Origin of the sequence: Scopulibacillus daqui (assembly GCF_016908855.1) — a bacterium.
GTDB classification, from domain to species: domain Bacteria; phylum Bacillota; class Bacilli; order Bacillales; family Sporolactobacillaceae; genus Scopulibacillus_A; species Scopulibacillus_A daqui.
This window is the reverse complement of the sequence record NZ_JAFBER010000022.1, coordinates 1-45,485: the sequence shown is the minus strand read 5'-3', so window position 1 is coordinate 45,485 and position 45,485 is coordinate 1. Positions and strand designations below refer to the sequence as shown.

At 40.1% G+C, this 45,485-nt stretch carries 54 protein-coding genes, 1 pseudogene, 1 riboswitch and 1 other annotated feature; of the genes and pseudogenes, 29 read left to right on the top strand and 26 right to left on the bottom strand.

Annotation, left to right across the window (positions count from 1 at the left end; genetic code table 11):
- Positions 1 to 146: 146 nt before the first annotated feature.
- From JOD45_RS13475 to JOD45_RS13445, 7 genes and pseudogenes are all read right to left on the bottom strand, one after another.
- Positions 147 to 674, bottom strand: a pseudogene (locus tag JOD45_RS13475) (glycosyltransferase); the annotation flags it as partial.
- A 321-nt stretch (positions 675 to 995) separates the two neighbouring features.
- A complete protein-coding gene (locus JOD45_RS13470) occupies positions 996 to 1,241 on the bottom strand; it encodes a hypothetical protein (RefSeq protein WP_205004421.1) in 246 nt (81 codons plus the stop codon).
- Positions 1,242 to 1,278: 37 nt separating this feature from the next.
- The gene (locus tag JOD45_RS13465; RefSeq protein WP_205004420.1) at positions 1,279 to 1,524 is read right to left on the bottom strand and encodes a hypothetical protein; all 246 of its coding nucleotides are present in this window, start codon (positions 1,522 to 1,524) and stop codon (positions 1,279 to 1,281) included.
- Between the two features lie 34 nt (positions 1,525 to 1,558).
- A complete protein-coding gene (locus JOD45_RS13460) occupies positions 1,559 to 1,804 on the bottom strand; it encodes a hypothetical protein (RefSeq protein ID WP_205004419.1) in 246 nt (81 codons plus the stop codon).
- A gap of 18 nt (positions 1,805 to 1,822) precedes the next feature.
- Positions 1,823 to 2,080 carry a hypothetical protein gene (locus JOD45_RS13455; protein WP_205004418.1) on the bottom strand — a complete coding sequence of 86 codons (258 nt, stop codon included), beginning with the start codon at positions 2,078 to 2,080 and terminating at the stop codon, positions 1,823 to 1,825.
- Positions 2,081 to 2,162: 82 nt separating this feature from the next.
- On the bottom strand, positions 2,163 to 2,408 hold the full coding sequence (locus tag JOD45_RS13450) for a hypothetical protein (protein WP_205004417.1): 246 nt from the start codon (positions 2,406 to 2,408) through the stop codon (positions 2,163 to 2,165).
- 281 nt (positions 2,409 to 2,689) lie between these two features.
- Positions 2,690 to 2,875, bottom strand: a complete 186-nt coding sequence (locus JOD45_RS13445; protein ID WP_205004416.1) for a cold-shock protein — start codon at positions 2,873 to 2,875, stop codon at positions 2,690 to 2,692.
- Between the two features lie 244 nt (positions 2,876 to 3,119).
- Here JOD45_RS13445 and JOD45_RS13440 point away from each other — a divergent pair, with 244 nt between their 5' ends.
- The gene (locus tag JOD45_RS13440; RefSeq protein ID WP_205004415.1) at positions 3,120 to 3,821 is read left to right on the top strand and encodes a response regulator transcription factor; all 702 of its coding nucleotides are present in this window, start codon (positions 3,120 to 3,122) and stop codon (positions 3,819 to 3,821) included.
- Complete coding sequence (locus JOD45_RS13435; protein WP_205004414.1) at positions 3,818 to 5,173, top strand: sensor histidine kinase; 1,356 nt, start codon at positions 3,818 to 3,820, stop codon at positions 5,171 to 5,173. Before JOD45_RS13440 ends, JOD45_RS13435 begins: the two co-directional genes overlap by 4 nt.
- Before the next feature lie 120 nt (positions 5,174 to 5,293).
- Here the strand turns inward: JOD45_RS13435 and JOD45_RS13430 are convergent, their stop codons facing one another.
- The 7 genes from JOD45_RS13430 to JOD45_RS13400 form a co-directional block, all read right to left on the bottom strand.
- Positions 5,294 to 5,740 carry a CBO0543 family protein gene (locus JOD45_RS13430; RefSeq protein WP_205004413.1) on the bottom strand — a complete coding sequence of 149 codons (447 nt, stop codon included), beginning with the start codon at positions 5,738 to 5,740 and terminating at the stop codon, positions 5,294 to 5,296.
- 13 nt (positions 5,741 to 5,753) lie between these two features.
- On the bottom strand, positions 5,754 to 6,206 hold the full coding sequence (locus tag JOD45_RS13425) for a hypothetical protein (protein ID WP_205004426.1): 453 nt from the start codon (positions 6,204 to 6,206) through the stop codon (positions 5,754 to 5,756).
- 5 nt (positions 6,207 to 6,211) lie between these two features.
- Positions 6,212 to 7,000, bottom strand: a complete 789-nt coding sequence (locus tag JOD45_RS13420; RefSeq protein ID WP_205004412.1) for a hypothetical protein — start codon at positions 6,998 to 7,000, stop codon at positions 6,212 to 6,214.
- A gap of 291 nt (positions 7,001 to 7,291) precedes the next feature.
- The gene (locus tag JOD45_RS13415) at positions 7,292 to 8,410 is read right to left on the bottom strand and encodes a Ger(x)C family spore germination protein (protein WP_205004411.1); all 1,119 of its coding nucleotides are present in this window, start codon (positions 8,408 to 8,410) and stop codon (positions 7,292 to 7,294) included.
- Positions 8,403 to 9,659, bottom strand: coding sequence for a GerAB/ArcD/ProY family transporter (locus JOD45_RS13410; RefSeq protein WP_205004410.1), 1,257 nt, complete (start codon positions 9,657 to 9,659; stop codon positions 8,403 to 8,405). Before JOD45_RS13410 ends, JOD45_RS13415 begins: the two co-directional genes overlap by 8 nt.
- Positions 9,652 to 11,157, bottom strand: coding sequence for a spore germination protein (locus JOD45_RS13405; RefSeq protein ID WP_205004409.1), 1,506 nt, complete (start codon positions 11,155 to 11,157; stop codon positions 9,652 to 9,654). Before JOD45_RS13405 ends, JOD45_RS13410 begins: the two co-directional genes overlap by 8 nt.
- Before the next feature lie 22 nt (positions 11,158 to 11,179).
- Positions 11,180 to 11,371 (bottom strand): hypothetical protein, encoded by a 192-nt coding sequence (locus JOD45_RS13400; protein ID WP_205004408.1) that lies wholly within the window; start codon positions 11,369 to 11,371, stop codon positions 11,180 to 11,182.
- 182 nt (positions 11,372 to 11,553) lie between these two features.
- Here JOD45_RS13400 and hutP point away from each other — a divergent pair, with 182 nt between their 5' ends.
- The gene (gene hutP, locus JOD45_RS13395) at positions 11,554 to 11,994 is read left to right on the top strand and encodes a hut operon transcriptional regulator HutP (RefSeq protein WP_205004425.1); all 441 of its coding nucleotides are present in this window, start codon (positions 11,554 to 11,556) and stop codon (positions 11,992 to 11,994) included.
- Between the two features lie 187 nt (positions 11,995 to 12,181).
- Positions 12,182 to 13,696: a histidine ammonia-lyase gene (gene hutH / locus JOD45_RS13390; RefSeq protein WP_205004424.1), complete on the top strand. Its 1,515-nt coding sequence runs from the start codon at positions 12,182 to 12,184 to the stop codon at positions 13,694 to 13,696.
- Positions 13,697 to 13,872: 176 nt separating this feature from the next.
- On the opposite strand, the gene JOD45_RS13385 is transcribed toward hutH, so the two are convergent.
- Positions 13,873 to 14,046 carry a hypothetical protein gene (locus JOD45_RS13385; RefSeq protein WP_205004407.1) on the bottom strand — a complete coding sequence of 58 codons (174 nt, stop codon included), beginning with the start codon at positions 14,044 to 14,046 and terminating at the stop codon, positions 13,873 to 13,875.
- A 169-nt stretch (positions 14,047 to 14,215) separates the two neighbouring features.
- Positions 14,216 to 15,637 (bottom strand): amidase, encoded by a 1,422-nt coding sequence (locus JOD45_RS13380; protein WP_205004406.1) that lies wholly within the window; start codon positions 15,635 to 15,637, stop codon positions 14,216 to 14,218.
- Between the two features lie 249 nt (positions 15,638 to 15,886).
- On the opposite strand from JOD45_RS13380, the gene JOD45_RS13375 reads away from it, so the two are divergent.
- The gene (locus tag JOD45_RS13375) at positions 15,887 to 16,357 is read left to right on the top strand and encodes an Hsp20/alpha crystallin family protein (protein ID WP_205004405.1); all 471 of its coding nucleotides are present in this window, start codon (positions 15,887 to 15,889) and stop codon (positions 16,355 to 16,357) included.
- A 165-nt stretch (positions 16,358 to 16,522) separates the two neighbouring features.
- On the opposite strand, the gene JOD45_RS13370 is transcribed toward JOD45_RS13375, so the two are convergent.
- Positions 16,523 to 17,020, bottom strand: a complete 498-nt coding sequence (locus JOD45_RS13370; protein WP_205004404.1) for a hypothetical protein — start codon at positions 17,018 to 17,020, stop codon at positions 16,523 to 16,525.
- An 81-nt stretch (positions 17,021 to 17,101) separates the two neighbouring features.
- Between JOD45_RS13370 and JOD45_RS13365 the strand changes: the two genes are divergently transcribed.
- The 4 genes from JOD45_RS13365 to JOD45_RS13350 all read left to right on the top strand — a co-directional run bounded on the left by JOD45_RS13365 (position 17,102) and on the right by JOD45_RS13350 (position 20,877).
- A complete protein-coding gene (locus JOD45_RS13365; RefSeq protein ID WP_205004403.1) occupies positions 17,102 to 17,305 on the top strand; it encodes a hypothetical protein in 204 nt (67 codons plus the stop codon).
- 76 nt (positions 17,306 to 17,381) lie between these two features.
- Complete coding sequence (locus JOD45_RS13360) at positions 17,382 to 17,774, top strand: spore germination protein (RefSeq protein ID WP_205004402.1); 393 nt, start codon at positions 17,382 to 17,384, stop codon at positions 17,772 to 17,774.
- Between the two features lie 228 nt (positions 17,775 to 18,002).
- A complete protein-coding gene (locus tag JOD45_RS13355; RefSeq protein WP_205004401.1) occupies positions 18,003 to 18,800 on the top strand; it encodes a HoxN/HupN/NixA family nickel/cobalt transporter in 798 nt (265 codons plus the stop codon).
- A gap of 58 nt (positions 18,801 to 18,858) precedes the next feature.
- On the top strand, positions 18,859 to 20,877 hold the full coding sequence (locus tag JOD45_RS13350; RefSeq protein ID WP_205004400.1) for a hypothetical protein: 2,019 nt from the start codon (positions 18,859 to 18,861) through the stop codon (positions 20,875 to 20,877).
- A gap of 1 nt (position 20,878) precedes the next feature.
- Here JOD45_RS13350 and JOD45_RS13345 read toward each other — a convergent pair whose 3' ends face one another.
- Positions 20,879 to 21,490 (bottom strand): DNA-3-methyladenine glycosylase, encoded by a 612-nt coding sequence (locus tag JOD45_RS13345; RefSeq protein WP_239549276.1) that lies wholly within the window; start codon positions 21,488 to 21,490, stop codon positions 20,879 to 20,881.
- A 140-nt stretch (positions 21,491 to 21,630) separates the two neighbouring features.
- Between JOD45_RS13345 and JOD45_RS13340 the strand changes: the two genes are divergently transcribed.
- A complete protein-coding gene (locus tag JOD45_RS13340; protein WP_205004398.1) occupies positions 21,631 to 21,816 on the top strand; it encodes a Fur-regulated basic protein FbpA in 186 nt (61 codons plus the stop codon).
- 418 nt (positions 21,817 to 22,234) lie between these two features.
- Complete coding sequence (gene ytkD / locus JOD45_RS13335) at positions 22,235 to 22,711, top strand: RNA deprotection pyrophosphohydrolase (protein WP_205004397.1); 477 nt, start codon at positions 22,235 to 22,237, stop codon at positions 22,709 to 22,711.
- Positions 22,712 to 22,793: 82 nt separating this feature from the next.
- Here the strand turns inward: ytkD and pckA are convergent, their stop codons facing one another.
- The gene (gene pckA / locus JOD45_RS13330; protein WP_205004396.1) at positions 22,794 to 24,371 is read right to left on the bottom strand and encodes a phosphoenolpyruvate carboxykinase (ATP); all 1,578 of its coding nucleotides are present in this window, start codon (positions 24,369 to 24,371) and stop codon (positions 22,794 to 22,796) included.
- Positions 24,372 to 24,652: 281 nt separating this feature from the next.
- Positions 24,653 to 24,785, top strand: a riboswitch (SAM riboswitch).
- A 127-nt stretch (positions 24,786 to 24,912) separates the two neighbouring features.
- Between pckA and metK the strand changes: the two genes are divergently transcribed.
- Positions 24,913 to 26,112 carry a methionine adenosyltransferase gene (metK, locus tag JOD45_RS13325; protein ID WP_205004395.1) on the top strand — a complete coding sequence of 400 codons (1,200 nt, stop codon included), beginning with the start codon at positions 24,913 to 24,915 and terminating at the stop codon, positions 26,110 to 26,112.
- A 53-nt stretch (positions 26,113 to 26,165) separates the two neighbouring features.
- Here the strand turns inward: metK and JOD45_RS13320 are convergent, their stop codons facing one another.
- The 3 genes from JOD45_RS13320 to JOD45_RS13310 form a co-directional block, all read right to left on the bottom strand.
- Positions 26,166 to 26,411, bottom strand: a complete 246-nt coding sequence (locus JOD45_RS13320; protein WP_205004394.1) for a hypothetical protein — start codon at positions 26,409 to 26,411, stop codon at positions 26,166 to 26,168.
- A 64-nt stretch (positions 26,412 to 26,475) separates the two neighbouring features.
- On the bottom strand, positions 26,476 to 26,721 hold the full coding sequence (locus tag JOD45_RS13315; RefSeq protein WP_205004393.1) for a hypothetical protein: 246 nt from the start codon (positions 26,719 to 26,721) through the stop codon (positions 26,476 to 26,478).
- 141 nt (positions 26,722 to 26,862) lie between these two features.
- Positions 26,863 to 27,387 carry a gamma carbonic anhydrase gene (locus tag JOD45_RS13310; RefSeq protein WP_205004392.1) on the bottom strand — a complete coding sequence of 175 codons (525 nt, stop codon included), beginning with the start codon at positions 27,385 to 27,387 and terminating at the stop codon, positions 26,863 to 26,865.
- A 74-nt stretch (positions 27,388 to 27,461) separates the two neighbouring features.
- Between JOD45_RS13310 and JOD45_RS13305 the strand changes: the two genes are divergently transcribed.
- The 9 genes from JOD45_RS13305 to JOD45_RS13265 all read left to right on the top strand — a co-directional run bounded on the left by JOD45_RS13305 (position 27,462) and on the right by JOD45_RS13265 (position 35,038).
- Positions 27,462 to 28,277, top strand: coding sequence for an alpha/beta fold hydrolase (locus JOD45_RS13305; RefSeq protein ID WP_205004391.1), 816 nt, complete (start codon positions 27,462 to 27,464; stop codon positions 28,275 to 28,277).
- Positions 28,264 to 29,328 carry a DUF2600 family protein gene (locus JOD45_RS13300; RefSeq protein WP_205004390.1) on the top strand — a complete coding sequence of 355 codons (1,065 nt, stop codon included), beginning with the start codon at positions 28,264 to 28,266 and terminating at the stop codon, positions 29,326 to 29,328. The genes JOD45_RS13305 and JOD45_RS13300 overlap by 14 nt, the downstream gene beginning before the upstream one ends.
- Positions 29,329 to 29,814: 486 nt before the next feature.
- Positions 29,815 to 30,120, top strand: a complete 306-nt coding sequence (locus JOD45_RS13295; RefSeq protein ID WP_205004389.1) for an urease subunit gamma — start codon at positions 29,815 to 29,817, stop codon at positions 30,118 to 30,120.
- A gap of 250 nt (positions 30,121 to 30,370) precedes the next feature.
- Entirely contained in the window at positions 30,371 to 30,688 is a 318-nt protein-coding gene (ureB, locus tag JOD45_RS13290; protein ID WP_205004388.1) for an urease subunit beta, read from the top strand.
- Between the two features lie 3 nt (positions 30,689 to 30,691).
- Positions 30,692 to 32,407: an urease subunit alpha gene (gene ureC, locus JOD45_RS13285; RefSeq protein WP_205004387.1), complete on the top strand. Its 1,716-nt coding sequence runs from the start codon at positions 30,692 to 30,694 to the stop codon at positions 32,405 to 32,407.
- Positions 32,408 to 32,416: 9 nt separating this feature from the next.
- The gene (gene ureE, locus JOD45_RS13280) at positions 32,417 to 32,872 is read left to right on the top strand and encodes an urease accessory protein UreE (protein ID WP_205004386.1); all 456 of its coding nucleotides are present in this window, start codon (positions 32,417 to 32,419) and stop codon (positions 32,870 to 32,872) included.
- A complete protein-coding gene (locus JOD45_RS13275) occupies positions 32,865 to 33,551 on the top strand; it encodes an urease accessory protein UreF (RefSeq protein ID WP_205004385.1) in 687 nt (228 codons plus the stop codon). Before ureE ends, JOD45_RS13275 begins: the two co-directional genes overlap by 8 nt.
- A 45-nt stretch (positions 33,552 to 33,596) precedes the next feature.
- Positions 33,597 to 34,211 (top strand): urease accessory protein UreG, encoded by a 615-nt coding sequence (gene ureG, locus JOD45_RS13270; RefSeq protein WP_476707509.1) that lies wholly within the window; start codon positions 33,597 to 33,599, stop codon positions 34,209 to 34,211.
- A 2-nt stretch (positions 34,212 to 34,213) separates the two neighbouring features.
- Positions 34,214 to 35,038, top strand: a complete 825-nt coding sequence (locus JOD45_RS13265) for an urease accessory protein UreD (protein WP_205004383.1) — start codon at positions 34,214 to 34,216, stop codon at positions 35,036 to 35,038.
- Here the strand turns inward: JOD45_RS13265 and JOD45_RS13260 are convergent.
- Positions 35,024 to 35,173 carry a hypothetical protein gene (locus JOD45_RS13260; RefSeq protein ID WP_205004382.1) on the bottom strand — a complete coding sequence of 50 codons (150 nt, stop codon included), beginning with the start codon at positions 35,171 to 35,173 and terminating at the stop codon, positions 35,024 to 35,026. The two genes, JOD45_RS13265 and JOD45_RS13260, sit on opposite strands and share 15 nt — an antisense overlap.
- Positions 35,174 to 35,439: 266 nt before the next feature.
- A complete protein-coding gene (gene mnmM / locus JOD45_RS13255; protein ID WP_205004423.1) occupies positions 35,440 to 36,027 on the bottom strand; it encodes a tRNA 5-(aminomethyl)-2-thiouridylate-methyltransferase MnmM in 588 nt (195 codons plus the stop codon).
- A gap of 195 nt (positions 36,028 to 36,222) precedes the next feature.
- On the opposite strand from mnmM, the gene JOD45_RS13250 reads away from it, so the two are divergent.
- The 6 genes from JOD45_RS13250 (at position 36,223) to JOD45_RS13225 (ending at position 43,177) form a co-directional block, all read left to right on the top strand.
- Positions 36,223 to 37,431 carry an MDR family MFS transporter gene (locus tag JOD45_RS13250; protein ID WP_205004381.1) on the top strand — a complete coding sequence of 403 codons (1,209 nt, stop codon included), beginning with the start codon at positions 36,223 to 36,225 and terminating at the stop codon, positions 37,429 to 37,431.
- Between the two features lie 96 nt (positions 37,432 to 37,527).
- Positions 37,528 to 37,755 (top strand) — a binding site (T-box leader).
- A 130-nt stretch (positions 37,756 to 37,885) separates the two neighbouring features.
- Positions 37,886 to 40,303, top strand: a complete 2,418-nt coding sequence (gene leuS, locus JOD45_RS13245; protein ID WP_205004380.1) for a leucine--tRNA ligase — start codon at positions 37,886 to 37,888, stop codon at positions 40,301 to 40,303.
- 225 nt (positions 40,304 to 40,528) lie between these two features.
- Positions 40,529 to 40,837, top strand: a complete 309-nt coding sequence (locus tag JOD45_RS13240) for a rhodanese-like domain-containing protein (protein ID WP_205004379.1) — start codon at positions 40,529 to 40,531, stop codon at positions 40,835 to 40,837.
- Positions 40,838 to 40,865: 28 nt separating this feature from the next.
- A complete protein-coding gene (locus tag JOD45_RS13235) occupies positions 40,866 to 41,210 on the top strand; it encodes a rhodanese-like domain-containing protein (RefSeq protein WP_205004378.1) in 345 nt (114 codons plus the stop codon).
- Positions 41,211 to 41,272: 62 nt separating this feature from the next.
- Positions 41,273 to 41,458, top strand: coding sequence for a sporulation protein Cse60 (locus JOD45_RS13230; RefSeq protein ID WP_205004377.1), 186 nt, complete (start codon positions 41,273 to 41,275; stop codon positions 41,456 to 41,458).
- Positions 41,459 to 41,584: 126 nt separating this feature from the next.
- On the top strand, positions 41,585 to 43,177 hold the full coding sequence (locus tag JOD45_RS13225) for a putative polysaccharide biosynthesis protein (RefSeq protein ID WP_205004376.1): 1,593 nt from the start codon (positions 41,585 to 41,587) through the stop codon (positions 43,175 to 43,177).
- Positions 43,178 to 43,291: 114 nt separating this feature from the next.
- Here the strand turns inward: JOD45_RS13225 and JOD45_RS13220 are convergent, their stop codons facing one another.
- Both JOD45_RS13220 and JOD45_RS13215 read right to left on the bottom strand, forming a co-directional pair.
- Positions 43,292 to 43,666: a hypothetical protein gene (locus JOD45_RS13220; protein ID WP_205004375.1), complete on the bottom strand. Its 375-nt coding sequence runs from the start codon at positions 43,664 to 43,666 to the stop codon at positions 43,292 to 43,294.
- A gap of 94 nt (positions 43,667 to 43,760) precedes the next feature.
- A complete protein-coding gene (locus JOD45_RS13215) occupies positions 43,761 to 44,189 on the bottom strand; it encodes a DUF6884 domain-containing protein (protein WP_205004374.1) in 429 nt (142 codons plus the stop codon).
- 73 nt (positions 44,190 to 44,262) lie between these two features.
- Between JOD45_RS13215 and JOD45_RS13210 the strand changes: the two genes are divergently transcribed.
- Together JOD45_RS13210 and JOD45_RS13205 are read left to right on the top strand one after the other, a co-directional pair.
- Positions 44,263 to 44,973, top strand: a complete 711-nt coding sequence (locus tag JOD45_RS13210; RefSeq protein WP_205004373.1) for a pseudouridine synthase — start codon at positions 44,263 to 44,265, stop codon at positions 44,971 to 44,973.
- Positions 44,974 to 45,030: 57 nt separating this feature from the next.
- The gene (locus tag JOD45_RS13205; protein WP_205004372.1) at positions 45,031 to 45,393 is read left to right on the top strand and encodes a hypothetical protein; all 363 of its coding nucleotides are present in this window, start codon (positions 45,031 to 45,033) and stop codon (positions 45,391 to 45,393) included.
- Positions 45,394 to 45,485 lie beyond the last annotated feature (92 nt).

The following is a 45,485-nucleotide window of genomic DNA, read 5'->3' as shown; positions in this document are numbered from 1 at the left end:
TGATTTCCTTCTTTATTCGTAAGATTTCGAACAAAAATAGCCACTTTGAACGCCTCCTATAATCGTTCATTCTATTTATAGGTTTCGAAACAAAGTGGGAAAAACTTACCACAGTTACCAAACTATTTTTCTAGAAGGGGCACTAGTCCTTTGTCCTTACTTCCCCTTTTAATTTCTTCCCTTACAATAGCTCCTAAATGTATCCCTTTATTTTTCGGAAGGAATTTTAGCGTATCTGGAAATGTTGTGCATATTTTTGTTGAAAAGGGAACAGAAATTTTATTTGCTAATCCGAGGGTTATATCTGATTCATGAATAATGATTGGAATCTTTTTTAATCGTCCGGCAAGAATAACGGGAACCGAAACAAATCCTCCTTTTGAAAATATAATATCTGGTTTTATTTTTTGGATTATTTTATATGATTCTAAAGACCCTTTTAAAACTTTAAAAGGATCTTTAAAGTTTTCTAAGGAAAAATACCTTCTTAATTTCCCTGTTGAAATCGAGAAATATTTAACAAAAGGTATTTTTTTTATAATTTCATGTTCAATACCATACTTTGAACCTATATAATAGATTTCCCAACCGTTTTTATGTAACAAAGGAATTAGGGCAACATTAACAGAGACATGACCTGTAGAACCCCCACCCGTTAATAATATGGTTTTCATTTTTTCCTCCTCTTGAGTAAAAGGGTGTCTATATTAGTATTATATTATTAATTTAATAATAGATTAATAATATATTAAAGAGAAGGTGATGTTAGACTCAAAAGTAGACACAGATTATAATAATAACTAATAATAATTTCAAGGTCTGAAGACGGGTATGTCATTACACTTAATATGGTAAGAAATTTAATTAAGACTACGTGTTGCAAAAGATAGAGAAGATATGGATAGTACAATGTTTGATGACGATGGCGAATAAAGCTTACTATTTGATATATTCAAGCCGCCTCAAAAGCGGAAAACTTTTGAGGCAGCTTGCAGTTATACTTGTTGGAAACTTCCGCCGAACATCCAGCGCGGGTGAATCACATCGATATCAGCTAAATCATTATCAAAGATTAAATTAAAGTTTGCCGGATAAGTAAGAAAAGCCCCAACCGGCGCCATCATATTATTTTGCTTTAAGGGTGAACTCCAGCCGAAAACTTGATTCTCGCCGTTCATAATGACAGCGTTATCTTTTGCAGAAGCAATATTATTAACATTAAACTCGATGAGAATAGGCATGATAACACTTCGCTTTCACTAGGTTTAACATTTGTGATTACACGGTTTGCCCGATTGTGCCGCCTTGGATATCCGGTTCAATAATGACATTGTCGGCAGCATCTTGATCAAATATGATATTAACGTTGGCCGGACTAGAGACAAGAAATCCAACTGCGTATTGCATGTTGTTTTGGTTGACAGGCGATATCCATCCAAACCCCTGATTTTCTCCGTTTAGGATACCGCCGTTATCGGCAGCAAAGCCAATCGTTGCTGCATTGTAAACGATGCCAATAGCCATAGGTAACCCCCATTTGCAATTAAATTTAATTGATTTAAACGGTCTGGCCAATTGTGCCAGCTTGAAAATCAGGAACAAAAATAACATTATCGGTGACATCTTGATCGAATATGATATTTATATTTGCGGGAGTGCCGCAAAAGTAACCGACATCAATGTGCATATTATTTTGTTTGACAGGTGACGTCCAGCCAAATCCTTGATTTTCGCCGTTTAAAATACCGCCATTATCGGCAGCGAAGCCAATTGTCGCCATATTATATACGATGCCAATAGTCATATGAATCCTCCCAAAAAGCTATTTTACACTCCACATAATATCTTGGTCGTTAATGGTCGTATCAATTTTATCGTTGTCCCATAAAATATTGATATTATAAGGCAAAGGGTTATGATGACCGCCTATTGTACCTAAGCCGGAATTTGTTTTCGCATGTGAGGACCAGCCAAATTGATTATTTGCGCCATTAAATACACCGGCACCGCTTGCAGCGCTGTTAATGGCAATATTGTCAAACTGAATGCCAATATTTACTTGCTCTGGATTATCGACCATAAACGAACACCTCTTCAAAGTGATTCAACATATTTTATTCATTGATAAGTATATTGTGCGAAAGCCCGTTAAAATGTGGCGGCTAATCTCCTCGTCCAATAACGCCGAATTGAATGTCTTCTCTGTATACAACGGCATCAACCATATCTTCGTCAAAAACTAAATTGACGTTATGAGGTCCATGAATATCATGACCGACAACACCGAAGCTCCTATTTTTCTTCAAGTGGCCGCTCCAGCCAAACCCTTCATTCTCACCATTAAAAATACCGGCATTATCAGCACCGAGATTAAGAATTGCCCCGTTGTAGCGAATGCCAATATTCATTAACACCACTCCTCTTCATTCCTAATAACAAAATTATTCGTCTGTGCCTAAGTTCTTTAAAACAGTTTATGCCAGAATTTTTATCGGGTGAGAAATAAGCGGGAATAATTAACTATCATGAATTAAAGAGGAGCGATATCTGTGAATCATCGCAAAAAAATGCTAAACAGACCAGCATTGGCGGGAAAATGCTCAATAACAAAAAATCGCGCCTTGAGAGCACGATTTTTTTGCGGCAATGATATTCCACTTTAATATTTCTTAAAAATATCATGCGGTTGTTATTCTTTAATAACAGGCAAAACTTTGGTTGCTTTAACCATTTCTGATTGGCATAATGGACAAGTCGGCTCAGAGTCAAATGAAAAGGCATCTCTCATCCAACCTGAACAATCCTCATTAGTGCAGCTCCAAATGTCAGTTTCAACTTCAGGGATAGGTTCTTGCGGTCCTTTATTAAACGCCATGTAAATCTTCCCCTTTTCTTTAGAAGTGTTCAAAAAGTCCAACTTGATCTTCCTTTTCGAACAATCACGTCTATGTATAGTATATCCTAAATTTCCAGAAAAATAAATTGATCTGTCGCCTGTTATGTTTTTTAAAAAACCCAGTGTGCAGACAGCGAAAAGTATGTGGAAATTACCATAATCTCAACTTGCTGTCAGCTTTTATGGGAAAATAAATAAAAAGCATGATGGAGGCACAAGTTTTATGAAAGCAGCAACGATAGGTATTGTTGACGACGATGCTAATATCAGGCGTGTATTGGAGGCTTATCTGCAAAAAGAAGGGTATCACACGGTCGGTATGGGAACAGCCGAAGAGGGGCTTGAATATTTAATTAAAAATATGCCCGAACTATGGGTTTTAGATATCATGCTGCCGGGAATGGACGGCTATGATTTTTGCCGGGAAATCAGAAAAAGAAGCGATGTGCCGATTATTTTTATCTCGGCAAAAGATGAGGAAGTCGATAAAGTTCTAGGTTTGGAGCTTGGCAGCGATGATTACTTAACGAAACCTTTCAGTCCGAGAGAGCTTGTCGCAAGGGTAAAACGGCATCTGCACCGTTGGTATACATTGAAGGAAGCACAGAATGACCCTTCGGCTAAAGCACTTAACATTGACCAATTGAAAATAGACTTGCGAAAAAGGCTAGTGTTTTGGAGAGGGCAAGAGATTCAAGTGACAAATAAAGAATTTCAGTTTGTTGAATTGCTGACAAAAAATGCAGATCAAGCGTTATCCAGAGAAAGCATTTTAGATCATATATGGGGAAACGATTATTTTGGCAATGATCGTGCAGTTGATGATTTAGTTAAAAGGATCAGGGGGAAAATGAAAGACTTTCCGCTTGAAACAGTTCGGGGGTACGGCTACCGTTTAAGGTTGGATCGAAGTGTAGAAAAATGAAGCTCAAGCATCAATTAAACTTCTCATTCATTGCTCTTATATTTATTGTTCTTGGACTGGCTGCCTATGTCTTTTATTCCTTGCTTTTAAATATGCTTATTGATAATCAATTTAATGAATTAAGGGCGAAGGGCCAAGCTTTCGTAAATGAAATGAAGGGCCAGAAAGAAGAAGTCATTGCTGAAGAATTAAAGCGATTGTCGGCACCTCCCGGGAATGCTGGAAACATTAATGTCCTGTTAGTGAATATGAATGAAAAAAAGCTGCTGTTTTCTTCACTGTCATCCGAGGCCACAAATACTTTTTCAAAGAAACTGCAATATGATCCGTCCAAAGCTTTAAGAGGGGTATGGAATACTTCGGGCGGCCAATACGTCGCAGAGACCTTTCAATTAATATCGAATGACGGCAGGATGGCCTTGGTGCTGGCCACGCCGTTGACAGGGCTGAAGGAACTGCAATGGAATATTGCTGTAAAGTTATTCTTGATCCTTGGTATTGGAGGCATTATAGCATTTATATTAAGCACCATCATTACAAGAAGGCTAGTGACTCCTCTGTCACACGTGAACACAGCTTTAAAACAAATGACAAAAAGGCAGTTTGATGACATTGAAAATGTAAAAGCAGGCGGCGAAATTGGCGAAGTAGCCGTTTCCGTTTCGCAAATGGCTGAAGAACTTAAGAAATATATGAATACGCAAACATACTTTTTTCAAAATGCTTCCCATGAATTAAAGTCTCCGCTGATGACGATTAGAGGCTATGCTGAAGGGATTAAGGACGGTGTTTTTTCCGGTCGGGAGGCTCAGGAAGGATTAAAGCTGATCATTAATGAAAGCGATCGTATGAAAGCCTTGGTCACAGAGATGGTTCTCCTTGCAAAATTAGAGACTGAAGAGAATATCTATCATGTTAGGCAAGTATCAGTAAAAGAAGTGATGAGCAAGGCCGTCGAACGGTTAACACCGTTAGTCAATGAGAGTCATAAAATCATTCATATCCATGATTGTTTAGAAGAATTAGGTTTAATTCAAGCGGATGCCGATAAATTAATGCAAGCCTTTCTTAATATTCTTTCAAACGCGTTAAGACATGCAAATAAGATGATTGAAATTAAGTATTATAACGAAAAGGGTTATATTAAAGTAGACATTGCCGATGATGGCCCGGGTATATCTAACGAGATATTGCCATACATTTTTCATAGATTTATTAAAGGCAGCCAAGGACAAACCGGTCTGGGTTTAGCCATTTCCCGGGCTATTGTTGAAGGCTGCGGAGGAGACATCAGTGCCTGTAACCAAGAAACGGGGGGAGCCGTCTTTACTTTAAGCTTTCCTAAGGCATAATGAACCCTGTGCCTGAATGCCTGTTTGGTTATCCCTGAGCAACTTTACTTTTGACTTGCAGAAGGAAGGTCAGATTAAGGTTGCTTGGGATTTTTTATTTATTAATAAATTCAGATCTGGTCATTTTTGAAGCCTTTGAGCAAATTTTAAATGGCCTAATAAAATGAGATATAAAATAGGATATATTGGGGCTGAATACTTGAGATGCCATCCGTTGTAGTAGAATAGCCCTGTTTTGACAGCCAGCCACTCATAGCCGACCGAAAAGAGCGACCATGAAATAATATAAACGGCCTTAATCCGGGCTTTGCGTCTAAAAGGGAAATAATTTAGAAATAACATGCTAATGAGCGGATAAATGCCCAAAAAGATCATAAAGTCGCCGTAAGACACACCAGGCCTAAAATATCCATAGAGATGGCACTTCTCTCCTAAAATAAGATCTACGGAATACGCCATAACGACCGCAAATAGTGAAGTGCTGTATAAGTCAATTTTTTTTATCCGTTTTTTTGAAATAATAACTAAAATAACAAGCACGATTAATGTGATGATCGTTAAAACCATGGGAGGCGCCCCCTTAAACATTCAATTTTCCAACTCGCAAAGCTTGGTTTTCCCAAAGAATCTTTTCGACTGTTGTCTCTTCATGATTTTGGCAGCAGATAATGAGAATCACTTCGGTGTTATTTTTTTGAGCGCCTTTCTCTTTTTTGCGAGTCATTAAAATATCAATAATGAGCCCAATGGTAAAACCTGTTGCAGCGCCAATTAATCCCCAGATAATCGGTCCCCATTTTAGTTGAAAGCCAATGCTCGCTCCGATGACAGCTAAGGCAGTAGCTAAAGCAGCCCCTAAATCAAACAGGCTTGTACCGTCTGAATGATGAATCGTATCAAATAACCGGTTTTGGCAATCTCGATTCTCCAGCGGGACAGCAAGAATATTTTGATCATTAATCCCGTTTTTTTCTAATAAAGAGAGCGCTGATTCTAAATAAATAGAGTGATCGAAAGCAGCTATCATAAACATTGTTTTCACCTATTCTTAAAAGCTATCATGTCTTGCAGCATCCAATGAGCTTTTTGGAAATGTTTCTTTAAAAACGTTTTCTGCTCATTATCAAATAACTTATTGTTTTCAACGGTATTAACGTAGGCATCATAAATAGAGAAAAAATAAAGAGATGGCAGGTACAAGAACCATTCGCTGCGCAGAATGTGATTGGCTTCATTTAACTTGCCGAGAGTCAGGAAATAAACCCCTTCCAGTATTCTTGAACTGTAAATATTGAAAATCCACCAAATCATCATCACAAAGGCTATGATAATCCTGTGTATATAGAGCTGGCCTGTTCCCGGCATGAATGCCGACCACATCGCAGCAACCCAGGGCTTTCTTTTATCAAGGTAATTGATTTCAAAACCGGTGATTTGAAAAATGGCAAAGCTATGATTTTCGTTTTTCGCTAAAATATAAATTTTGTTTAAATCAACTGCCGTTCGGTAACTATCCCAAATCGCATACAAATATACAGGAATATATAAAAGCATCCATTTCGTATCAAGGGCGAGTTTCGCTAATTCAAAATGTCCGGTAAAGGAATAGATCATCGCGTTATTGATGTTTGCGTTCGTATTGATGATAAATTCCCAAAAAACGAGTACAAACCCTCTTATGTATTTGGAAAGGAGGAGATGGCCAAACCCGGGAAGCGCGGCAGACCACCACGCTATGATTAAGGGAGACCTTAGATGAATTTGCGTTGTTCCTAATGAACTGACATAGGCTTGATAGCGCCTAGTCCTATTGCGATGAGATTCCAAGTCTTATAGCTCCTTTTCGTTTTTTTAAAAGCTATAGTCTTAAAACAGCCGTTATGATTATCAATGTTCAAAACAGTCTTGATTTAGAGATTTTTTATTTACTAAGGGCACCGTTAATGACATCTGTTTCAATCGGGTAATGATCGGCGCAGATCTTGCGAATAGGCCTTTTAAGTGCTGCATCGACCTTTGGTTAAAAAGTTGTCTGTCAATCGGATTTTTTCTTTACTTTTGCTGATTAGAATGCCCTCAATGGCCCGTTTTTATAAAAAAGACCGTCATGTACCCGGATTACTCTGTAATGCCTGTCTGTGTAATATTAACCTTAACATTGACGTTTATTTTTGCATCTGGGTAGTGTTGATACCATTGATGTTCATTCCAGTTCCGTGTATAACTGCGGACTTGATCGCCTAAACCGAGGGGATCGACTCCTCTTTTTTGAAGAATTTCTGTGAGATTTTTCCCTTTATTTTCAAGATCTTTTTTTAATACTTTTGAGACTGCTTTAATATATTTTTGCGGATTATTTTGAACGGAAGCTTCGGTAATGATGCCGTTCAAATTTACGTTGATAAATATTTCGGGCTTGGCGCTTTTGCCGTTTCTCACTTTATATTTGACTTTGGATCCGATATTTTTGACTGTGACAAAATTATGGCGGCTTAATTTGATCGCATAAGTGCCTTGGTCGCACGGTTCATTTAAGATTTTGAAAATGAATGCATATTTATTAAAGGGCAAAAGCCCGATATAACGGTTATGTTTAATAAGCCCGATGCCTTCTATTTCAATGTGGTCGCCGTGTTTTTTTAGAACGGGCAGAAAGGCGTTGATACCTTTCCCGTAATAATCATAGAAATATTCATGAAGGTTTGTTACCGGGAAGTTTCTTTTAATATTTTGTTGAATTAAATCAAATAAGTACCGGGAAACATCCGGGTTAGATGCATATTGATTATCCAAAAGCCTTCTTGTACTGCCGTCGACGATAGCCACGAAGACGTTGCGGCCGATATGGGGATCTCTATTAAAGTAATCCAGATATTTTTCAATGCCTTTTTTGGCCAGCGTATCGTTAATGAGTATGACGGTTAATTTCCCTAATTTTAATTGTTGCTGTGATTCTGTTTGCAGCTTTTCTATCACTTCCTTATCTGAATGGGAAACAGCAGAAAAGGTATCTGTTGTGCCTTGTGACTGAGCACCGGTGCCTTGATTGGTGCTTTGGGTTTGAGCATAAATCGGGGCGACAACAGTGCCGAGAATCTTATGATCGCCGGCATCTTCAAAGCCAATTGCTTGAACAGTAAATATATCGTCAACAACATCTGTCGGCAGACAACCGGTTAAATTCATGCATAGCAATAAAATGAATAAGCCTTTGATCCATTTTTTATTTTTAGTCATTTTTTTTCACCTTTAAAAACAGCCATTGATAAATAAATAAAATGGGGATGTAAAAGTATATAAAGGTCGTACCGGTCATTGATACGGCAGTGTTCAATTTATCAATGACGATTCGATTTTTAAATAAGCAAGTGATGATTAAAATAGCTGTCAGTATGAACGGCAGAGTTATGATTTGTCTGATGGAAAATTGCTGTTTTAATCCTCTTGTAACCGTCCAAACACCAAGGCAAATGTTTGGCAAAATCACAAACAGCCAAATTGCCAAACCAAAATATTCGAACCGTTCGATAATCGGCAGTTTAACAATTTTCCACATCGCTAAGGTTGACCAAATGGTATGGCTGAGCTGTCTTTCACTAAAATAAATAAATATGACGATAGCGAGAATCACGTAAATAAAAGTTGTATACATTAACGCTGCATGGGCCCACTTTTTTGATTGGTCCGGATTTTTAATAAATGGATAATAAATAAAAATAAGTTCAAAGCCTAAAAAGCTTAATAACATTTGTTTAGACGCCCTTAATAGAGATGGCACAGAATGATTGAACAATGGAAGCAGGTTGCTGAAATGTGCATATTCTAAAGGGAAATAAACTAAAAGCAGCAAAAAGCCGCCATACACAAGACTTAGAAAACACATCCCGGTCACCGTTCGAAAACCCCCCACCACAAAGGTATAAACTAACAACAGGATCAAAAGGGAGAGTTCCCATGTTGGAAATTGGGGAAACAGCCAGATTTGTACGATCTCAATATAGCTTCTTAAAATGGTTACAACGTATGAAAAAAAATAGCTAAGGACAATCAGGTTTAACAATCCGCCAAGCCATTTTCCGAAAAGTTCCTTATGAATAGCGATCATATCGTTTTTGTTCCCGCGTTCGATAATTTTGTATATCAAATATAAAATAATATTTGTGCTGACGCCGGAAAGCAGAATTGAAATCCAAGCATCATACCCGGCAAAATGAGTAATGTAGCGGGCATAGCCAAGAATGCCGACACCAAATTGCATAGAAGTCATAAGAAAAAAAACAAGAAAGGGCGACACTTGACTATTTTCACTTATTTTTGGTTTTGTCAGCGTAGACGTCGGCATCATCAAGTTCCTTTCTTTATCCGTATGGAAAGTGTAAATGAGCGGCAGACCCTTGCCGAAGCGTTTTTGCCATAGAATATTTTTCTGCTGATTCTTGTCCGGCTGAAATCCGCGGGTTGCGGATACCAATGAATGATCATTCATCAATGTCCCTTTTTTCTTGAGAACGGGTTTTATTCATTCGCATCGGATCTTCCGGGCGCAAATATAGGGGTCTGGTGATTTGTTTATTCACTGGTATCCGGATAAACGTATCTTTCAAATCGGTAAACCGCGGTGGAAAAAAAGGTTCAACATAAGGTCTGCCCAACGATGTTAACTTAAGCAAATGCGATAAATAAAACCCAAAACAAAGCGCAATGCCGATTAACCCCCATAGCTGTGCCGCTATTAAGAATGGGAAACGTATTAAACGGATTGTGTTGCCCATTCGATAATTTGGTGTTGTAAAAGAAGCAAGGCCGGCCATCGCGACGATAATCAGCAATACATTGCTGGCAAGGCCGGCTTGAACAGATGCAGTTCCGATAACGAGACCGCCGACGATGCCTATTGTTTGACCGACTTTTGTCGGCAGTCTGGCACCAGCCTCTCTAAGCAGCTCGATCGTCAGTTCTAATATCAGCGCCTCAAAAATGGGCGGGAAGGGAATAACAGCCCGCGAAGAAATCAGCGTTGCCAGCAGGTCCCTAGGTATGACTTCATAATGATAGGTTAAAATGGCCACGTACAACGGTGTTGAAAATACAGAAAAAGTAACAGCAGCAAGACGTATCAGACGAATAAAAGAAGCAATATGCCAAGTAATAAAGTAATCATCAAAAGCTATAAAGAAGTCAACGATTGTCGTAGGAACAATGACGGCATGCGGAGAACCATCGACTAAAATAGCAATTTTCCCTTCGGCAATAGCTGAAGCCGTTCGATCCGGACGTTCCGTGTCAATAAATTGCGGAAAGGGCGAATGATGGCTGTCGGTTATAATTTGTGAAATGGTTGAACTGTCAACAATCTGATCAAACTCTATCGTTTTTATCCTTTGCCAGACAGTATTCACATTTTCCTGATTAGCGATGCCTTTAATATAAATGATAGAGACCCGGGTTTTAGATAATTTCCCGACCTTTGTTTCTTTCAAATAAAGATTAGGAAGAGGCAGTCTTTTGCGGACAAGGTTAATATTTGTATCCAGCGATTCGACAAACCCTTCCTTAGGGCCGACGATGCTTGTTTCAGTTTCCGGATTTGTGACTTGACGGTTTTCCGTTGAGGGAGCGGGAATAAGCAAACATTCAGAATCATCCTCTTTCATTTGAACGGCCATATGCCCTTCCAACATTTTGTCCTGGATTTGCCGGAGATCCTTTGTCACAAGTGTATCTTCAATAGGCAAATTTGCTTTAATGTCCATAAGGTTTTTAACATTGTTTTTAAAAATATAAGGTAGAATTTCCCTATGGACAGACTCCAGCCCGCAAATGGTTTTATAAAAAGAAATCCAGCAAGACATGGTATCTTGTTGGTGTTTGAAATGCGAAAAGTCATCAGACTGTTCCATATGCTTGAAAAGCTCTTTAATATCCTGAGGCTTTTGCTCCGGCATATTGAGTTTTTTGCGGCGTTTCTTCCAAGGCCATTTCATATGTATCCTCCATTAACCTTAGTCAGGGCTTAGGATTTGTTTTTTTCTCCTTTTTATGATCATTGATGAAAATCGCTGCAAAGGGCATCACCATAATCCAAAGAACTAATAAAAATAAACATATTTTCGCCCATTCATCCATTCGCAAGACAACCAAAACAAAGAAAATAAACAGCCATGGATAGAAACTAAGAAAAATAAGCATTGTAGTCATATGAGACCACCCTGTGTCTTTGTTAAAGATTATTTTTTACCAATGATCGCTCTATTATCCGCATTTTGGGAAGTTTTGGCCGCTGAATTTGTGAATGGCGATCATAAAACAAATGATTGACATCCTAAATGTAAACGGATACACTAAGGTTAGTGATTAGTTATTAGAAGAGAGTGAAAGTTATGCCACTTGACCGTGACCATCTCATTGGGAAGGAAGCGCTTATGATCCTCCTTCAGCCTGAAAAGAAGCTGTCAAAGGAATTAATTGATCTGGGTTGGCGCTCTTGTAAAGGGAAGGTAGGTTCCATGGATGCTCATAAAGTGGTGGCGGCTGTTGAAACAGCAGCAAAAAATCAAGGCATGATTGATCCGCAGCTATACCGGGAAACCCATGCTTTGTATCATACCATTATTGAAGCGCTCAGCGGTGTAACAAGGGGCAATAACCAGTTAGGCACTGTTTTAAGAACAGTGGGGTTAACATTTTCTATTGTTCGCGGAAACCCTTACAAAGATGAGCGTGAGGGAGAATGGCTTGCAGTTGCCTTGTATGGAACGATAGGCGCTCCGGTTAAAGGCCTTGAGCACGAAACCATCGGACTTGGCATTAATCATATTTAGAACAATTAAAAGCTTATTTGTCTGACTCTTTGGACATTCATTTGAATATTGAGCATAGCCCATAGCTATCAGTCAATAGGGGGCGTTCAGCGATGATTCAGTCGTTGTGCGGCCCCTTTTTGTCTTTTTTAAAACATGCCAATCCATTTGAGGGATTCTCAAAAATAATAAGAAAGCGGTGGTTACAATCGTTATTTTAGATGGAGAACGTTTAACATTTGAACAAGTCGAGAAGGTTTTAAATCATGGTGAGATGATTAAGGCGTCGGAAGAAAGTATGGCGCGGGTTGCCAAAAGCCGCGAAGCTGTTGAAAAAATCGTCAATGAAGGAAAGGTTATTTATGGCATTACAACTGGATTCGGCAAATTAAGTGATGTATACATTCAAGCCGAAGATGTTGAGGATTTGCAAATTAATTTAATTAGAAGCCATGCGTGCGGAGTTGGAGATCCTTTTCCTGAAAAAGTCAGCCGACTTATGATGCTATTACGGGCTAATGCTTTATTAAAAGGCTTCTCCGGCGTCCGTCCTATATTAATTGAAAGATTAATAGAACTTGTCAATAAAGGCATTCATCCTGTCATACCCCAACAAGGCTCATTGGGAGCAAGCGGCGATTTAGCTCCGTTGTCGCATTTGGCTTTGGTGTTGGTCGGAGAAGGCGAAGTGTTCTATGAGGGCGAGCGCCAGCCGACAGAAGCAGTGTTTCAGCGTTTGGGCATTTTTCCATTAACATTGACCGCTAAGGAAGGCCTGGCTCTTATAAACGGCACACAAGCGATGACGGCACAGGGCGTTGTGGCCGTTCTTGAAGCCATTCAATTGGCTAGGCAGTCAGAAGCGATTTCCGCCTTAACAATCGAAGCGCTTAACGGCATTATAACCGCTTTTGACGAATCTGTTCATAAAGCAAGAGGATACCAGGAGCAAATAGATGTCGCTGCCCGGCTTCGAGAGTATTTGTCCGGCAGCCGTCTTGTGACGGAGCAAGGAGAATTAAGGGTTCAGGACGCTTATTCGCTTCGCTGTATCCCGCAGGTTCACGGCGCAACTTGGCAAGCATTAAATTATGTTATCGAAAAATTAGAAATTGAAATGAATGCAGCGACAGATAATCCATTAATTTTTGATGATGGCGACAAAGTTATTTCTGGCGGAAACTTCCACGGACAGCCGATTGCTTTAGCGATGGACTTCCTGGGTATTACCATGGCGGAGGTCGCCAATATTTCCGAACGGCGCATCGAACGTCTCGTTAACCCGCAGCTTAATGACTTGCCGCCGTTTTTAAGCAAGAATTCAGGGCTGGAATCCGGAGCGATGATCTTACAATACACAGCAGCTTCTCTTGTGTCTGAGAATAAGACATTAGCCCATCCGGCAAGCGTTGATTCGATCCCGTCATCGGCAAACCAAGAAGATCATGTCAGCATGGGAACGATTGGCTCTCGACATGCTTATCAAATTATTCAAAATGTAAGAAGGGTATTAGCCATTGAACTATTCTGTGCCATGCAGGCATTGGAATTTCGGGATATTGACAAGATGGCTCCTCGAACCAAAGCGATTTACTTAAAGGGACGTGAGCATGCCCCTATGGTTGAACATGACCGTGTCTTTTCAAAAGACATTGAAAAACTGGCGGCCTGGCTGTCAACAGATGAATGGAAAGAATTATTTTTGGAGGAGCTGACGCTTTGATATGCGAAAATGAGGTCAAGCGAAGGTAAAACAAAAAGGACACTGTCCTGTAAAAGGGAAGTGTCCTTTCCTATCACATCTTATAAAAAATAGACAGAACAGCATAAGCGAACAGATTGGAATGAAGGGACTTCACACCCGGATTCCAGCCTCCGTCTTTGCCTATTTAGGATTTTTCAATCGGTTTTCTTTATTTTTGACCATGCACTTTCTATTTCTTTTTCATTCTGACAGTCGTAACAGCGAATACGATGGTTTTCTAAAACGACGCCTTGCAAAAAACCGCCTTCACAATAGACTGTTTTATTGCAATCAATACATTTTCCAACGGGTTCTTTTATGATGATCACTCCCTTTAAAATCTGGACGAAAAGATTGCCGTTTTCAATTATATAAATAAATGGAATTACTCTAATGTTATGATAATATGGAGTTATTCATGTGTACAGAGAAAGGTATCGGCAGTTTGGGAAATTATGTTTAATGTATAAAAGTGAGGCCATTTGCCTCACTTTTTGATTAAGCTTTAACTTTAAGCCGGGCTTTAAAGATAGTTTCCATCCATTTTGCAAATTGCAAAAGCTTGATGTCGCCAAAACGGCCTCCAGCTGCCTGCATGCCAACCGGCAAGTGCCCGCTGTTAAAACCGATCGGAATAGATATAGCCGGATGGCCGGTTAAATTATAGATTTGTGTCATCACCCAGTCGGAGTCAGGCTTGATGAGTTTGCCGTTAATTGTTTCAGGGCCTTCCAATTGATAGTCAAAGGCAGGAGCCGCAAGTGTCGGGGACAGCAAAATGTCGTAATCTGCAAATACTTTTTGTATGGCATGCCATACAAATGCCCGATAGCTTTCGAGAGATTTAAATTCTACAGCCGATAATTTTTTTCCTCTCTCAATCATGGCGAGCAGCCCGGAAGATAATTGATCCGAATGCTTCTCTGCTAATGCTCCGCAGCCGGCGGCTAATCCGACTGTCCAAAGCTTTTCAAAGTAATCAATGAACTCAGGCAAACTTTTTTGCAAATTGATTTGAACAGGTTCAACGGTGAACCCTTCAGTCTGCAGCTCATCTATTTTATTTAGAAATAGATGCTTTACTTCATCATCGATTTCATACATTCCAAAGTCTAATGTCCATCCTATTTTGAATGACTGATAGCCATGATACAGTGCTTCAATTGCAGATTCTTCTGTTGCAGTGACTGAAAACGGATCAGCGGCCGAAGCCCCTTTAATGACATCAAACATCAGCGCAGCATCATCAATGGAGCGGCTTAAAGTGCCATAATGAATAAAAGGTTCGTGATTGCCAAAGACACCGTCAAGATGATTATCATAAGGGACCATGCCAAAGCTTGGTTTAAAACCATAAACCCCGCAAAGAGAGGCAGGAATGCGAATTGATCCTCCGCCGTCGCTTCCCTCTGCTAAGGGAACGAATCCGGCGGCAACGGCAGCGGCTGAACCGCCGCTGGATCCTCCAGCCGTTTTTTCCTTATTCCAAGGATTGCGTGCTGCCCCGAATAATGGATTATCTGTGGTCGCCTTATGGCCAAATTCCGGTGTATTCGTTTTTCCCATTATAATGGCGCCGGCTTCTTTAAGGCGCTTGACAATTGTTGCGTCACGATCGGGAACATTGTCACGGTAGACGGAACATCCGTAAGTTGTTCTGATGCCCTTTGTATTGGTTAAATCTTTAATTGCTATGGGAATGCCTTCTAAAGGGCGCAGCGGATGGCTATATAAGTAAGCATTTTCCGCCTTTTTTGCTTGGATTAAAGCTTCCGGGCGATTGAGGGTCACAAAGGCGTTAAGATCTGGGTTAAGCGTGTCGATACGTTCAAATAATGCATGTACAACATCTATAGGAGAAAGTATTCGGGCTTTGTACAGATTAATGAGTTCCACTGCTGATAAATCATGAATATCCATATATGCCACACCTTTTTATGTTGAATAGTACATTCATTTCGTTCATTATACCAAAAAAATGGGCTGTAAAGTTCAAAATAGGCTGACTATAAGGGGTTTTCTGCAACGGCGGCTCCCGAGTGCTGTATCCTTAATGATATAAATGAGTCAATCCCCTAATAAATTAGCACCCATATTCATCTAAAACATAATATAGGGTAAGAAAGCGTCAGCGATGTTAAAACAAAAAAACGCAAAGAGGGGGGAAAAATGAATAATTTTAACCCTTGGGATTTATTTCAAAAAGAGTTTTCGAAGCATCAAAATGGTTATGGACCTGCCGGGAGCGGCACAAAAAACGGATTCGATCTTTCATGGATTCATGATTTAACGAACAATATCTTAGAACAGACAAAAGCGCAATTCAATTCAAACTTTGACTCAAATATGGATCGAGGCAATCAAAATAAAGCGTATGAGCCGGATATATTTGAAACCCATAATATGATTCTGACCCGGATCGCGATCCCGGAACAAACAAACCCTGGTGATATTAAAGTTTTTTTTGATACAAATAAACTCTTTATACAAGGAATAGACATGGGAAGGGATCTTTACGTGAATCTTCCGGCTAATGGTTATGCAAAGGGGAGCAGCGCTGTCATCAAAGATCATTTTTTAGAAATAAAAATACCTAAAAAGAACACGGCATTTTCAGAAATTAGAGTTGAAATATTATAAACTTTGATAAACTCAATGACTAGCTGGTTGTGTTAATCAATAGCACATAAGTCTAGTCATTTTTTGCTTGCTATGTTTGTCCGGCTTTAAATCAAAAATTTTGAAGCAAATATTAATGGGTTCAGCCAGCGATGGTTAAACCCATTAACAATCCTAATCAAACCATTAAGATTCGTCGACGCTTATTTCAGTTAATGGCTCAGGCCCTTTTTTGAGCATACGGATCTCTAGGATATTGCTTTTATATTCTGCTTTTGCAAATTTGGGACGGACAGGTGAAGGAAGCGGAATTTTTAAATCGTCCGGGTCATCGGGCAATCCTTTTACATACAAGTGGTAAGTATCCATATAAATTCTTGGCTGAATCCGTCCATCTATACGATCTATGGGGATTCGGGCAATAACGAAATCATGGGTTTCAAATACTTGGTAATCATGTGAAGCGCTTTGCTGTCCGGATGTTCCAGCTGAACGATTGAACCGCTGATTTTGGGAGTCCGGCTCATTTCGCTGGTTTTTGAGAAAATCAGGAAATGCCTGCTGGATGGAATCGTTGACCATCTTTTGAATATCAGCGCCGTTAAAAGGGAATCCTTGCATGAATGGTTGTTTCATATTATCGATATATGTCTGCAAGTCATTTGGGTTTGAAAAAGGAAACATTATTTTCCCTCCTTCATTTGTTGAAATAAATTAAGAAAATATAAATAGACATATAATAAAAACCTTTTTAAAGGAGTTATCATGAAAATTAAATTTGATGAACTTAAGATTGAGCAAGTCACGAAATCCTCAGGGGTGTTTTCAGGTAAAAACCTTCAAGACAGCTGGGTTTCAATAGGAAAAGAAAATCAGGGCTTCGGCGATATTTCGGGCATTAATAATAAGTCTCGACATCATATGAACATTGTTAACGACCAGGATAATCAAGATGTTCATAAAGAATAAGCCATTTCTATATTTAATTTATTCTTTAGGAAAACAAAGGTGCGGATAAATTCATTGGGTTGGGAGGCTTATGGCGATGGGTCTTTTATCTCCGTCATTTTTTATTGGGCAAATACGGGTAGGATCAATCAGTGATGCATCAGTTATGAATGTGGGAAATAACTTCCCAACTCATTTTGAAAGCAAGAAGAAACAGAATCAAGGCTTCGGCAGTATCACTGGCGATAATAACGATATTGAAGGCATACGCGCTTTACTCAATGATCCCGATTTTGTCGATATGCTCAATCAGTCTGAAATGGGGCAGCTTCCCGAGTGGCTGCAGGAAGCTATCGGCGTTGAAGAATCTGCAGACATAGGTGATCATGAAGCGGATGAACCGAATGATCAAGACGGGCACATGAATCAAGATGAAGCAAACAGCCATGAAGATCATCACAGTGAAGTTAGCCCGGATGACTTTGAATAGCCGCCAAAAAAAAGATGTCCCGCCTTAAAAAGGCAGGACATAGATGAAAGTGTGTTGGGGTTAGGGTTGTTATTATATTACCCATCTTAATATTTTATAAACCTATTTTATTAATTTTTTATATCGTCACTGTGAAGAGGCTCATCCTTATTTATGAAAATGTTAATGATTATAAGGTATGAAACATAGATTAGACAAAAAGGTTTTTTTCAAGGGGGAGTCAAGAGAGTGGAAACATTATCGCTGTTACTTTTAGTTTTTACACTTGGTATCCGCCATGGCCTGGACGCCGACCATCTTGCTTACATTGATGGTGTTGCTCGCTATAATTGGCGGAAAAACAGTCCTTGGGCCCGCTGGGTAGGAACATTTTTTTCATTTGGACACGGGCTGATTGTCGCTTCAATAGCTGTTATTCTTGGAATGGTCAGTCAAAATTTTCGGTATCCAAGTTATTTTGATGCGATTGGTACCTGGGTGTCTGTTTTATCTTTATTTCTTATCGGCACACTAAATATTTATAATCTTTTACATACTGAAGATAAAGATTATGAGCCAAAAGGGATTAAAGGCAAGGTTATTCCAAAAGTTTTCAGCGAGACAACCAACCCATTAATGATTATTTTGACAGGCATTGTTTTTGCTGCTGCCGCAGATACAGTAAGTCAAACGGCTGTATGGGCTTTAGCAGCTTCTCATTTTTCCAGCTACATGCCAATTATTCTAGGATTGACCTTTATGATAGGTATGATGTTAACCGACACCGCTGATTCTTTGATCACCTTTCGAATGATTAACCAGTCGGGAAAAATGGGCCAGACGGCTTCGAAAGTTATGGGATGGGTCATTGTTGCCCTCGCTTACGGGGTATCCTTATATGAAGCCGTAACCTATTTCAACCCTTCAATGGAAATTAATTTTGAAGCTGTCGGTGTTGCTTTATTTACGATTATTGTTTGTATCTATACTGCTTTAAGATTCAGGAAGGGGAATCGTTTGCGCGAGGATTCTGATATGACTAGTTAGAAAACGATAGGTCGTCAGTGTTCTTGTCTAAAAAAGGCATGAAATGAAGGGATTGCTTATGTTTTGGAGGAGAAAAAATGACCAAAAGCTTCTGGAACTAGAAAGAAAAATTGAAGCTATCAGAAGTTTATTATTGGAAAAGAAGCATGAGGTCAATCACCATGTTGTATTGGACAACAGGCATCCGCCCCAGCCTGGACAGCAAACGAATAAAAGTCCTGAATTAGAAAGAACGCTTGATTCGATTAGGAGGCTGGAATTTGAAAAGAAGAAAGAATTAGAAAGAACACTTGACGCGATAAAGAAACTTCAATTAGATAAGAGGCAGGAGTCAGAAAGAACACTTGATGCTATAAGAAAAATGGAATCAGATAAAAGAACGGAACTGGATAAAAAACTCGAAAAGGTTGAAGATTTGCTAACTAAACTGGGCAAGAAAGCTTTTACTTATGAAGTAACGGTTGAAAATTTGCATGTTCATGATCCAAAACTCGATAATCTGACATTTTCTTTTGATGCGTTGGACGTAAAAGAAGTCAGCGGCGCATTAAATTTAGGGAATAATTTTGGTGTAAAAGTTGATCAAACAGGAAAGAAAAAGAAAGATCTGCCGCCGGGAGGATCTGACAGACAGAATGGTTCTCCTAGCGTGAAATTTAAGAAGAAGGAAGATTCGCCGCAAAATAAGAAAGACCAAAAAGATCAATCAGTGAAAAAACAAAAGAATATTGAGCGGCAATCTTCGCCAACTGATTTAAAAGATCCTAAGACACCTGTCAAACAAACGCAATCCCAAGAAACGGCCAAAATTAACCTTATCCCGGATCATCAAGCAAACCAAAACGACATGAATCATCTCAAAGAACATAGACCGCCTAAGCAGCCTCCTGTGAGAAAGTTTGAAGAATTTACAATTCATTATATAGAAGACAAGGAAGAAAAGACGAATAAGGCAGCTAAAGCCTCAAAGCACCCGCAGCCAACAATGAAAAAGGAAGAGGCGGAAACTTCCGCTATTCGAAATTTAGAAGCCAGTAAAAAAATCCCTGAGGAAGAAACAGCGAGAGGAAGGAAAATGCCGCCGCCAATAAGGCCGAGCGGAAAAACGGAAAACCCAAGCATGAATCAAGGCGTAAAAGAAAGCAGAGGCATATCAGAGAAAGAAGGAGCAAGAGGAAGGAAAACGCCGCCGCCAATAAGGCCGAGCGGAAAAACGGAAAACCTAAGAATGAATCAAGGCGTAAAAGAAAGCAGAGGCATACCAGAGAAAGAAGGAGCGAGAGGAAGGAAAACGTCGCCGCCAATAAGGCCGAGCGGAAAAACGGAAAACCCAAGCATGAATCAAGGCGTAAAAGAAAGCAGAGGCATACCAGAGAAAGAAGGAGCGAGAGGAAGGAAAACACCGCCGCCAATAAGGCCGAGCGGAAAAACGGAAAATCCAAGCATGAATCAAGGCGTAAAAGAAAGCAGAGGCATACCGGAGAAAGAAACAGCGAAGATAAGGAAAAAAGCACCGCCGCCGCTAAGACCCAGTGTAAAAGCAGAAAAGATGAGTAACAATGATGACGTAAAGGCCTTGAACGGCGTGCCGCGACAAGAAGCTGCCAAATCTCAGACGAATGCACCGCAAGGGAAACAAAGCGAAAATCCCCAAAAACGACATGTTAATCAACAATTAAAAGATGTCAATCAGCCCCTGATTAAAAAGAGTAACGGTGTTCAAGTCCCAAATAATCGTACAAATAAACAAACAGAGAATAATATGCCGACAAACCCATTTGATAAAATAAAAGTCTTGTCTCCATCAATCGTTGATCAGAAGCTGAAAGAATTAAGAAATCAACAATTGGCAAATAAGAAGCCGCCACTATGGAAACCGTCCCTGCCGCTGCAAGAAAATTTAAGTCAGAGGCCTGATCTCACTATTAATAATCATAACTTTTTAAAAAATGCAAAAAGGGGACTGGAAAATACTAAAAAACTCAATCAACTTCAGCAATTCCAGCAGCCCGTCCATGTCAAACATAAAAAAGGCAGTTTTCCATACCGTCCAGATTTACCCAAAGATAAAAAGTGATTTAAACCGAAACAAAAGGATTATCTTTAATCCAAAAGCGCCATGGATAGTGAACGGCCTCTTGGGCGTATTGAATATTGATTCTTGGACCGGAGGCAATATCGCTGTCATTTAATCGATAACCTTCTTCAACTAAGAAAAGCGGCTGTTCGGTGAGGCAGTGGCCGTAAAGCGACATCGTGATTCCCAAGGCTTTGGTCAATTTACCCGGACCGTTTGTCAAAAGTTTCTTTTTCGATAATGTTAATGCTTCAGGCTTTATTTTTCTTCTTTCACACATTAAATGAATCCCGGAAGCAGGTTCTAAAGCCCGAATGAGGATAGCTTCGGGCTTTTCTTTAGGACCGCTGACAATATTAAGGCAAAGATGCATGCCGTAAATAAGGTATATATAAGCATGGCCAGCCTCTTCATACATTATTTTCGTCCGTTCTGTACGTTTCCCTCCGAAAGAATGGGCAGCCCGGTCCTCGGGTCCCATGTAGGCTTCAGTTTCAACAATGATTCCCGATGTTGTCCCTTGTCTTGTTTCATGAACGATCGTTTTGCCTAATAATGCTTTGGCAAGATGCAATGAAGACATTTGGAAAAATTCTCTAGAAATAACATTCATCGTTTTCCACATCCAATCACTTAGTAGGCATTCAGTAAATTATCATTGACTGAAAACATCCATCCGACAGCTGATTTCTCTGACTAAACTTTCGCCAATTGGCCATACTAGTTAGAAATGAAGTTGGAGTGGTATGAAATATGGAAAAAAACTTATTGCGCATGGCCGTAGAATCTCGGAAAAAACGAATCATTAACGACTTAATATTAACAGATATATATAAATATTCCAGAAACGAGCTTCATCAGTTAACTTTAACAGAATTAGAACATGAATGGCAAAGGTATAGACATATCAGCAACAAAGATCAATTAAAATTGAATTAAATCGAGGTAAAGGGGTCTCGCTTATATATTTTAATCAAAGAAGTTCTGAGTAATACCAACAATGCTGTCTTTGGCTGCTTTTACTTTTTATTAGTGCTATTTTGCGTCCTTGTCTTTCCGTTCTTGATGATTCAGATAACTATTAACAAAAGTCGATGGGCTCCTGATATCTTCCACTCGGTTTAACATTTGCTAGAGTAATATTTATTTTATATTAACAGCAGATCCACTCAGAATATTTGACTAATATTATGTTATACTAATCATGAACAAAGTTTTTTTCTATTTTCTAATCCGTTTAAAAAGGCATTCCTATAGGGATGCTTTTTTTATGCCGAAAGTAAAAATTGGACAATAACCGCATCACTTGCTTAAAATAAAACTTGGATATTAACAGGATGGAGCAAAATAAAAAATGATGGATTCATTCACGTTTGAAGATTTTTATGGAAATCAAGTCACATTGTCCTTTAAAAGGCATCCTTTTTCAGATTCTCCTAAGCATGTTTGGGTGATCAGCCGGTTTCATAATCAATGGCTGTTAACCCAACATCCAAGAAGAGGATGGGAATTTCCAGGCGGAAAAGTTGAAAAAGGGGAAACGCCCGAGCAGGCAGCCATACGCGAAGTGTATGAAGAAACAGGGGGAGAAGTATTAGATTTACATTATATCGGTCAGTATAAAGTGGACGGAAAGAGCGGCGTAATCATTAAAAATGTTTATTATGCAACCATTGGCCATATTAAGTTAAAAAACAACTACCTGGAGACGAACGGACCAATTTTTATTCATGACATTCCAAAAGATATTAAGCATTTAAATCAATATAGTTTTATGATGAAAGACGATGTGCTGAAGTACAGTTTAGAACGGATTTACGAAAACTTTTTTTGAAAAAGGAAAAAAGACTTAGGATTCAAAGTAAAGTGTCCTAAGTCTTTTATTTCTTTTCTATATCCAGATTAGAAAACAGTCATTATCTAGGTCCGGCTGCCTTAATTTCTTCCGATACATGATCGAATGCCTTAAAATTCTCTTTGAATTTTTCTGCAAGTTCACGGGCTTTTGCTTCGTATGCTTCTTGGCTAGGCCAAGTTTTGCTTGGCTGCAGAACATGGTCAGGCACACCTGGGCAATGAAGCGGGATGTTTAAGCCGAAAATAGGGTCAATCATTGATTCTTCATTATTGAGTTCACCGTTCAAAGCGGCTTGAACCATCGCTCTTGTATAGGATAGATTAATTCGTTCGCCTTCACCATATGCCCCGCCGGTCCAGCCGGTATTAACAAGGTATACATCAACTTGATGGCCGTCGATTTTTTCACCAAGCATGTTTGCATATTTCACGGCTTCTAAAGGTAAAAACGGTGCACCGAAGCATGCAGAGAAAGTCGCCTCAGGGGATGTAACGCCTCTTTCTGTACCAGCAAGCTTGCTCGTATAACCTGACAAGAAATGATACATCGCTTGTTCTTTTGTCAGCTTGCTGATCGGCGGCAAAACGCCAAAAGCATCGGCAGTTAAGAATATAATTGTATTTGGATGACCGGCTAAGCTTGGCAAAATAGCGTTTGGTACATTAGAGATGTCGTAAGCCGCGCGTGTATTTTCTGTGTATTTATTATCATCGTAATCAGGTTCGCGAGTCTGTTCATCAACAACCACGTTCTCTAATACTGAACCATAACGGATGGCATTCCAAATTTGCGGTTCTTTAGACTCGGATAAGTGAATGGTTTTAGCATAGCAGCCGCCTTCAATGTTAAAAATACCGTTGGAAGACCATCCGTGTTCATCATCACCGATGAGCTTGCGGTTAGGATCATTCGACAGCGTTGTTTTTCCTGTTCCTGAGAGGCCGAAGAATAATGCCACGTCACCTTCTTCGCCGACATTAGCGGAACAGTGCATAGACAAGATGTCTTGGTTAGGCAGGAGATAATTCATCACGCTGAATATTGACTTTTTCATTTCGCCTGCGTATTGGGTGCCGCCAATGAGTACAACACGTCTCTTAAATGAAATAATAATAAAAGCTTCAGAACGGGTGCCGTCAACTTCGGGATCGGCTTTAAAGCCTGGAGCTGAAACAATGGTAAACTCTGCACGGTGAGTTTTAAGTTCTTCAGCCGTTGGACGGATGAATAATTGCTGGGCAAATAAATTATGCCATGCGTATTCATTGACGACCTGCAATGACAAGCGCGATTCAGGGTCCGCACCGGCGAAACCGCGGAAAACAAACCGTTCATCTCTGTCTTTTAAATAGTTAATAACTTTGAAGTAAAGCTTTTCGAAAACGCTTTCTTCAATGGGTTGGTTATTTTTCCAGTCAATAGTGCCTTCAATTTCAGGTTCTCTTACGATAAACTTATCCTTTGGGGAGCGGCCGGTATATTTGCCGGTATTTGCAGCAAGGGCGCCTGTATTTGTCAATATGCCTTCTTTCTTTTCAATCGCTTTTTCAATTAGATGAGAAACCGATAAATTAATGTGCGTACGATCTAATTGCAGGCATTCATCTAATTTTGAAGTAAAGGGCATTGTTTTCATATTTTAACGACCATCCTTTAATGTTAATTTCAATCCTAATCAGCTAGAAATAGTATAACATATTTTATTCTTTAGTCCATACTAATTGCGAATTATTTTATAAAAATATGCGTTAAAAAAGCAAAAAAGTTGATTGTCCTTATTTTGCGCTTATAATGAATGGTTCATTGGCAATCATAAAAGTTTCATTAGTATAACCTGAAATTTTTTGTTGTATTTAGACAATTTTATTGTTTATTGACAGCTGCTTGTGCCTGCGCTATTCTAAGTAAAAACGGCTGCTCTTATCCTGAGTAGGTGGAGGGACAGGCCCTGTGAAACCCGGCAACCACCCGGCGCCCAAACAGGCAGTGACTATTTTGCGGCGTGCTGGGAACGGTGCTAACCTGCAAGGTTAAACCTTGACGATAAGAGGCGAGAGTTTGAAACGTCCTTGCCCTTAGTTGGAAAGGGCTTTTTTCATGCTTAGAAAGTTTCAGGGGCACGAGTACCGTTTTCATATCATATCATATTATTTAAATTATATTTTGGGAGGATTAGGATGACGAAAAAGTATTCTAGACGTTTATTCACTTCTGAGTCTGTAACAGAAGGCCATCCTGATAAGATTTGCGACCAAATTTCTGATGCGATTTTGGATGAAATCATTAAGCGTGATCCAAATGCGCGTGTCGCCTGTGAAACAACAGTCAGTACGGGATTGGTTTTAGTTTCTGGAGAGATTACGACTTCAACTTATGTTGATATACCTAAGGTTGTTAGAGAAACAATCCGGGAAATTGGATATGATCGTGCAAAATATGGGTTTGATTCAGACACTTGCGCGGTTTTAACATCAATCAATGAACAATCTCCTGACATTGCGCAGGGTGTTGACCAATCCCTTGAGGCGCGTGAAGGTCAAATGACGGATGATGAAATCGAAGCGATCGGCGCGGGCGACCAAGGATTAATGTTCGGCTTTGCTGTTAATGAAACACCAGAATTAATGCCGCTGCCTATTTCACTTTCTCATCAATTGTCAAGACGTTTGGCAGAAGTGAGAAAGAATAATACGGTTCCTTATCTAAGACCAGACGGAAAAACACAAGTGACGGTTGAATATAATGAAGAAGGAAAACCAGAACGTGTGGATACGATTGTCATTTCGACCCAACACCATCCGGAAACAGCTTTGGAACAAATTAAAAAAGATATCATCGAGCATGTGATTGAACCGATCGTACCCGAAGAATTAATCGATGACAAAACAAAGTATTTCATCAATCCGACAGGGCGATTTGTTATCGGCGGCCCTCAAGGCGATGCCGGATTGACAGGCCGTAAAATTATCGTCGATACTTATGGGGGATATGCTCGTCACGGCGGCGGTGCTTTTTCCGGAAAGGATGCAACAAAGGTTGACCGTTCGGCGGCTTATGCAGCACGATACGTTGCCAAAAATATTGTTGCAGCCGGTTTAGCCGATAAATGTGAAGTTCAGCTCGCCTATGCTATTGGAGTTGCAGAACCTGTATCTATTTCTATTGATACATTTGAAACCGGAAAAGTATCCGAAGAAAAACTTGTTAGCCTTGTTCGCAAACATTTTGATCTTCGCCCGGCTGGTATTATTAAGATGCTTGATCTCAGAAGACCTATTTATAAGCAAACAGCTGCTTACGGTCATTTCGGCCGGACAGATGTTGACTTGCCGTGGGAACGTACAGACAAAGCGGAACTTCTAAAAAAAGAAGCATAAAATAAGGACAAGAGGAGCTGATGATGATACAGCTCCTCTTTAGCTTTTATTGATTAAATTTGCTGGCTGCTGATGCCGGCCGCAAATCTTGGTTCATATACTGGCATATCCATAGCATCGTTATCTGCAATTAAATTAAAATTGCGCGGAAAAGCAAAATACGAACCCCCGGGAGCAAAGACGTTGTTCTGCTTTAACGGCGAGCTCCAGCCAAATAATTGGTTCTCCCCATTAAAAATCATTGAATTATCTTTTCCCGATTGAATTAAATTTGAATTGAATTCAATTAGAATGGCCAAAATAACCTTCCTTCCCAAAAAGGATGCGCTAAAACCCAGGCAGCATGATCACGGATTTAAAGTTTTAAATGGTTTGACGGATTGAACCGGCATTTATTCCGCCGTTATATATGGCCAGATCAGTGTAATCTTTATCTAAAATAATATTTATATTATCCGGCGCGGCCACGTACATGCCGGAAGCCGCGTGGACATTGTTCTGTTTAACAGGAGACTGCCATCCGAAAGCTTGATTTTCCCCGTTTGCAATGCCGCTGTTGTCGGCGCTTGTATTAATTTCTGCTGTCTGATATTTAATAGTAATAGTCATTAGAAACCCTCCCAATCAGGTTCATAATATAGTATATGTTTAAGAGGTTTCGAAACATAGGTGAGATGAATATAAATGGCAAAATAATAGAAAAAAGGGCATTAAACCGCCCTTTTTATAAATTCTATTAAAACCCTGTGCTTAAGACTCAGAACGTGCCAAGACTTTTTTATAGGCTTGTCCCTTTTCGACATATTCACGGCGAATCCTTGCCATGTCTTTTAAATCTTCTTCGTTCAATGGCCGGATAACCTTTGCGGGGCGGCCGAAAGCCAAGACATTTGGAGGAATGATTTTTCCTTGAGGGACCAGGCTTCCCGCGCCAATAAACGCGCCTTCCCCAATTTCCGCTCCGTCAAGGATGATTGATCCCATTCCGATTAAGCATTTTTTACGCAAAATTGAACTATGTAAAGTCACTTGATGGCCGACTGTCACGTCATCTTCTATGATCAGGGTGTTGTTCGGGCTTTGGTGAAGCATGCTTAAGTCTTGAATGTTTACCCTGTTTCCTATGCGTGTCGGACTTACATCACCGCGGATAACCGTTCCAAACCAAATGCTTGATTCATCACCGATTGTTACATCTCCTGTAATCACAGCATCCGGAGCAATAAAAGCACTGGCTGATATTTCAGGATAAATGCCATTGTATGGTAATATCATATGTATTCACCGCCTAAGAATTTAATATAATAAAAAGGTATAAAAAATTATAACACATAAGGGAGTGGCTCTCGGTGTGGGTTTGGGAAACGAATGAAACGCCTCAAGGCGCCATAGTCATCGTTCATGGGTCAGGCGAGCACCACGGACGTTACCGGTGGCTCAGAAGGCAATGGCTGGACTCCGGTTTTCATGTGATCATGGGCGATTTGCCCGGCCATGGTAAAAGCCCTGGGATCAAAGGGCATATTGACCGGTTTGATGAATATATTGATGCGGTCGAATCTTGGACAAAGAAGGGAGAAAAGTTCCATTTGCCGTTATTCCTCCTCGGTCACAGTTTGGGAGGCTTATCTGTGATAAGAACATTGCAGGAAAAACAAATGGCCGTTCAGGGAATTATCTTATCTTCTCCGTGCTTAGGGCTGACGTTTCCTATGCCGTCATTATTAAAAAAAACCAGTTATTTTCTAAACAAAGTAGCGCCTGAATTACTTATTCCTACAAAAAGGTCTGCAGGCAATAAAAAGGCGACCCGCAATCAAGAGGTTTTGCAAAGGGATGCCGGCGATCCGCTTATGCTGACGAAAATTTCGGCTCGATGGTATTGGGAATTAGAAACGGCGATGGAAGAAGCCTTTCAAAAAATAGATAAATTTCCGGACGTTCCTGTGCTTATTTTACAAGCGGGAGATGATAAAATAGTAAATAAGCACTCGGTGAAAAAGTGGTTTGATTCACTCAAAGCAAAAAATAAAGTCTATAAAGAGTGGACAGGTTTATACCATGAAGTCTTCAATGAACCTGAGAGAAAAAGTGTTTTTCAACACGCACTGTCTTTTATAGAAAACAATATGTCGTCTGGAGGACTGTTTAGTGAAAATACCTAGAAAACCTTTTGGAATGATGGCGCAAATCTATCGAAAGGTTCTTCCAAATGTACATCGTGAGTTGGATATGTGGAAAGAAAAAGCAGAGGCAATCCCAGACTTCGAGTTAAGAAAACAAGCTTTGGCGAGCATACGTACAAAAACTTTTCATTGCGAAGGCGGTTCCATTTACAGTCTGCTTGCTAAAGAAAATTACCAAAAGGTTATCCGCTTTATTGTCGCTTATCAAACCATCAGCGATTACCTTGATAATCTTTGCGACCGCAGCGTATCCCTTGATCCGGAAGACTTCCGGGCTTTGCATGAATCGATGCTCGATGCGCTTACGCCTGGATCGGATCTTAAAGATTATTACCGTTTCCGAGATGTAACATCTGACGGCGGATACTTAGCCGACCTGGTGAGGACATGTCAAGACTTTTTGAAAAGCTTGCCTTCTTTAAAAGATATTCAGCCGGCCCTTCATGAATTAGCGGGATTTTATTGCGATTTGCAAGTACATAAGCATGTGAAGCAAGATCAGCGCGTGCCGCGCCTTAAAGATTGGTTTCGCCGCCATCAACAAAAATTGCCGGAAATGACTTGGTATGAATTTTCGGCTTGTTCAGGATCTACACTTGGCATATTTTGCATTGTTTCATATGCAGCGAGCCGCCATAACATGAAAGACCTTGCGATCCGTCTAAAGGAAAGCTATTTTCCATGGGTGCAAGGCTTGCATATTTTATTAGATTATTTTATTGACCAGGAAGAAGATAAACAGGGCGGAGATTTAAATTTTTGCTTTTATTATGAAAGCGAAGAAATCATGATGGACAGGTTTAATCATTTTATTGAACAGGCTGATATAAGCATTTCCAATTTGCCTGATAAAAATTTTCACAAAATGGTTAACCGGGGGCTGCTGGGTATTTATTTGGCAGATAAAAAAGTGGCCAAGCAGCAGCAAGTCCGCGCCCTTGCAAGGAGGATAATGAGAAAGGCCGGCGGCGCCGGAATGTTCTTTTTTATCAACGGTTGGCTATATCGCCGCTTTAAACCAAGTGTATAGACTTCTATAAGAAAAGGCATTAACAGATAATATTGTCGAAGGCTGCCGTTTTTGGGAATTCAAAGAAACAAGATATACTTTTAACGATTAAACATAAAAATAATGATGACTGATCTTCCGATATTGACAGATCCTTTTAAGAAGGGTTATTTGCCAAAGGAAAAAAGGGGCACAGCTGTGTCCCTTTTTTTCTTGCCAGCAGGCTTTTGAAATTACTGTCCTTGAAGCTGAACTGCATAAAAATCAGCAGAATAAAAAGCACGGCAGTCTGTTTAGCTTCTGTTTATGATAAATCTCCTTTTTTAAATGACTTTATGAAACTAGCCCTATGATGCGCATTTAGAAACACTTTCATAGTCTTCTCTCATCCTTTTTTATTTTAAGGTGGCCAGGCATACATCCTGCAAAATGAAATAAGTATAAAGTAGATAAACGTTAACAAGCATTTTAAAAGGTTAGTTTTCGATTTAGACAGGAGGGATTTCGATGAAACTTACGGCTCGAGAACAGCAAAAGCTATTGGTGGTTGTGGCTAATGATTTGGCGAGACGGCGTCAGAAACGAGGGCTGAAGCTTAACTTTCCCGAAGCGGTAGCGATTATTACATATGAAATTATGGAAGGCGCACGCGATGGCAAGTCTGTGCCAGAGCTGATGAGGGAAGGAGCAAAAATATTGAGCCGGGAGGATGTTATGGAAGGTGTGCCGGAAATGATTGAACACTGGATTCAAGTAGAAGCAACGTTCCCTGATGGAACCAAGCTTGTTTCGGTTCAAGACCCGATAAAATAACGAAATCATATGCGTTTTGGCATCCTTTTAGATAGTGATAAGTCCTGCGGTGTGATGTCAAAGAGAGACATTTGCTGCAAGCGAACCTAAGATCATTATCGAGGAACAACGCGAAACACCCAACCCCCAATTTTGGTTTTTCGGAGTCAGCCCTGAAATGGGGATAATAATTTTTTTCAAAGTACTATATGCCAACTGGAATTCACGACTGCCGCAGGATTGAAACTGATGATACGAGGGGGGAGAAGATATGATTCCGGGAGAGTTTATTTACGGTGAAGGGGCGATTATATGTAATGCTGGCAGACCTGCTTTCACGCTCAAGGTCACTAACCCGGGAGATCGTCCGGTTCAGGTCGGCTCGCATTTTCATTTTTATGAAGTGAATGCTGTTTTGCAATTTGACCGAAACAAAGCCTACGGCATGCGTTTGGATATTCCTTCAGGCACATCTGCCCGTTTTGAACCCGGGGATACGAAAGAAGTGCATTTAGTGGCGATTGGCGGCAAACGATGTGTATACGGCCTGAATAACCAAACAAATGCGTGTATAGATGGAGGTCAGTAGCCCATGGGATTTCGTATGTCAAGGAAACACTATACAACGCTATTCGGGCCGACCAAAGGTGATAAAATCCGCTTAGGGGACACCGATTTAATTATAGAAGTTGAGGAAGACCATAAGTACTACGGCGATGAATCATCATATGGAGACGGCAGGGCAATCCGCGACGGCATGGCGCAGCATCCGCATATCACTAGGGCAGAGGGGGCGATGGATCTTGTCATTATTAACGCGGTCATAGTAGATCATACGGGAATTTATAAAGCCGATATCGGCATTCGCGACGGAAAGATAGCGGCTATTGGCAATGCCGGCAATCCATTGTTAATGGATAATATCAATATGGTGATCGGGGCGTCAACAGAGGTCATTGATGCCGGAAGAAAAATTGTAACAGCAGGGGGCATCGACCCGCATATTCATTTTGTGTCGGCGCAGCTCGTTCGTTATGCAATGGAATCAGGCATTACAACAATGTTTGGCGGCGGCACCGGCCCTGCGACAGGAACGAAGGCAACAACCTGTACGCCCGGAGCATGGAATATCATTAAGATGCTGGAAGCCTCTGAAGGTTTTCCAGTCAATATGGGGTATTGGGGCAAAGGCAGTGCTTCTGCTGAAGCGCCTCTTGCCGAACAAGTACAGGCAGGAGCGATTGGTTTTAAAGTGCATGAGGATTGGGGAGCGACGCTATCGGCAATTGATTATAGTTTGCGTGTGTCGGATAAATATGATGTCCAAACGTGTATTCATACGGATACATTAAATGAAGGCGGATTTGTAGAACATACAATTAAAGCGATCGGCGGCCGCACCATCCATACTTATCATACCGAAGGCGAAGGCGGCGGGCATGCGCCGGATATTATAAAGGTTGCAGGATTGGAAAATGTACTGCCTTCCTCAACAACGCCTACAATACCGTATACAGTAAATACCACAGAGGAGCCTCTTGATATGATTGTGGTCACTCACAATCTTAATCCTAATAATCCAACAGATATTGCGCTGGCTGAATCGCGTATTCGAGCAGAGACGATTGCTGCGGAAGACGTATTTCATGATTTAGGACTTATCAGTATGGCGAGCTCTGATTCTCAAGCAATGGGGCGTGTCGGAGAAGTCATTACCCGAACTTGGCAAATGGCCAGCAAAATGAAAAATCAGCGCGGTCCATTGCCGGAAGATAGAGGAAAAGGCAATGATAATTTCCGAGTCAAAAGATACATCTCTAAATATACTATTAATCCCGCAATTACCCACGGCGTGGACGCTTATATTGGGTCTGTTGAAATTGGGAAACTTGCCGATCTTGTTGTCTGGGATCCGCCTTTTTTCGGTGCGAAACCTGATCTTATCATCAAAGGCGGCATGATTGCCCACAGTATTATGGGGGATCCTAACGCCTCAATCCCGACACCGCAGCCGGTTTTATATCGTCCGCAATATGCGTCTTACGGTAAAGCCAGATACCATACAAGCGTAACATTTATATCAAAATTGGCGTATGAACAAGGTTTGCACGAAAAGCTTGGTCTGAAAAAGGTTGTATTGCCTATCTACGGCGTTCGTAAACTCTCAAAGAAGGATATGATTCATAACAGTACAACCGGCGACGTTGACGTGGATCCGCAAACGTACAAAGTATACTTCAATGGCGAACATATACATTCAGAACCTGCTGAGGTGCTTCCGCTGGCCCAGCGCTATTTCCTATTTTGAGGTGATTGAATGATTATTGAAAAAGTTGTCAACCATTTAGACGCTCTTACAGAAGAAGAAAAGAAACAGCGCCGAATGGAGACAGTATATTTGCCGAGTGACGATCTTGTAAAGCGTATTCAGCGCGTGACAACGAATACCGGCCGTTCAATCGGTATTCGATTACGTGAGGCAAAGGATTTGGAAGCTGGAGATGTATTATATATGGATCATAGCAGCTTGATTGTTGTCGATGTATTGCCTGATGATCTGCTTGTGATATGTCCCGATAGTATTCAACAGATGGGTTATATCGCCCATCAATTAGGCAATCGTCATTTGCCTGCACAATTTGAAGGCAGCCAAATGCTGGTTAAGTATGACTATTTAATAGAGAAGTTATTAAATCAATGGAGGGTTCCTTACCGGAAGGAAAAAAGAAAAGTAAAGAAAGCGTTTCGCCATGTTGGTCACAGCCATGACTAATCAGCTGCTGCCGCTTTTGCAATGGTGTGATTCCAATTTCCCAACAGGAGCTTTCAGTCATTCCTTTGGTCTTGAGACATATATTCAAGAAGGGCGCGTCAGTGATAAGGAAACTTTCGCAGCTTGGCTTTATCCCTATATTCAAGAGCAGCTTGTATATACGGATGGTTTGATCTGCCGTTTTGCATATGAAGCATTAGACAAAAAAGATCATGATAAGATTGTGTATTGGGACCGTCTTGCCGCGGTTCAAAATCTTTCCCGAGAATCAAGAGAAGCCAATATAAAAATGGGGCGCAGATTTATCCAGCTAGGTTTAGAGATGTATGATATAGAAGACCTGCGAATATATCAAAAACAAGTGGAATCTCATCAAGCCTCAGGACATCCTGCCATTGGCTTTGCGATCATCGCCCACCATCTTGGCATTCCGAAACCAACGGCTGTGCTAGCTTATTTGTATACGTGTACATCCAACATGATTCAAAACGGTGTTCGCGGCATACCTCTCGGGCAAACCGATGGGCAGCGTTTATTGCAAGATTTGCAGAGCACTTTGCAGAAAGCGGCCGATATGATTGATGGACTTGAACCTGATGATTTCGGGAGTATTTCTCCGGGACTCGAATTATCGCAAATGAGGCATGAACGGTTAAATGTTCGAATCTTTATGTCCTAGACATTTACAGTTGGCTTGTCAAGCAAAATAGCAAATGGGGGGTAAATCATGGAACCGGTGAGAATCGGGATTGGCGGCCCTGTAGGAGCCGGAAAAACGATGCTGGTCGAAAAGATGACTCGATATATGTATGATGAGTACAGCATGGCTGTTATTACAAACGATATTTATACTAAAGAAGATGCAAAAATTTTAAGGGAAAATGGTGTATTGCCGGATGATCGGATTATTGGCATAGAAACGGGCGGCTGTCCGCATACAGCCATCCGCGAAGACGCTTCAATGAATTTCGAAGCCATTGAGGAATTAAAAAAACGCCACCCTGATTTACAGATTATTTTTATAGAAAGCGGCGGCGATAACTTATCTGCTACATTTAGTCCGGAGTTAGTGGACTTCTCAATCTATATTATTGATGTCGCGCAAGGCGAGAAAATCCCTCGCAAGAACGGCCAAGGGATGATTAAATCGGATTTGTTCATTATTAATAAGACAGATCTTGCCCCGTACGTCGGTGCGAATCTTGATATTATGGCAGCGGATACAAGGAGATTTCGCGGAAACAAGCCTTATTTTTTTACTAACTTAAAGAAGGAAGCCGGGCTGAGCGAGGTTGTCAATTGGCTCAAACAAAATGCTTTATTAATAGGACTTGAATAAAAGTGAAAGATAAGACCGGTTATTTATATCTCTCGGCTAAAAAAAAGCAAGACAAAACGATTATTGATGATATTTACTTTTATGATCAGCTTAAGGTGATTAAGCCGCTCTATTTAGATGACTCCGGGCAGCCGAGTATTTTTGTTGTAAATCCCGGGGGCGGTTACGTTGATGGGGATACGTACAGAATGGATATTCGTCTTCAGGAAAATGCCGAACTGCTTCTATCAAATCAATCGGCAACAACGATATATAAAACACCTGAAAGCTGTGTTTGTCAAGAGATGGAGATTGTGCTTAAGAAGGGAAGCCTTCTTGAGTACGTCCCTGATCCAATTATCGCTTTTAAAGATGCCAAGTTCAGGCAGGATACAAAGATTTATATGGAACCCGGCGCAACGCTGATCTATGCAGAACTTATTTCACCTGGCTGGTCCCCGGACGGAACGCCTTTTACATATGATACGCTTCGTCTAAAAACAGAAGTGTATTGGGACGGGAAGCTGGCAGTATACGATCAAGTCAGGCTCCAGCCTGACATTCAAAATATGTATGAAACAGGGTTCTTTGAAGGGTATACACACTTTGGTTCCATGATGGTTATTGGGGATCAAGCAGCGCCGGCGTTTTTAGACCAAATGTACGATTTCCTTGAGGACGAAAATCTTCCGGGAAGAATCGGTTTTTCAATGTTGACCATTCCGGGATTTACATTGCGTGTCTTTGCTTCGTCGACACAAGATGCAGAAGGGGTTTTCAATAAAGTCCACACGCTTATTCGCAAAGAATGGTTTAACAAGGAACCGATTTATTTATACAAATACTAACAATTGGACACCAATAGGGATGACCCTGTGAACTTGATAACATTTATCGTTTGCAGGGTCTGAATGATATGAACTCATTTCTTTAATCCTCTTTTTAAGTTCTTCAAGTTTGTCCAATGCAACCTTTCCGCTCACCTGCATCATCATTATAAGTTTTCCCTTTCTTATATGACTGTACAGCCTGAAAGATGTTTGGCCTATTGATCAATAAGCGCTTATAGATTTGTTGTATTGCGGTCAGCCTGAAAGCCGTGCAGTTTTCCATTTGGAACATCTTCTTTGGCATAAAATTCTCCCCTTCAAGTATTTTATCTGTACCTAAAGGGGAGCTATCATTTTATGGACAACAGCTCTTTCACAGGTTTTTTATAACTATTTCATCCGTACTGAATTGTTCCAAATCAGCCCGCTTTGTTTCTGGCCCCTTGATTTCTTTCAATAGCAATCAAAAATGGAGGATTGTTCATTTGGTTCATTATTTCGTATTTTAGAACTTGCCAATGCTTTTGATCTAGTTGTTTGGCATAATCTAATAACGCATCTGCTTCAATTTTTCCTTCAGGATGTCCGGGGTAGACGACAAGAACGATTAATCCGTCTGTATGGAGACGTTCCTGCAGCGATTGTAAAGCCTCAATCGTTGTTTCCGGACGGGTAACGATCTTTTTATCTCCTTTCGGCAAATAGCCCAAGTTAAAAACAGCTGCTTTAATATCTGAATCGCCGGGTATTACATTTTTTAGTTCATGATGACTGCGGCAAATCAGTGTCACTTGTTCGTTTTCACCGTCATCTGCAAGCCTTTTCTCGGTATTTTTAATCGCTTCTTCCTGAATATCAAATCCGTAGACGCGGCCGCTTTTACCGACTAATTTTGCCAGGAATAGCGTATCATGCCCATTTCCTGCTGTAGCGTCAACAACAGTATCACCCGGCTGAATGACTTTTGACAGACAGTGATGGCTGAACTCGACAGCACCTTTAATCATCAATTCTCTTCACCCTAACTTGCTATAATCTGTATCATCCATATTATACACATGTTCATTGGGACAGGCCTCTTGTAAATTTCTGTTTTTTATACTAACATAAGCACGGCGCAAATAAGCGGCGGTATGTTTGATTAGTTAATGAGTTTTTAAATCTCATAAACAGCCAAACCATTAAAAAGGGAGGGACGGACATTGCCAAAGTCATTATGGCTTTTAATCTTTGGCATGGTTTTTAATGTCACGGGCATTTCATTTCTTTTTCCATTAAATACAATTTATATTCATGAACATCTTGGCCATTCTTTAACTTTCGCAGGGTTTGTGCTTATGCTAAACTCAGGTGCTGGTATTGTCGGCAATTTAATCGGGGGCATGATGTTTGATCGGATCGGCGGATATAAATCCATTCTATCAGGCGTTATCATTGCGACCGCTGCAGGTTTTTTAATGGCGATGTTTCACAGTACATGGCCTTATACCATCTTTCTTGCTGTCATTGGTTTTGGCTCCGGGTTAATATTTCCTTCCATGTATGCCTTGGCTGGAACAGTATGGCCTGAAGGCGGCAGGAAGGCTTTTAATGCGCTTTATGTTGCGCAGAATCTGGGTGTTGCATTAGGTGCTTCAGTCGGAGGTTTTATCGCATCAGTATCTTTTATTTATATATTTGTTGTTAATGGCATCATGTATTTATTTTTTGCTCTCATCGTTTTACTGACATATAAATCAATTGACCCAAGGAATGAGGCCATCGATGTACAAACGAGCATGATGGAACAATCAGGAGCGATTAAGAATAAACATAGATTCTATTCATTGGTCGTTTTATGCATCGGCTTTTTTATTTGTTGGATTGCTTATGTTCAGTGGCAGTCAACCATTTCAGTATATACGCAATCGCTGGGTATACCTTTAGCGAAGTATAGCCTTTTGTGGTCCATTAATGGTCTTTTAATCGTTTTGGGACAGCCGGCGGTTTCTTTCATTGTAAGGTATCTTAAATTGCCGAAAGCGCAAATCCTTACGGGCATAGCGATTTTCGTGATTTCCTTTATTTCATTGCTGTTTTCTCATCAGTTTTCAGGATTCTTAATCTCCATGATTATATTAACTTTGGGAGAGATGCTTGTCTGGCCTGCGGTTCCATCTATAGCTCAGGATCTCGCGCCTAATGGCAAATCAGGATTCTACCAAGGTTTTGTAAACAGTGTTTCAACAGGAGGACGGATGGTCGGTCCGCTCATTGGCGGGTTCATTGTCGATCTTACTAATATTCATGTTTTAATATATATTCTTCTATTTATTTATATAGGAGCGGTAATAACGACGCTTATTTATGATAAAAGCTTAAACAGGCGCCTCTGCCGTCAGCAGCATCTGGTTAACAGGTATAAAGAATAGATAATGAGGATAGAATATAGTAAAATATTTAAACAAAGTATTGACACTTTTTTATGCTTTGCATAAAATACTAATTAAATATTAAGTTGTGATTGTACAAAAACGATGACGAGGAATAATAGTAATTTTGTTAAACTTAAGAGAGTTGACGGTGGGTGCAAGTCAATGATAACAAATTATGAACTCGCCTCTGAGTTGCATTGGTGAATGAATAGTAGCCATTGCCGTAGGCCGCGTTAAGGTATCAATAAGTGAGTGTTTTTTACACTAATCAGGGTGGTACCGCGGGAATTTATAATTTGTGACCAACCTCTCGTCCCTAACGCTAACGTTAAGGGCGGGAGGTTTTTTTAATGTTTTAAAGCGTTTGTTAAATCACTTTTTGAACAACGCCTAAAATGATAAAATTTCTATGGAACTAATCATGTTGCATATGCTAAAAGGAGGATGTCTCTTGCCTTATAACCATAAACAAATCGAAGAAAAGTGGCAAAAGTATTGGGAAGAAAATAAGACATTTAAAACGGACGACAAAAGCAACAAAGAAAAATTCTATGTATTAGACATGTTCCCGTATCCTTCTGGAGCTGGATTGCATGTTGGCCATCCGGAGGGGTATACAGCAACAGATATCATCGCCCGCATGAAGCGCATGCAAGGTTATGAAGTATTGCATCCGATAGGCTGGGATGCGTTCGGATTGCCTGCTGAACAATATGCTTTAGATACAGGCAATGACCCGCGTGAATTTACGCAAAAAAATATTAATACATTTAAACGGCAAATTAAATCTCTGGGTTTCTCATATGACTGGGATCGAGAGATTAATACAACTGATCCGAATTATTATAAATGGACGCAGTGGATCTTTCTTAAGCTTTATGAAAAAGGCTTAGCCTATATAGATGAAGTGCCTGTCAACTGGTGCCCGGCGCTTGGAACCGTTTTGGCTAATGAAGAAGTGATTGACGGCAAAAGCGAACGCGGCGGACATCCTGTAATTAGAAAGCCGATGCGTCAATGGATGCTTAAAATCACAGCTTACGCTGAAAGACTGCTTGAAGATCTGGAAGAACTCGATTGGCCGGAAAGCATAAAGGAGATGCAGCGCAATTGGATCGGAAAATCTGAAGGCGCTGAAATCACCTTTGATATTGCAGGGCATGAGAATGAGAAAGTAACAGTATTTTCTACGCGGCCGGATACTTTATTCGGCGCCACTTATATGGTTCTTGCTCCTGAGCATCCGCTTGTCGATACAATTGTCACTGATGAACAAAAGCAAGCTGTCCAAGCATATCGTGACGAAGCAGCCAGAAAAAGCGATTTAGAGCGAACTGAATTATCTAAAGAAAAAACAGGTGTTTTCACTGGCGGTTACGGCATCAATCCTGTCAATGGCGAAAAATTGCCGATCTGGATCGCTGATTATGTATTAATGTCTTATGGCTCAGGCGCGATCATGGCTGTTCCTGCTCATGATGAGCGCGACTATGAATTTGCGCAAAAATTTAATTTGCCGATTATCGAAGTTGTTGAAGGCGGAGATATTTCCAAGGCGGCTTACACAGAAGACGGCAAACTTATTCATTCAGATTTCCTTAACGGCCTGAATAAACAAGAAGCGATTGAAAAAATGATCGCCTGGCTGGAAGAGAACGGCTGCGGAAGGAAGAAGACAACCTACAGGCTGAGAGACTGGCTGTTCAGCCGTCAGCGTTACTGGGGAGAACCTATTCCTATTATTCATATGGAAGACGGCACGATGGTTCCGGTCTCTGCAGATCAACTGCCTTTGGAGCTTCCTAAAACAGACGAAATCAAACCATCAGGCACCGGTGAATCGCCGCTGGCCAACATTAAAGAATGGGTTAATGTTGTCGATCCGGAAACAGGAAAGAAAGGACGCCGTGAAACGAATACGATGCCGCAATGGGCGGGAAGCTGCTGGTATTATTTACGCTACATTGATCCGCATAACAACGAACAATTGGCTGATCCGGAAAAACTGAAAAAATGGCTGCCGGTTGATATGTATATCGGCGGGGCTGAACATGCTGTCCTTCACCTATTGTATGCCCGCTTCTGGCATAAGGTTTTATATGATATCGGTGTGGTGCCGACTAAAGAACCTTTCCAACGGTTGTTCAACCAAGGAATGATTCTTGGCGAAAATCATGAAAAAATGAGCAAATCAAAAGGAAATGTGGTTAATCCGGATGATATTGTCGATTCCCATGGCGCCGATACGCTCCGCTTATACGAAATGTTTATGGGACCTCTCGATGCCTCAATTGCATGGTCTGAGGAAGGTCTTGACGGATCACGGCGTTTCTTAGATAGAATATGGCGGTTATTGGTAACAGAAGATCATACCTTAAGTCCAAAAGTCGTCGAGAATCACAAGCCTTCAGAGTCCTTTGAAAGACTTTACCACCAAACGGTCAAAAAGGTTACTGAGGACTTTGAAAATCTGCATTTTAATACCGGTATTTCGCAATTAATGGTCTTTATTAACGATGCTTATAAACAAGATAAATTGACGAAAGGCTTGGTAGAAGGCTTCGTAAAATGCCTGTCTCCAGTCGCTCCGCATCTCGCCGAAGAATTGTGGTCCATTTTAGGGAATGAATCGCCGGTAAGCCTTGAATCTTGGCCGGCATATGATGAGGCTAAGCTTGAGGAAAGCACAGTGGAAGTTGTTGTTCAAATTAACGGTAAAGTCCGCTCAAAATTAACGGTGGCAAAAGATATTAATAAAGATGATTTAGAAAAACAAGCTTTGGAAACGATAAAAGACCGATTAGAAGGAAGCGCCATCCGGAAAGTCATTGTCGTTCCAGGCAAACTTGTCAATGTTGTCGCAAAATGACACAACTTTGACACTCTTGCACGTTTTTTTATAAACCATTTAGGCGTAAAATAAAAGGTGGCATACAGCCATCTTTTATTTTGCAAAGATCTTCAAAAGAAAGATCGAGCCTGTATGATAATCATTGTTTCAGCCGTTTTTTGAATACTTATTAATAACTTGACTTTTTAATAGTTAAAATTGACAATGAGAAAAGAATTTTTATATTTGAGGTGACTTAATAAAATGGCGGACGAAATCCAGATCATTCAGCCGGAACAAGTTGAAAAGCTGCTAACTAATAAGGAAGACGTATGTCTCATCGATGTTCGAGAAGATGAGGAGGTTCAAGCTGGAAAAATTCCAGAGGCCATCCACATACGTTTGTCTGAAATACCGGAAAGATATCAAGAGCTTGATATTGATAAAAACTATATTATGATTTGCCGCTCGGGACGCCGCAGCGAAAAGGCTGCTGAGTTTTTGCAAGATAGAGGTTTTAAAGTCAAAAATATGGTTGGCGGTATGATAAAATGGCGGGGAAGAGTAGAATAGAAAAAGCTCGTTTTAAGAAGTGAAGATTATGAGTTTTATTATGATTGTCAGTTTATTCGTTTGCATTTGTTTTATATGGCGTTGGATATTAACAAGAAAAATACATGTCAAACAATTGCCGTTAGATCAAATTGACAAAAATAGCCATTGTATGATTGATATCCGTGATTTTATTAGTTCGCATCATAAACCGATCAGCGAAGCGCAAAATATTCCTCTTTCATATTTAAAGAGAAAAGCAAAATATCAAACATTATGCAAGAGAAGAATTGTATTTATAACTGATGACAGACGTGCAGCGAAGATTGCAGCGCGGATCATCGAAAAAAGCGGTAAACACGATCATCCAGATTATTTCTTTACCGTTGTGTAAATTTAATTTTGGAGGATTTGGCATCTCCTTAACGTATTTTAAACGTAAAGGAGGTGTCTTTTATGTTGAAAGTCAAAATCTTTGATGAAGAGCATGAAAAAGATTTAGAGAACGAATTGAATCTTTTTTTAGAAACAATTGATTCCAATAAAGTTAAAGATATCCGTTATCAAGTGGCTGTTGCAGAAGACACGAGGGACAGCGGCACGATTTTTTGTTTTTCGGCATTAATCATTTATGAAAGTTAAATACAATTAAGTCCCTTTTTTGAATTGATTGTGGTACAATAAGTCATGGTTTTAATAAGAATATGTGACTAAATTCAAAACTATTAGTTCTAGGAGTTGTACAATATATGGCAGGATTGATCCCATATGCTTAGAGGGACATTTATTTTAACTGTCGCGACTTTTTTATCTAAATTTCTTGGGTTAATCTTTGTTGTTCCGTTCAATGCTTTAGTAGGCAGTTCTGGGACAGCCCTTTATTCTTTTGGTTATACCCCGTATGCGATTATCTTAAGCTTATCGACAATGGGAGTGCCGCTTGCCGTTTCTAAATTCGTTTCAAGATATAATGCCATGGGCGATTATCTCACAGGCAGAAGGCTATTTAGATCCGGTCTTAAGTTTATGACCATCACCGGTATCTTAGGATTTTTGATTTTATACTTTATGGCTCCATTTATCGCTAGATTATCCAGTATTGAAGGAAGCGACTATTCAGATGTTACAACGGTTATTCGCGTGACCAGTGTGGCATTGATCATTGTACCTGCCATGAGCCTTATTCGCGGATATTTTCAAGGGTTTCAATCCATGGGACCGACAGCATTATCACAAGTTATTGAACAGCTTGTGCGGACTATTTTTATCTTAGTCAGTGCATTTCTTGTCATTGTTGTTTTTCAGGGTTCAGTCACAACAGCTGTTGCATTAGCTACTTTCGCCTCGTTTGTCGGAGCTGTTTTTGGATTGCTTGTCCTGATTCGTTATTGGCAAAAGCGGAAAGCCCAGTTAGATGCATATGTCGAACAAAGCACTGTGAAATCTAATTTGTCTTTATCAGAAATGTATCGCGAATTAATTGCCTACGCCATACCTTTTGTGGCTGTCGGCATTGCGATGAACCTATATCAAGCTATAGATCAGTTTACGCAGCGCTTCTTTTCGATATTTCATCACTATACTTACAATGAGCTTGTATCTATTATGGGCAACTTGCTTATGAATGACCAAAAGCTTGTCATGATTCCGGTGTCATTGGCTACGGCGCTGGCATTAAGTGTTGTGCCGGCGGTAACAAAGTCATTTGCCGAAGGAAACCGCGATGAGGTGCAAAGGAAGACGACCCAAGCCTTGCAGTTGGTTTTATATCTGACAATCCCTGCAGCGGCCGGGATGTCGATTTTAGGGTATACGATATACGGTATGCTGTATGATTTTAAAGAAATTGTTATAGGCGGCTATATTTTAAGGTGGTATGCACCAACTGCGATTTTGTTTGCCCTTTTTTCGGTTACAGCTTCCATTTTGCAGGGGATAAATTGGCAAAAGGTCACGATTTTTAGCTTATTGGTCGGCGTTTTGATTAAATTAATATTAAATCCGCTCTTTATCATGTGGTTTGGCATGGCGGGGCCGATCCTTGCAACAAATATTGGATATATTGCTTCTGTAGCGATTAATATGATGGCGATTACGAGAGCTACAGGCTACGAATACAGTTTTATTATTAAACGTTTTCTTCTCATTTCAATATTTACAATTGTCATGTTAATTGTGGTTAAACTTATTTTATTATTAAGCGGCGGTACAATTCCTAACTCCCGCTGGCACGCCACCTTTGTTTCTATTATAGCTGTTATCTTTGGCGGCGGTGTATACGGTGTATTATCTTTCCGTTCCGGGCTGGCTCGTCAAGTATTAGGGCGCCGAGTACCGCTTGTTGGAAGATTTATGAAATAATCATTCTTTAACACAAGATAGCTTGTACTTTTTAAAGGAAAAACTCCCTTAGTTGTGAAAGGGAGTTTTCTTTCTTATGGCGAGTGAGGGGAATAATTGTTCAATTAAAAACGCCTATTGATTAAAATCAAAAGGCGGTGCGGGTATGCCAAGCCTTTGCTCGATAATATTAAGTCTTTTTCCCAACACTTTTAATAATTTCTTATTCTTTTCATTGTCTTTTTCTAATTGTTGAATACGATGATATAAGTGGTTTAAATTTATGCCTGCCCCAGGGCTTGTTACTGATTCCAGGGGCTGAGCCGGTGACGAAGCAGTACTGCTGTATTGGTCAATGAGTTCACTGGTTGAAGGTATAACCATATGACTATAAGTTGTCGTTCCGCCAAAGTGGTCATCGTATGGTGTTGGATGGATATTACCTTGTCCTTTAAAAGATGGAAAACGGTAATCAGTTGCTGCAAAATATGGTTCTTTATAATAAGCCATACCATTTCTCCTCCCATTCACTAATAAGCACTTATCTATAATTTATGAGCAGGAGAAAATTGTGTATGAGCAAATGCCTATATGATAAGATGTTTTAGCTATCTATATGATGTTCATACCATTTTAACTGTTCGCCGATCCCCAGTCCTTTTAGAGGAATTTCATAGATGAAGCCTTGCTGTTTCAACTCCGGTTCAAGGAACTTCCGATAGACTTGTCCGCCGTGAAGATAAATGATTTTATCTTCGGGTGTTTCATATGAAAGAAAATCTTGAATGACTTTTTTGCCCCAGATCCTTTTTTCGTGAATGGTAAATCTTTTGATGGAAACATCATAGGGCGACATAATCTGATCTGGAAGAAGCAGACCATCTTTGGCATTATAAAAATAAAAGCGTTTATAGTGGGTTTTAGCGTATTGAACAGATTTTATAAATAGTGGACTTTTATAAAAATCAATCACCTTTTCCGGTGAATTGCTTTTCTTGCGTGCTGTAGCTAACAAGCCGATTTTTTCTGCCACAGGCATCTCCTCCTAAGACAATATTACCCCTTTTTTCAAAAAAATAAAGATTAATTTTAAGAGGTGTTAAAAATTGCGTATAGATAAATTATTAGCGAATGCCGGATTAGGCAGCCGGAAAGATGTCAAAAAGCTGTTGAAACAAGGTAAGGTCGTTGTTAACGATTGTTTTATCAAAGATCCGAAACAGCATGTCTTTCCTGAAACAGATATCATTTATGTCAATAATGAGCCTGTTATTTATAAGGCATTTACTTATTTTATGCTTAATAAACCAAAAGGGGTCATTTCAGCAACTAAAGATGATTCTCAACAGACGGTTTTAGATTTATTAGATTCTAAAGACAGGCTGCCCCAACTCTTTCCAGTCGGCCGTTTGGACAAGAATACGACAGGTCTTTTGCTTATCACTAATGATGGGCAATTGGCTCACCGGTTATTATCACCGAAACACCACGTTAACAAAACTTACATAGCCAAAATTGACGGTACTGTGACACAGGAAGATGTTCAGTGTTTTCAAAAAGGCATAAAATTGGAAGATGATTATGTGACTTTACCGAGTAAACTTGAAATTTTAACATCAGCGTCTGTTTCTGAGGTGAAAATAACCATTAGCGAAGGGAAATTCCATCAAATTAAAAGAATGTTTTTAGCCGTCGGAAAGAAAGTGATTGACTTAAAACGTTTGACAATGGGCCCGCTTGTCCTTGATCAAGAACTAAAACTTGGGGAATACCGGCCGCTGACCGAGGAAGAAATCAGGAAACTTTTCCAATTATAAGGTTTGAAATATTAATAAAGCGGGTAATTGTATGAAAAGAATAGGGAGGGCTTTTGGATGTTGATATTATATACTGAGTTGAAAAATTATCCATTGATATACGCCCAGTCCAATGAACAAGACAGAAGAAACGTTGAAGACATTCTCATGAATAGCAGAGAAAATACAATTGCATATTTTGTATATAAAGATGTTCAAAGCGATGCTGATCATACTCAAATGAAGATGGCAGCGAATACGATAGATATGGTTAATGCTATGGGTTCAGGAAGCCAGGGAAATGTCGCCAATATGCCAACAAGCGATGTTCCTATTTATGGGGCCGGGCAAAGCCACCAATTGTACTTTATAAACGCTGGTGACAGTAAGGTTGAAAGTCAAAAAATATATTACCGAGGGCAAGTGAAAAATGAAGATTAATATGGTACCTGTAGTTAGGACACTTGAAAAAGAGTGTTTTATCTACAGGTATTTTCTTATATACTTGAATTTCAACATAGATACGGGGATTA

Bases quoted from the DNA above. Each gene is read 5' to 3' on its own strand.
- JOD45_RS13470 (WP_205004421.1), bottom strand. From the start codon at position 1,241: ATGCCTATTCTCATCGAGTTTAATGTTAATAATATTGCTTCTGCAAAA.
- JOD45_RS13465 (WP_205004420.1), bottom strand. From the start codon at position 1,524: ATGGCTATTGGCATCGTTTACAATGCAGCAACGATTGGCTTTGCTGCC.
- JOD45_RS13460 (WP_205004419.1), bottom strand. From the start codon at position 1,804: ATGACTATTGGCATCGTATATAATATGGCGACAATTGGCTTCGCTGCC.
- JOD45_RS13455 (WP_205004418.1), bottom strand. From the start codon at position 2,080: ATGGTCGATAATCCAGAGCAAGTAAATATTGGCATTCAGTTTGACAAT.
- JOD45_RS13450 (WP_205004417.1), bottom strand. From the start codon at position 2,408: ATGAATATTGGCATTCGCTACAACGGGGCAATTCTTAATCTCGGTGCT.
- JOD45_RS13445 (WP_205004416.1), bottom strand. From the start codon at position 2,875: ATGGCGTTTAATAAAGGACCGCAAGAACCTATCCCTGAAGTTGAAACT.
- JOD45_RS13440 (WP_205004415.1), top strand. From the start codon at position 3,120: ATGAAAGCAGCAACGATAGGTATTGTTGACGACGATGCTAATATCAGG.
- JOD45_RS13435 (WP_205004414.1), top strand. From the start codon at position 3,818: ATGAAGCTCAAGCATCAATTAAACTTCTCATTCATTGCTCTTATATTT.
- JOD45_RS13430 (WP_205004413.1), bottom strand. From the start codon at position 5,740: ATGGTTTTAACGATCATCACATTAATCGTGCTTGTTATTTTAGTTATT.
- JOD45_RS13425 (WP_205004426.1), bottom strand. From the start codon at position 6,206: ATGTTTATGATAGCTGCTTTCGATCACTCTATTTATTTAGAATCAGCG.
- JOD45_RS13415 (WP_205004411.1), bottom strand. From the start codon at position 8,410: ATGACTAAAAATAAAAAATGGATCAAAGGCTTATTCATTTTATTGCTA.
- JOD45_RS13410 (WP_205004410.1), bottom strand. From the start codon at position 9,659: ATGAATGATCATTCATTGGTATCCGCAACCCGCGGATTTCAGCCGGAC.
- JOD45_RS13405 (WP_205004409.1), bottom strand. From the start codon at position 11,157: ATGAAATGGCCTTGGAAGAAACGCCGCAAAAAACTCAATATGCCGGAG.
- JOD45_RS13400 (WP_205004408.1), bottom strand. From the start codon at position 11,371: ATGACTACAATGCTTATTTTTCTTAGTTTCTATCCATGGCTGTTTATT.
- hutP (WP_205004425.1), top strand. From the start codon at position 11,554: ATGCCACTTGACCGTGACCATCTCATTGGGAAGGAAGCGCTTATGATC.
- JOD45_RS13380 (WP_205004406.1), bottom strand. From the start codon at position 15,637: ATGGATATTCATGATTTATCAGCAGTGGAACTCATTAATCTGTACAAA.
- JOD45_RS13375 (WP_205004405.1), top strand. From the start codon at position 15,887: ATGAATAATTTTAACCCTTGGGATTTATTTCAAAAAGAGTTTTCGAAG.
- JOD45_RS13370 (WP_205004404.1), bottom strand. From the start codon at position 17,020: ATGTTTCCTTTTTCAAACCCAAATGACTTGCAGACATATATCGATAAT.
- JOD45_RS13365 (WP_205004403.1), top strand. From the start codon at position 17,102: ATGAAAATTAAATTTGATGAACTTAAGATTGAGCAAGTCACGAAATCC.
- JOD45_RS13360 (WP_205004402.1), top strand. From the start codon at position 17,382: ATGGGTCTTTTATCTCCGTCATTTTTTATTGGGCAAATACGGGTAGGA.
- JOD45_RS13350 (WP_205004400.1), top strand. From the start codon at position 18,859: ATGTTTTGGAGGAGAAAAAATGACCAAAAGCTTCTGGAACTAGAAAGA.
- JOD45_RS13345 (WP_239549276.1), bottom strand. From the start codon at position 21,490: ATGAATGTTATTTCTAGAGAATTTTTCCAAATGTCTTCATTGCATCTT.
- JOD45_RS13340 (WP_205004398.1), top strand. From the start codon at position 21,631: ATGGAAAAAAACTTATTGCGCATGGCCGTAGAATCTCGGAAAAAACGA.
- ytkD (WP_205004397.1), top strand. From the start codon at position 22,235: ATGGATTCATTCACGTTTGAAGATTTTTATGGAAATCAAGTCACATTG.
- pckA (WP_205004396.1), bottom strand. From the start codon at position 24,371: ATGAAAACAATGCCCTTTACTTCAAAATTAGATGAATGCCTGCAATTA.
- metK (WP_205004395.1), top strand. From the start codon at position 24,913: ATGACGAAAAAGTATTCTAGACGTTTATTCACTTCTGAGTCTGTAACA.
- JOD45_RS13315 (WP_205004393.1), bottom strand. From the start codon at position 26,721: ATGACTATTACTATTAAATATCAGACAGCAGAAATTAATACAAGCGCC.
- JOD45_RS13310 (WP_205004392.1), bottom strand. From the start codon at position 27,387: ATGATATTACCATACAATGGCATTTATCCTGAAATATCAGCCAGTGCT.
- JOD45_RS13295 (WP_205004389.1), top strand. From the start codon at position 29,815: ATGAAACTTACGGCTCGAGAACAGCAAAAGCTATTGGTGGTTGTGGCT.
- ureB (WP_205004388.1), top strand. From the start codon at position 30,371: ATGATTCCGGGAGAGTTTATTTACGGTGAAGGGGCGATTATATGTAAT.
- ureC (WP_205004387.1), top strand. From the start codon at position 30,692: ATGGGATTTCGTATGTCAAGGAAACACTATACAACGCTATTCGGGCCG.
- ureE (WP_205004386.1), top strand. From the start codon at position 32,417: ATGATTATTGAAAAAGTTGTCAACCATTTAGACGCTCTTACAGAAGAA.
- JOD45_RS13275 (WP_205004385.1), top strand. From the start codon at position 32,865: ATGACTAATCAGCTGCTGCCGCTTTTGCAATGGTGTGATTCCAATTTC.
- mnmM (WP_205004423.1), bottom strand. From the start codon at position 36,027: ATGATTAAAGGTGCTGTCGAGTTCAGCCATCACTGTCTGTCAAAAGTC.
- JOD45_RS13240 (WP_205004379.1), top strand. From the start codon at position 40,529: ATGGCGGACGAAATCCAGATCATTCAGCCGGAACAAGTTGAAAAGCTG.
- JOD45_RS13235 (WP_205004378.1), top strand. From the start codon at position 40,866: ATGAGTTTTATTATGATTGTCAGTTTATTCGTTTGCATTTGTTTTATA.
- JOD45_RS13230 (WP_205004377.1), top strand. From the start codon at position 41,273: ATGTTGAAAGTCAAAATCTTTGATGAAGAGCATGAAAAAGATTTAGAG.
- JOD45_RS13225 (WP_205004376.1), top strand. From the start codon at position 41,585: ATGCTTAGAGGGACATTTATTTTAACTGTCGCGACTTTTTTATCTAAA.
- JOD45_RS13220 (WP_205004375.1), bottom strand. From the start codon at position 43,666: ATGGCTTATTATAAAGAACCATATTTTGCAGCAACTGATTACCGTTTT.
- JOD45_RS13205 (WP_205004372.1), top strand. From the start codon at position 45,031: ATGTTGATATTATATACTGAGTTGAAAAATTATCCATTGATATACGCC.